Here is a 55,376-nt window from a genome sequence, read left to right as displayed (position 1 = left end):
GCAAAATCGTGCCAAAGCGAGCGGCAATTAGTGCCAAAGCCTGCGTAAATCGGTGCCAAAGAGGTCGGCGCGCAATTCACAGGCCAAAGATTCCTGCCGATTCCTGCAGAAATCGCTTGACCAGTAATTGCGAATCACTATCATTAGCGTACCGTACACAATAATTCAACGTACCAGGAACCCTCCCATGCAAGCCACCCTGACTGCCGCCACGCTCCTGCGCTCCGCCTCTGCAGACTCCCTGCAGCCGCAGCAGGCCGCTGCAGCGCAGCGCAGCGCCATCTCCGGGGATGGAACGGCCGCCGTGGACAGCAACGACCTGCTGCAAGGCCAGAAGGCCGTGGCCATCAGCCACAACGGAGCGGTGTACCGCCTGCAGGCCACCAAGCTGGGCAAGCTGATCCTCACCAAGTAAGCACATTGATTCACCAGGTTTCATCGTGGGGCGACTCCCGGGCTTCCAGTCCGAAAGGGTCGTTTTTGCCAGCCAACGGGCCAGATTGACCCGCGTAGCCAGGCCTTTTTTCCACGGTACCTGCCATCGGGGAGCCTGCCATGGCACTCCCAAAGCGCGGCCCCTTCGGGGCCGTGTTCGTTGGTGCGCCGGCGCACCCTCACCTCTGCACGCACACGGGTCCAACCAAAGCCCGGAAGTGGAAGGCTTTCACCCCGCTGTTCCGGCGCGCCCTCCCGGGTCCTGTGTGAAACACTTCTTGACGTTTCTCCCTTTTGCGGACACTGCCAGCCACGCGCCAAGGCATGACGCAAGAGCCGTCTGCCCACCCCGTGCACTGCCAGCCAATGACCCATCCTTCCACCGCCCGGCCAGAGATTTCCAAGGCCCAGTTGCTCCAGGAACTGTCGGCCTTCGCCAACCCCAGCGACCGCAAGGGCACGATGCTGGTGCTGCGCGACCATGTGCTGTACTGGGCCTTCATCGCCACCGTGCTGCTGGCCGAGCCGATGTGGATCAAGGTCGTGGCCGCGCTGATGGCGGGCTTTCGCCTGTCTTCGTTCTACACCCTGGCGCACGATGCCGCCCACGGCACGCTGGCCCGCTCCAAACGCCTGAACTGGGTGCTGGCCCTCGTGGCCGGGGTGCCTGCCACGCACAACTACCGCATGTGGTCGCACGACCACAACAAGGTGCACCACCCCTACACCAACGGCGACCACTTCGACTACTACACGCCCTACTCCAAGGCCGGCTACGACGCCCTGCCCTGGCACAGGAAGGTGCTGGAGCACATCTACCGCGCCCCTCTGGGCATCGGCCTGTGGCTGTACTTCGCGATCCACTGGTTCCCCACCCGCATCTACCCCAACGTGCGCACGCCCAGGGACCAGGTGCCCGAGTCGCGCAAGTACTCCGCCCTGCTGCTGGCCTACCACGGCAGCTTCGTGGCCCTGCTGCTGTGGGCACCGGCCTTCGCACCTGTCACGGCCCTGCAGGCGGTGCTGCTGGGCTGGGTGCTGCCGCTGTTCACGCTGATGTTCCTGAGCAGCACCTCGCTGTACATCATGCACACGCACCCGAACATTCCCTGGTTCAAGAGCGACGACCTGCGCCACAACCGCCACAGCCCCGAGGTGTGCTCCGTGGTCTGGTTGCTGCCCGACTGGTTCTCCAAGGTGGTCAACAACGTCTATAACCACGCCGCGCACCATGCGCACGCCGGCATCCCCTCGTACCACCTGCTGGCGGCCCAGAAGCGCATGAACGAGCTCGTGGGCCACAAGCTGGTGATCGAGAAGGCCTCCGTGCGCACCCTGCTCAGGACCATGCGCACCTGCAAGCTCTACGACTACGAGAACCACCAGTGGCTCGATTTCAAGGGCCAGCCCAGCGCCCCGCGCATCGACTTGGAGCAAAAGGGCCTGGTGGCCCTGCGCAATCCGGTGCGCGTGCCGACGGCGATCAACCCGGCCCCGGTGGTATCGCCCACGCCCGCGCCCACGGCCAGCGGCCACGCACTTCCCCAGCCGGTGCCGGACGCGCTGGCCTGACAGCATCCCATCAACAAAAAAACCGGCCTCGGCCGGTTTTTTCATGGAAGCATGCCCAGGGCATGCAGCGGGTCACAGACCGATGGCGGCGATGCCGGCGCGCGCGATCTGCGCGTCCTCAGTCGACTTCACACCGCTCACGCCCACGGCGCCCAGGCACTGGCCGTCCTTGAGGATGGCCACGCCGCCTTCGAGCAGGCCGTCGATGGTGGGAGCGCTCAGGAAGGCGGTGCGTCCGCCGTTCACGATGTCCTCATAGACCTTGCTGTCGCGGCGGCCCAGGGCGGCCGTGCGCGCCTTGGACGGGGCGATGTGCGAGGACACGGCGGCCGCGCCGTCCAGGCGCTGCAGCCACAGCAGGTGGCCGCCATCGTCCACGATGGCAATGGTCACGGCCCAACTGTTCTTCAGGGCTTCGGCTTCGGCGGCAGCGGCAATGGCCTTGACGTCGGCCAGTTCGAGTTCGTGCTTGGTTTTCATGGATGCAATGCCAGGTTGGCGGACGCTCGGCAGGCGCGCCCGGGATGGAAACCGGCAAGCATAGCGGCTCTCCGCAGGGCTGCAAGCCATGCCCAGGGCGAAAGAATAGTGACCAAGGAGAACACAATTTTCGGGCATTCCCAAGAGACCTGCACCTAAAGCGCAAGGATAAATTGAAATTTTTGATAAAAATGATAATATCGAAAATCATTTAATCACTTACGATGCCGCAGGCCTGGAAGCCGGGCACCCCCATGACGAACCCCGCCCCCTCCCCCGACCGCCATGAACAGGAGCGTCTGCGCCTGCTGCGCCGCACGCGGCTCCTCGATACCGCGCCCACCGAAGATTTCGACCGCATTACCCGCCTGGCCCGCCAGATGTTCGGCATGCCGATCGCACTGATGGCCCTGGTCGACGAAAACCGGCAATGGTTCAAGTCGCGCCAGGGCATGGAGGCCACCCAGACGGATCGCCAGTCGTCCTTTTGTGCCCATGCCATCGCCCAGGGCGAGGTCATGGTGGTGGAAGACGCCCTGCTGGATCCGCGCTTCGCGGCCAACCCGCTGGTGCTCGGCGAGCCCCGCATCCGCTTTTACGCCGGCGCCCCGCTGGTGCTCCCATCCGGCCATGCGCTGGGCAGCCTGTGCGTGATCGACCACCAGCCCCGCAGCTTCGGCGCGCAGGAGCGCGAGCAACTGGCCACCCTGGCAGCGCTGGTGATGAGCCAGATCGAGCTGCACCAGCGCGCCGGCCGTATCAACGAGGTGACGCGCCTGCCCAACCGGGCGCAGATGGCGCTGAACCTGGAGGCCCAGCGCATGCGCACGCCCGGCGAGCGGCGCGGCATGCTGCTCATCGACGTGATGCAGCACCAGCGCCTGCAGGCCGCCGTGCGCGCCGTGGGCATCGCACCGCTGGAAGGCGTGCTGCGCCTGATCGCCGAACGGCTCAAGGACCTGCTCGGGCCCGACTGGCCCATCTACCACGTCTCGGAAACGCGCTTTTGCATCCGCATGCAGGGCGACTCGCGCGAAGCCTGCGAACAGTTCGCGCGCCGCGTCGTCGAGCACCTGGAAACGCCGTTCGCGTGCGGCAGCGTGTCGGTGGAGCTCGAGATCGAAATGGGCCTGGTCGATTTCCAGCTCGACCAGAACAGCGCCAGGGACGCCCTGCGCAAGGCCGCTGCGGCGTTGCAGGAATCCAGCGCACGCGGCCGGCGCCTGCTGTGGCACGAAGACAGCTTCGACGCCGCCCACCGGCGTGCCTTCCGCCTGCTGCAGGACGTGGCGCCCGGACTGGCCCGGGGCGAATTCCGGCTCGTCTACCAGCCCAAGCTCAACCTCACCCTGCAGGCCTACTCCGGGGTGGAGGCCCTGGCGCGCTGGACCCACCCGGTGCACGGGGAAATATCGCCTGGCGAATTCATCCCCTTGATCGAGAACTCCCCTCTGATCCACGCCTTCACGCGCTGGGTGCTGAACACCGCACTGGGCCAGCTGGCAGCCTGGCGTGCCCAGGGGATCGACCTCACCATGGCGCTGAATGTCTCCTCGCGCAACCTGGACCAGCCCGGCTTTGTCGATGCGATGCGCGAGATCTGCGAGCGCCAGGGCGTGCCGATCAACAAGCTGCACGTGGAATGCACCGAAACCTCCGTCATGACCCACGTGGAGACCCACGAGGCCCTGCTGGCCCTGCAGGCCATGGGAGCCCAAATATCGCTGGACGATTTCGGCATGGGCTACTCCAACCTGGCCTGCCTGCACTCCCTGCCCGTGCAGTTGCTCAAGCTCGACCAGTCCCTCATCAAGCCGGTGGACACCGATCCCCGGGCCATGGATCTGGTCAAATCCCTCATTTCCATGGGGCATTCGCTCGGCTACCGCATGCTGGCCGAAGGCGTGGAAACCCGGGCCGTGTTCGACCTCGTGGTCGCCGCAGGCTGCGACGCCATCCAGGGCTACTACCTCTCGCGCCCGCTGGAGGCACCAGCCATCCCCGCCTTCATGGCGTCCCAGGCACAGGGCCCCCTGCCCCTGGCCGCCTGACGTACAAGTGGCTCGCTGCATTGCGGCGCTACGCCTGAAACTGGCGCGGCCAAGGCCAGTGCCCCCCGCGCAAGGGCCGCCCCGCCGCGCTGGGGGCTGAGGGCCGCGGCTCCAAGCCTGCCTGCGCAGGCTTGGACGTGCCCGAAGAGCCGCCGCCTCTGGCGGTGGCCCCGAGACGCGCAGCGTCTCAGGGGGTGCATCATCCTCAAGCCCGTTGACCGGTGCGGGTATTGCCTTCCTGGGGAACGCCTCCACCTAGAATTTGTCCAAGCCTGTACCGTGCAGGCACAAGGAGAGATACCGATGAATGACCAAGTCACCACCCTGAACCCTTCGGCGGGCTATGGCATTTCGCAGGAAGAGCGCCACAAGGTGCTGCGCAATACCTACTGGCTGCTCGCCCTGAGCATGATCCCCACCGTGCTGGGCGCCTGGATCGGCGTTGCCACGGGCATCACGCAGTCGCTGCGCGGCGGCGTGGGCCTGATCGTGTTCCTGGGCGGCGCGTTCGCCTTCATGTTTGCGATCGAAAAGACCAAGCGTTCGGCCGCCGGCGTGCCGGTGCTGCTGGCCTTCACCTTCTTCATGGGCCTGATGCTCTCGCGCATGATCGGCATGGTGCTGGGCTTCAAGAACGGTACCGACCTGGTGATGACCGCATTTGCCGGCACGGCAGGCGTGTTCCTGGTCATGGCCACCCTGGCCAGCGTGATCAAGCGCGACCTCTCGGGCATGGGCAAGTGGCTCATGGTGGGCGCACTGGTGCTCATGGTGGGCGCCATCATCAACGTCTTCGTGGGCTCCTCGGCCGGCATGATGGCGATCTCGGTGGCGGCGATCGGCATCTTCAGCGCCTACATGTTGTATGACTTGAAGCAGATCCTGGACGGCGGCGAGACCAACTACATCAGCGCCACCCTGGCCCTGTACCTGGACATCTTCAACGTGTTCCAGAGCCTGCTGGCCCTGCTGGGCATCATGGGCGGCGAAAAGGACTGAGTCAGCTCCTTCAGCCCTGCGTCCCCAAAAGGCTCCCTCGGGAGCCTTTTTCTTGAGCCCGCGCAATGGTCAAGCCTCAATCCGGGCGGGCTGCTGCCGATAATGGAAGTACATGCGCCCTATCGAATTCTTTGCCCCCCAACCCGTCCTGCGCCTTCTGGCTGCGTCCGCTGTCCTGCTGGCCCTGGCCGGGTGCGACAAGCTCACCGCCACGCTGGGACTGAACGAGGCGCAGCAAAAGGACACCGAGGCCCGGGCCATCGGCGGGGCCTGCCGCCATGCGCTGCGCGGGGTGGAAGACTGCTATACCCTCAATCCCAAGGCCCCCAAGGCGGCGGTCTTCGACGGTTGGAAGGAGATGGACCAGTACATGCGCGACAACAAGATCGAGGGCACGCCCGCGGTGGTGGCCAAGCCCCCTGAGCCGGCACCCCGGCGCACGGCGCCAAGGGCATCCGCCCCCGCCGAGAGTTGATACACACAGGACAAAGGGGCCCTCGAGCCCCTTTTTCACGCCTGCGTGGCGGGAGGATCCCCGGCCTCAATCCCGCTCGAACACCGCCATGCTCTCGACGTGCGCCGTGTGCGGGAACATGTTGACCATGCCGGCCGCCGTGCAGCGGTAGCCGCCCAGGTGCACCAGCAGGCCGGCATCGCGCGCCAGTGTGGCCGGGTTGCAGCTCACGTAGACGATGCGCTTGGGCGGGGTCCAGTTCTCGGCGCCCGGGGGCAACGGTGCCGCACCCTCGGCGCCGAGGCGCGCCTGCTCGATGTCGGCCAGCGCCTTGGCCAGTGCAAAGGCGCCCTCGCGCGGTGGGTCCACCAGCCATTTCTCGGCCGAGCCGTCGGCGATCAGCATCGCGGGCGTCATCTCGAACAGGTTGCGCGCCACGAAGTCGGTGGGCGCCAGCGCCTTGCCGCCCTGCGCCACCAGGCCCTGGTTGAGCCGGTAGTTCTCGCGCGAGCGCGCCACCAGCGTCTCGCTGCCCTCGATGCCCAGCACCTCGCGGCCTTGCGTGGCCAACGGCAGCGTGAAGTTGCCCAGGCCGCAGAACCAGTCGATCACACGCTCGTGCTTTTGCACATCCAGCAGGCGCAGCGCACGCGTCACCAGCACGCGGTTGATGTGCGGGTTCACCTGCGTGAAGTCGGTGGGCTTGAAGGGCATGGTGATGCCGAAGTCCGGCAGGCCATAGGACAGCGGCTCGCCGCCCTCCTCCATCAGCTTCACGGTCTCGGGGCCCTTGGGCTGCAGCCACCATTGCACACGGTGGGCCGCAGCAAAATCGCGCAACCGCGCGAGGTCATCCTTGCTCAGCGGCTCCAGGTGGCGCAGCACCAGCGCGGTCACGCTGTCGCCGCAGGCCAGTTCGATCTGCGGGCAGGTGTCGCGCGCGTCCATGGAGGCGATCAGCGCGCGCATGGGCATCAGCATGGCGTCCACGTGCGGAGGCAGCACCGGGCAGGTCTGCATGTCGGCCACGTAGCGGCTCTTGCGCTCATGGAAGCCGACCAGCACCGTGCCCTTCTTGATCACATGGCGCACCGACAGGCGCGCGCGATACCGGTAGCCCCAGGCCGGGCCCTCGATGGGGCGCAGCACCGTCTGCGGGCGCACCTTGCCCAGGTGCCAGAGGTTGTCCTCCAGCACGCGCTGCTTGACGGCGACCTGCCCGCCCACGTGCAGGTGCTGCATCTTGCAGCCGCCGCAGGCGCCGGCATGCAGGCCGAAATGCTGGCAGCCCGGGCGCACACGCTGCGACGATTCGCGGTGGATCGCCGTCAGGCTGGCCTGCTCCCAGTTGTTCTTCTTGCGATGGGTGTTGGCGGTGACGTACTCGAAGGGCAATGCGCCGTCGATGAAGACGACCTTGCCATCGGGCCTGCGCGCCACGCCCTGGGCTTCCAGGTCCAGGGAACGCACAGCCAGCCAGCCTTCGGGCAGTTGCTCCGATTCCTGGCCTTCAGGTTCATACGAGGGGGACAATTCTTTGGGTTCGCTCATCCCCCGATTGTCTCAGAGGCGGCAATGCGACCTGCGCCCAGCCCCGGGGGCCGCAGGTCGAAGGACGGGATCAGCCGCGGTCAGCGCGCGGTGCGCGGCGCCCGCCGGGGCCGCTCATGCTGGCCGGTGCAAAGCGCGGCAGCTCGTTGATGCGCAGGTCGCAGCCATGGTTGTCCAGCGTGAACACCAGCGTGCTGCCGGGTGCGACGCGGGGCAGCACTTCGTGGATCTGGTAGGACATGTCCACCGGCGGCTCGGGCGAGCGGTAGATGATTTCCTTGGCCGGGCTGTACACCACGTAGCAGGCGGCAGAGGCGGACTGGCTGAAGCCGACGGCCAGCAAGGCGGCTGCAGCGAATTTGGATGCGGACATGGGAACTCCTCCTGCGACTTTCGGTATTGCAGCCATTATGCGGGCTTGTGCACCGCTCGCCAATGCAGGCGTTGCGCGCGTGCCTACCCCGTGCCTATCGCAGGACCAGGTGGTTGCTGTGCTTGACCTCCTCCATCACCGCATAGGTGCGGGTTTCGCGCACGCCCGGCAGTTGCCAGAGCACGTCGCCGGCGAACAGCCGGTAGGCATTCATGTCCGCCGAGCGGGTCTTGAGCAGGTAGTCGAACCCCCCCGCCACCATGTGGCATTCCATGATCTCGGGATGTACCTGCACGGCGGCCTTGAACTGGTCGAACACATTGGGCGTGGTGCGGTCCAGCAGCACCTCCACGAAGACCAGCATGCCCGCTCCCAGCTTGAGCGGGTTCAGCCGCGCCTCGTAGCCCAGGATGAAGCCGTCGCGCGTGAGCCGCTGCACACGCGCCAGCACCGCCGTGGGCGACAGGGCCACGGCCTCGGCCAGCTTGAGGTTGGCAATGCGCCCGTCTTCCTGCAGGATTGACAAAATTCTGCGGTCGATACGGTCCAGATCGGCATCGTTGGTCATTGACTATAGTGATTCATTCGTTCGATGGGCCAATTTTCGAACATTTATTCATCACAAGTCCAGAGATGATCCATTCCAGCGGGCCCGACAGCCGTCGGGCCCGAATCCATCCCAGAGAGACGCAGCCGCCATGACCCATCCCGCCCACTTCGCCGACTTCGCCCCGCGCACCCCGCTGTCCAGCCCGCTGCGTGCCGCCATCACCGCGGCATGCCGCCGCCCCGAGCCCGAGGCCCTGGCGCCGCTGCTGGAGCAGGCCCGCGTGCCGCAGGACGTGGCCGCAGCCGCGCAGCAACTGGCGCTGCGCATTGCGGGCGCACTGCGCGAGCGCAAGGCGGGTACCGGCCGCGCCGGCATCGTGCAGGGCTTGCTGCAGGAGTTCTCGCTCTCGTCGCAGGAAGGCGTGGCCCTGATGTGCCTGGCCGAGGCGCTGCTGCGCATTCCCGACAAGGCCACGCGCGACGCACTGATCCGCGACAAGATCAGCAACGGCCAGTGGGAGCCGCACCTGGGCAAGAGCCCCTCACTCTTCGTCAACGCGGCCACCTGGGGCCTGCTCATCACCGGCAAGCTGGTGGCCACGCACAGCGAAGGCAGCCTGGGCGCGTCGCTGGGCCGGCTCATCGGCCGGGGCGGCGAGCCGCTGATCCGCAAGGGCGTGGACATGGCCATGCGCATGATGGGCGAGCAGTTCGTGACCGGCGAGACCATTGCCGAAGCGCTGTCCAACGCGCGCCGCATGGAGGCCGAGGGCTTTCGCTACTCCTACGACATGCTCGGCGAGGCGGCCCTGACCACGGCCGACGCCGAGCGCTACTACGCCTCGTACGAGCAGGCCATCCACGCCATCGGCAAGGCCTCGGCCGGGCGCGGCATCTACGAAGGGCCGGGCATCTCGATCAAGCTGTCGGCCCTGCACCCGCGCTACAGCCGCGCGCAGTTCGGCCGCGTGATGGACGAGCTCTACCCCCTGGTGCTGCGCCTGACCGAGCTGGCCAAAAGCTACGACATCGGCATCAACATCGATGCCGAGGAGGCCGACCGGCTGGAGATCTCGCTGGACCTGCTCGAGCGCCTGTGCCATGCCGAGAGCCTGGCGGGCTGGAACGGCATCGGCTTCGTGATCCAGGCCTACCAGAAGCGCTGCCCCCACGTCATCGACTTCGTGATCGACCTGGCCCGGCGCACCCGCCGCCGCCTGATGGTGCGCCTGGTCAAAGGCGCCTACTGGGACAGCGAGATCAAGCGCGCCCAGATCGATGGCCTGGCCGACTACCCGGTCTACACGCGCAAGGTGCACACCGACATCTCCTACGTGGCCTGCGCGCGCAAGCTGCTGGCCGCGCCCGAGGCCGTGTACCCACAGTTCGCCACGCACAACGCCGAGACCCTGGCCACCATCTACCAGCTGGCGGGCAGCAACTACTATGCGGGCCAGTACGAGTTCCAGTGCCTGCACGGCATGGGCGAGCCGCTGTACGAGCAGGTGGTGGGCGCTGTCACGGCAGGCAAGCTGGGCCGCCCCTGCCGCATCTACGCCCCGGTGGGAACGCACGAGACGCTGCTGGCCTACCTGGTGCGCCGCCTGCTGGAGAACGGCGCCAACACCTCCTTCGTGAACCGCATCGCCGACGAGGCCATTCCCCTGCCCGAGCTGGTGCGCAGCCCCGTGCAGGTGGTGGACGAGGCCGCCCAGCGAGAAGGCCAGGCCGGCCTGCCGCATCCGCGCATCCCCCTGCCGGGCGCGCTGTATGGCGCCGGCCGCGCCAATTCCCAGGGCCTCGATATCGCCAGCGACGCCACGCTGGCGCAACTGAGCGCCACCCTGCAGGCCAGTACGCTGCAGGACTGGAAGGCCGGCCCGCTGCTGGCCGCCGATGTGCCCACCGGCCCCACGGCCTCCGTGCGCAACCCTGCCGACCTGCGCGACGTGGTCGGCCAGGTGCAGGAGTCCACGGCGGAGGACGTGGACCAGGCCCTGCAGAACGCGCAGCAGGCAGCCCCCGCATGGGCCGCAATCGCGCCGGCCGAACGCGCCGCCACGCTGCAACGCACGGCCGACCTGCTCGAGGACCGCATGCAGCCATTGATGGGCCTCTTGATGCGCGAGGCCGGCAAAAGCGCCAGCAATGCCATCGCCGAGGTGCGCGAGGCCGTGGACTTTTTGCGCTACTACGCGGCGCAGGTCGCAACCACCTTCGACAACACTACGCACATTCCGCTCGGCCCCGTGGCCTGCATCAGCCCCTGGAACTTCCCGCTGGCCATCTTCATGGGCCAGGTGGCCGCAGCCCTGGCCGCCGGCAACCCGGTGCTGGCCAAGCCAGCCGAGCAGACGCCGCTGATCGCTGCCGAGGCCGTGCGCCTGCTGTGGCGCGCGGGTGTGCCGCGCGCGGCGGTTCAGTTGCTGCCCGGCCAGGGCGAGACCGTGGGCGCCCGCCTGATCGGCGATGCGCGCGTCATGGGCGTCATGTTCACCGGCTCCACCGAGGTGGCGCGCATCCTGCAAAAGACCATCGCGGGCCGGCTCGACGCCGCTGGCCGCCCCATTCCGCTGATCGCCGAGACGGGCGGGCAGAACGCGATGATCGTGGATTCCTCTGCCTTGGTGGAACAGGTGGTCACCGACGCCGTGTCCTCGGCCTTCGACAGCGCGGGCCAGCGCTGCTCGGCACTGCGCGTGCTGTGCGTGCAGGAAGATGCCGCCGAGCGCGTGGTAGAGATGCTCCAGGGCGCCATGGGCGAGCTGCGCATGGGCAACCCCGGCGTGCTCGCGGTGGACGTGGGCCCGGTGATCGACGCCGAAGCGCAGGGCGGCATCCAAAAGCACATCGAGGCATTCAAGGACCGTGGCCATCGCGTGTTCCAGCATTGCCGCAGCGATGCTGCCGAGGCCGCGCAGGGTACCTTCGTGCCACCCACGCTGATCGAGCTGAACAGCATCAGCGAGCTGCAGCGCGAGGTCTTCGGCCCGGTGCTGCACCTGGTGCGCTATGCCCGCAAGGACCTGGACCAGTTGCTCGACCAGATCAACGCCACCGGCTACGGCCTGACCCAGGGCGTGCACACCCGCATCGACGAGACCATCGCCCGCGTGGTGGACCGCGCCCATGCCGGCAATGTCTACGTCAACCGCAACATGGTGGGTGCCGTGGTGGGCGTGCAGCCCTTTGGCGGCGAGGGCCTGTCGGGCACGGGGCCCAAGGCCGGCGGCCCGCTGTACCTGCTGCGCCTGCTGGCCGCACGCCCTGCCAACGCATTGGCCCAGACCTTTGCGGCCGCCGACCGCACCACGCCGCCCGACATGGCCGCGCGCGATGGCCTGCTGGCGCCGCTGCGGGCGCTGGAGCGCTGGGCGCAGATGGAGAACAAGGCGGCGCTGGCCGCCACCTGCCGCCGCTTTGCCAGCGAAAGCCAGAGCGGCACCGCACGCACCCTGCCCGGCCCCACGGGTGAGCGCAATGTCTACAGCCTGCAGCCGCGCGCCACGGTGCTGTGCATCGCCAGCGCCGAAGACGACCTGCTGACCCAGCTGGCCGCCGTGCTGGCCAGCGGCGGCAAGGCCGTGTGGAGCGACGCCCACACCGCCCTGCGCACCACCCTGCCCGCCGAGGTGCAGGCGCGCATCGTGACCACGGGCAACGCACTTGCGGACGGCGGCGTCGAACTGGCTGCCGCGCTGCACCATGGCAGCAGCGAGGCGCTGCGCAGCACCTGCGAACAGCTGGCGCGCCGCGCCGGCCCCATCGTCGCCGTCACGGCCCTGCACCCGGGCAGCACCGATGTGCCGCTGGAGCGCCTGGTGATCGAGCGCGCGCTCAGCGTGAACACGGCGGCGGCCGGGGGCAATGCGAGCCTGATGACCATCGGTTGACCCCCGGGGCCAGGCCTACCTGGCCCTGCCGGCCGGCTTGGCCGCGCCGAAGCCCAGCTTCTCCATGGCCTCGTGCGTCTCCAGCAGCATGGCGGCCACCTCGGCCACCGTCACGCGCAGGCCGGTGGCGCGCTCGCGCATGTGCTCGTAGGCCTGGGCCTCGCTCATGCGCTGGTAGTCCACCAGCACGCGGATGGCCTTTTCGATCTGGCGCCGCGACTTGATGGTGGATTCGAGCTTGTCGATCTTGCCCTGCTGGCGCTGCTGGAAGCCCTGGGACGCACGCGCCAGCACCAGCGTGCTGAGGATGCCCGAGGAGCGGAACGGCTTGGTGATGACGCCGTGCGCCCGCGTGTCCAGCAGCAGCTTGAGCGTGGTCGGGCTTTCATAGTCCGACAGGGCCACGAAGGCCGCGTCCACGGCGCTGGCATTCCAGGCGCTGCTGCCCTCCAGGTCCTGCGAGACCTGGAAGAAGATCACGTCCACCCCGGTGGGCGGCTCGGCGGGAAACGGCCACACCACCTTGAGGCGGCAGCCGATGCGCTGCAGTTGCTGCACCACCACGTCGCGGTCTTCACCCGGCGGGTAGACCACGGTGACGCTGATGCTGCGCAGGTCTTCGTAGAGACGGCGTAGGCTCGAACTCATGGCTTGCTCACCTCAGCCAGAACTCGGAAAACCCGAAGGTCGACAAATAGGGATCGGGCCGCACCGGCTCCGAGGCCTCCCAGGCGATGTCGAACTGCCCGTCGGCCCGGCAGATGCCGATGCGCGGCGTGAGGGTGCAGTGGTTGTTCTCGGCATCCACCGTGACGCGGCCTTCGGGCGAATCGAAGGACACGGCGCGCGCCGCCTCCACCAGCTTGCGCCGGTCCATGCTGCCGGCGCGCTGCAGGGCCCGGGCGAACAAGTGCACCTGGGTGTAGGCCATCTCGGACCAGGTGCTGGTCGGCCGGTCGCCGAAGCGCTGGCGCCACAGGGCTGTGAAGCGCTGGTTGCTCTCGTTCTGCACCGAGCCGAAGTAGGTGGCCGAGGTGATGTGCCCCTCGCACAGCGCCGGGCCGATCAGGCGGATCTCCTCCTCGGCCATGGACAGGCTGGCGATCGGCATCTTCTTCGGGTCCAGGCCGAACTCGCGGTACAGTTGGTAGAACAGCCGCGCCGACTGGCCCACCAGTGTGGAGAACACCACGTCGGGCTGCTGGGCGCGGATGTCGGCGAGCACCTCCTTGAGTTCGGCGCCGCCCGCCTCGATGGGCAGGTAGACCTCGTCCAGGATCTCGCCGCCGTGCTGCTCCACCATGTCGCGCATGATGCGGTTGGACTCGCGCGGGTAGATGTAGTCGGCCCCTACGAGGTAAAAGCGCGTCCCGCGGTTCTGCATCAGGTAGGCGGCCAGCTGCACGCTGTTCTGGTTGGGCACGGCGCCGGTGTAGATCACGTTGGGCGAGTACTCGAAACCCTCGTAGAACGAGCAGTACCACAGCAGGGCGTTGTTGCGCTCCACCACCGGCAGCACGGCCTTGCGGCTCGACGAGCGCGAGCAGCCGAAGACCACGGTGACCTCGTCCTCCAGCAGCAGGCGCGTGGCCAGCTTGCGGTACTCGGCGATATCGCCCTTGGGGTCGTAGACCACGGGCACCAGCGGCCGGTCGAGCACGCCGCCCAGCTGGTTGATCTCCTCGATGGCCAGGGCCGTGCCGAAGAAGTGCTCCGACTCGGTGACGCCCGTGGGGCCCGAGCGCGAGAACAGCACGCCGACGCGCCAGCCCTCGTCGTGGGCAGGCTGCGGCGGCAGGGAAAGGTCATCGGGCATGGCGCTCCTTCATTGGTCGAACAGGCTTTGCATCTGGTGGGTGGTCCTGGCGCTCTGCAGCGCCAGCATGAGCAGGATGCGGGCCTTGTGCGGGCTCAGATTGTCGGCGAACACCGCGCCCGCTGCCTGCAGCGTGCGCCCCCCGCCCTCGAAGCCATAGGCCGGCTGCACGCGGCCATTGGGCACGCGGGTGGAGATGGCCACGGCCACCCCGCGCGCAATCGCCTCCTGCACGGCGGCGAGCATGTCGGCGTTCACATTGCCAAAGCCCAGGGCCTGCACCACGATGCCGCGCGCCCCCAGCGCCACGGCGGCGCGCAGCAGGTCGCCGCTGGCACCCGCGAACATGGGCACGATCTCCACGCGCGGCAGCGCTCCCGCGCGCAGCGGCAGGTGCAGGCGCCGCGCGGGCTGGCGCGAAAAGACCACCCGGTCCTCGTCGGCCACGCCCAAGAAGCCGAAGTCGCCGGACTTGAAGGCCTCCACATCGGCGGTGTGGGTCTTGGTGGCCTCGCGCGCGGCGTGGATCTGGTTGTTCATCGCCACCAGCACGCCCTGGCGCCGCGCACGCGGCTCCACGCAGACGCGCGCCGCATTGAGCAGGTTGCGCGGCCCGTCGAAATCGGGCACCGAGGCATTGCGCTGCGCCCCCACCAGCACCACCGGCTTGTCGCTGGCGAGGGTGAGGTCCAGGAACCAGGCGGTTTCCTCCAGCGTATCGGTGCCGTGCGAAACGATGGCGCCGGTGATCTCGGGGCGCGCCAGCGCCTCGTCCAGAGCCAGCTTGAGCTCCACCCAGCGCCCGGCGTCCATGTGGTCCGAAGGGATGTTGAACAGCTCGCGCACCTCCAGCCGGGCCACGCGGGCCATGGCCGGCACGGCGGCCAGCAGGTCGGCGCCCGAAAGGGCGGGCACGGCCCCCCCGCGATCGGGATCGATCTTCATGGCAATGGTGCCGCCCGTGGCGATCAGTTGGCACAGCGGCAGCGTGGAGGCCACCGGCGCCAGAGGGTCCATGTCGAACATCCGTCAGACCCTCAGGTGGTTGAACACGGATTCGACCGCCCCCTCGGCCTTGGCCAGCCCCTCGTCCACCAGCTCGCCCTGCTTCAGGACCACATAGCGGTCCGCCACCTGCAGCGCGAAGGGCACGTTCTGCTCCACGATCAGCAGGCTGGTGCCATGCTGCGCGCGCTCGTGCAGCAGGGCCTGGGCCAGCCGGTCGATCACAGAGGGCTGCAGGCCTTCGGTGATCTCGTCGAGCAGGATCACCGAGGGGCGCACCATCAGCGCGCGCGCCAGCAGCAGCATCTTCTGCTCGCCGCCCGAGAGCGTGCCCGCGTACTGCGCCAGGCGGCTCCTGAACACCGGGAACAGCGGCTCCACCGCGGCAAAGCGCTCCTCGAACAGCGACTCCTGCGCCAGGCCCAGGCGCAGGTTGTCGCGGATGCTCAGGTCGGCGAACAACGGCTGCTCCTGCGAGGCGTAGGCAATGCCCTGGCGCGCGATGCGGTGCGGCGGCAGGCGCGTGATGTTCTCGCCGTTCAGGTGCACGGCGCCGGTCTTCTTGGCCAGGAAGCCCATCACCGTCTTGAGCAGCGTGCTCTTGCCCATGCCGTTCTTGCCCAGCAGGGCCACGGCCTCGCCCTTGCGCACCTGCAGCGACAGGTCGCGCAGCACCACGGAGGCACGGTAGCCGCTGGTGACGCCATCGAGCGCCAGCGCGGGCGGAAAAGGGCTGGCGCTCATGCGGCCTCCTGGGGGCTGTGGGCACTGCCCGAGTAGATGGTCTTGACCAGGGGCGAGTTCACCACCTCCTGGAAGCTGCCCTGCATGGCGATGGCGCCCTGGTGCAGCACGACGATGCGGGTGGAGATCAGCTCAACGAAGTCGAGATCGTGCTCCACCAGCAGGCAGCACAGGCCATAGCGCTGCGCCAGCGACGACAGCACCTCGCCGATCTGCGTGCGCTCGGTCTTGGTCAGGCCGGCGGTGGGCTCGTCGAGCAGCACCACGCGCGGCTCCAGCGCCAGCACCATGGCCAACTCCAGCGCCTGCTGCTCGCCGTGCGAAAGGTCGCGCGCCACGGTGGCCAGCTTGCCCTCCAGCGCCGTGGTGCGCACCACGTGCAGCACATAGGGCGGCAGGCGCAGCACCGGGTCCTGGCGCAGCAGCGAGGGACGCTCAAGGCGAGTGCCGGCGATGCGCAGGCACTCGGCCACGGTCAGCGACTCGAAGATGTTGGCGTTCTGGAACTTGCGCCCCAGGCCCAGGCGCACGCAGGCCTCGGGCGGGAGCTGGCCGATGTCGCTGCCGCACAGCTCCACCGTGCCGCCGCTGCGCTCGGCGCCATCGCTCATGCAGCGCATCAGCGTGGTCTTGCCAGCGCCGTTGGGGCCGATCAGCCCGACCAGCTCGCCGGACCGCGCCTCGAAGTCGATGCCCTGCAGCACCTTCAGGGAGCCGAAGTGCTTGGTCACGCCCTGCATGCGGATGGCCGCCGCGCCGGGTGCCTGTGCCTCACCGCCAGGCGCGCGCTCCTGCAGCAGCGGCCTGCGCACTGCGCCCTGCAGCAGGCCGAAAGGCTTGAGCAGCAGCGGGATCAGCCCCTCAGGAAACAGCACGATCACCACCACGAAGGCAGCGCCCAGGATCAGTTGCCAGGCAAAGGGCATGCTGCTGCTCAGGTAGGCCGTGGCCACGTTGATCAGCACCCCGCCCGCGAGCGGCCCCCACAGCGTTCCCCGCCCGCCCAGCGCGACCCAGATGATGAGCTCGGTGCCCAGCGCAAAGCCAGCAAGCTCGGGCGCCACCACACCGCTGAAGCTGCCGTAGCCGAAGCCCGCGACGGCGGCCATGGCGCCCATGGCCACCAGCAGCGCGATCTTCACCCGCGAGGTGTCGATGCCCAGGTAGGTGCAGCGCACCTCGTTGTCGCGCATGGCCACCAGCACGCGGCCCGCGTCGCTGCGCACCAGCACCCAGCCGATGGCACCGGCCACGGCCAGCATGCCGCCGGCCACCCAGTACCAGGCCTCGATGGACCAGTCGAACGTGGGGTAGCCGGTGAGCCCCGAGCTCGATCCCGTGGCGCTGCCGCCCGACAGCAGCAGCTGGGTGAGCACGATGGGCAGCACCAGCGAGATCACCGTGGCGAAGAACGGCGACGCCCCGCGGTAGAACGACAGCCAGCCCACCAGCCCGGCCACCGCCGCACTGGCCAGCAGCGTGGCACCCAGTGCCAGCAGCACAGTGAACGCACTGAACCCGCCATGCGTGAACACCAGCCCGGCCGCATAGGCGCCGATGCCGAAGAAGGCCGACTGGCCGAAGCTCAGGTAGCCGGTGTAGCCCCAGAGGATGTCCACCGTGATCGCCGCGATGGCGAAGAAGAAGGCCTTGATGAGGATGTTGAGCAGGTAGGTGTCGAACATCCACGGGCCGGCGATGAGCAGCACCGCGCCGATAGCGGCCAGCACCACGAAGCGGTAGGTGGCGCCAGAGGGCGTATCTGCCGCAGGCTGCGGCGCAGGAACATGGTTCATGAGGGTGGTATCAGCCACGGGAAAACCCCTTGGGACGGAGGCGCAGCGTGACGGCTGCAAGAACGGCGATGGTGAGTCCGCCCAGGACCGGGCTGGCATAGGTGCTGACCAGCACCTGGGCCGCGCCGAACACGGCGCAGGTCAGCAGCAGGCTGGCCATGGAATGGCCCGAGACCATGACCAGCATGAAGGCGCTGACCAGCCAGGGCAGACCCATGTTGGAGTCCACGCTGGACAGCGGCGTGATCATGGCGCCCGCCAGCGTACCCAGGCCCGCGCCCAGGCTGAAGGTGATGAAGCGCACCCGGCCCGAGTGGATGCCCAGGCTGCTGGCCAGGTCCTCGTTCATGATGACGGCGCGCGTGCGCACGCCGAAGCGCGTGCCGCTGAGCAGGCCGGTGAGCGCCAGGCACAGCACGACGGCCACGGGCACCAGCACCAGGCGGTAGGCCGAGTAGTCCACGCCCGCCACGCGCCAGGTGCCCGACAGCGGTGCGCCGACGAACTGCACCTCGCGGCCGAAGGCCATCACGATGAGCTGGCCGATCACGATGCCCAGGCCCCAGGTGGCCAGGATGGCATCGAGCGGCCGGTTGTACAGCGGGCGCACGATGAGCGCCTCCACCAGCATGCCCACGGCCACGCCGACCACGATGGCCAGTGGCCAGGCCAGCCAGGGATCGAGCTGCAGCCGTGTGACCACGTAGCTCGCATAGCCGCCCAAAGTGAGCAGCGCGCCGTGCGCAAAATTCACGATCTTCATGACCCCGAAGACCACCATCAAACCCGCCGTGACGACGAACAGCATCGCCGCGGTGGTGAGCAGATCCAGCAATAGAACCATGGTGTGCTCCTAGTGGTGGCCAAAGGGGTGAGTGCAACGGGCGCAGGGGAGTGTTCTTGTCATCGGAGGTCTCCAGGATTCTTGTCGGTGGCGAGAGAGCGCAAAGCGCAATGCACAGGCCGTGCCTGCGGTATGCGGTGGGGTAGCGGTGGCGGGAGGGGTCCCACTCGGAACATTTTTCAGACTCCAGAAAGCAAAAAGCCCCTGACCGCGCGGTGCGCGCATGTCAGGGGCTTTCATAGCCGGTATGTGGTCAGCAATGCTGCTGAGGGACTGCCGTGGCTGTGCCAGTGCAGTCAAATCGATTATGACAGCCGGTCACACCAGCGTCAACCAAGCGCGGGGCGGCCTGCCCCGCAATTTCCTCCTGTCAGTGCGTCCAGCACCTGCGCGCCGGACAGGTGCTTCAAAGGCCCGGGCACTGCGCGCCCGGGTCCACGCTGGCAAAGGTTTCCAGGATGCGGATGCTGCCGTCCGAGCGCACCTGCCCCAGGCGCATGGGCAGCGGCGTGTGCCGCCCCCTGTCCATGCGCAGGGTGCCGCGCGGGCCGGTCACCGTGACCTCGCCCAGCGCCTTGACGACCCGGGCCGCATCGGTGCTGCCCGCAGCCTCCACCGCGGCCTTGTACTGGAAGAAGGCCTCGTACTGCGGCACCGAGAGTTCGTTCGGCGCCTTGAGATCGGCACCGAAGCGCACCAGCATGCGCATGCGGAAGGCCCGGTTGTGCGCGGTGTCGATGGACGGGAAGTACGACGCCGCCATCAGCATGCCGGTGGCCGCACTGCCCATCTCGCGCGCCGTGCCCTCGTCGATGGACAGGTTGCCCAGCGGCAGGCGCACATCGGCCGCCCTGAGCTGGCGGGCCAGCGACACATTGGGCGCGCCGCCGGCCGTGGCGCTGACCAGCGCATCGGGGTGGGCCGCGCGGACCTTGGCGATCACCGCGGTCCAGTCGCTGCCGTCGATGGGCAGGTACTCCTCGCCCACGACCTTGCCGCCCGCCTTCTGGATGGTCTGGCGCGCGAACTCCAGCATGCCGCGGCCAAACGCATAGTCGCTGCCGATGAGGAAGTAGCTGCGCGCATTGCGCTGCCGCGCCAGGTAATCGACCACGGGCGCCACCTGCTGCTCGGGCACCCAGGCGTTGACGTACATGAAGGGATTGCATGATCGCCCCTCGTAGAATGAGGTGTAGATATAGGGCACCTGGGCCCGCGAAACGATGGGCAGCACCGCGTTGCGCGCGGCACTGGTCTGCATGGCGATCAGGGCATGCACGCGCTTTTGGGACACCAGTGCCTCGACCGCCTTGCGCGCCCCTTGCGCACCCGAGCCGTCGTCCATGACCTCCAGCTGCACCGGGCGGCCCAGGATGCCGCCCGCGGCATTGATCTCCTCGACCGCCAGTTGCGAGGACTGCACCACGGCCGGTGCCACCACGCTGTTGGCGCCCGACAGGCCCACGGCCACGCCGATGCGGATGGGCTCGCCCGCGCGCGGCTGCGCAGGTGCGGCACCCGCTGCAGCCCACAGCAGCAGCCAGGCGAGGGGGTGAATCGGGCTTGCCATCGCGCGGCTCACCGTGCGGCCACCAGGGGCAAGGTCCATGGTGCAACCGCCCGGGGCGCGGTGGCCACGGCCAAGCCCTGGGGCAGGGCAACACCAGCCTCGGCGTCCAGGCGGAAGGTCGCCACCAGTGCCAGCAGGCGGCGCGACTGCTCCTGCAGGCTGCCTGCAGCGGCCGCGCCCTCCTCCACCAGCGCGGCGTTCTGCTGCGTGGCATCGTCCAGCTCGGCAATGGCCTGGTTGATGCCCTGGATGCGCCCGCTTTGCGCGCTGGAGGCAATGGCCACCTCGCCGATGAGGCCGGACACCTGCCCCACGCTCGCCACGATGTCGCCCATGGTGGTGCCCGCGCCCTGCACCAGGCGCGCACCGGCCGTGACATGGGCCAGGCTGTCGGCGATCAGGCCCTTGATCTCTGCGGCCGCCACGGCGCTGCGCTGGGCCAGTGCACGCACCTCCCCCGCCACCACGGCAAAACCACGCCCCGCATTGCCGGCACGGGCCGCCTCCACGGCCGCGTTGAGCGCCAGGATATTGGTCTGGAAGGCAATGCCGTCGATGGTGCCGATGATGTCGGCGATGCGCCGCGAAGAACGGTCGATCTCGCCCATGGTGGCCACCACCTGCTCCATGGCCGTGCCGCCGCGCCGTGCCACCGCCGCTGCGCTGCCCGCCAGGCCATTGGCCTGCCCGGCTGCCTCGGCGCTGCCGTGCAGCCGGCCGGCCAGCTGGTCCAGCGCATGCGCAGCCTCTTGCAGGCGGGCCGCTGCATGCTCGGTGCGCTGGCTCAGGTCCAGGTTGCCGGCAGCCACCTCGCAGCTGGCGGCGTCGATGCTCACCGCCGCATCGCGGATGTCGGCCACCAGGCCGCGCAGGCGCCTCTGCATGGTGGCCATGGCATCCAGCAGCCGCCCCACCTCGCCCTGGCCGGCGGGGGTGATGGCATTGTCCAGAGCGCCTTCGGCAATGCGCTCGGCGATGCGCACCGCGCGCTCCACCGGCCGCTGGATGCCGCGCGCGATGCGCCAGGCCACCAGCACGCCCAGGGCCACAGCAGCCAGCGCCAGCAAGGCGCCGATGGCCGTGGCGCGCTGGATCTGCGCGCCGACCTCCGTGGCCAGCGTGGCGTTGCGCTCGGCCTGCAGGGCGATGAGCGCATTGATCCCGGCACGCCACTGCGCCTCCACGGGCCGCAACTCGGCCAGGGCGGCCGTGGCGTCGATGTTGGCGCCCGCCAGTCCGTGCCGGGCCGCCTGCTGCACCAGGGCCATGCCGCGCGCGCCCCGCAGGGCGATGTCGGCCGCCATGCGGCGCTCGTCGGCGCGGGCGTCGGCCAGGGCGGCGGCAAGCGCCTTTTCGGTGCGCACATAGCCGCTGCGCGCCTTCTCCAGCACGGCCGCTTCGGCCTTGAGCTCTGCCATGTCCGACAGCAGCACGACGGAGCGCACCTGTACCGCCATGAGGTTGATGTCGTCCAGCAGCTCGCGCGCCAGGGTGGCGCGCTGGTTGTTGACCTCCACGATCTGGCGCACCTGCTGGCCGACACGCTGGGAGGACCAGGCATTCATGGCGGCCACGGCCACGATCAGCGCCAGCAGGCAGCCGAACCCGAGCGCCAGGCGGCCTGCAATGGAATGGGTGAAACGGTGCAAGGGCATGCAGGGCTCCTCGGACAGAACGGTGGGCATGGCTGCGCCAGCGGGCGGCAGGGTGCGCCCGCCTGGGCAGGGGGACGGGAGGGGGAGACATCCGGCACCGCGGGCGCCGGAGAGGAACAACGCGCTTACTTCAGGTCAGGGCACTGCACGCCAGGGTCCACGCCCTTGAAGGTCTGCAGGATCTTGATGGCGCCACCGGCCTGGATCTGGCCCAGGCGCATGGCCAGCGGGGCGTGGCGGCTCTTGTCCATGCGCACCTCGCCACGCGGCCCGGTGTAGGAGACTTCGGCCAGGGCCTTGATGATCTTGTCCTTGTCCACCGCGCCCACCTTCTCGACAGCGGCCTTGTAGAGATGGAAGGCCTCGTACTGCGGTTCGGACAGTTCGTTGGGCGTCTTCAGGTCGGCGCCGAACTTCCTGGTCATCGCCGCCATGAACTTCTGGTTCTCGGGCGTGTCGATGGTCGTCAGGTACGAAGCCGACATGTACATGCCGGTGGCCACATCGCCCATGTTCTTGGCCGTGGCCTCGTCGATGGCCAGGTTGCCATAGGGCAGGTTCAGGCCCGAGCCCTGCAGCTGCTTGGCAAGCGAGACATTGGGCGCGCCGCCGGCCGTGGCGCTGATCAGCGCATCGGCCTTGGCTGCGCGGATCTTGCTGATCACCGAGGTCCAGTCGGAGCCGTCGATGGGCAGGTACTCCTCGCCCACCACCTTGCCGCCGTTCTTCTCGATGTATTTCTTGGTGAAGTCCAGCATGCCACGGCCGAAGGCGTAGTCGTTGCCCACCAGGAAGAAGTTGCGTGCCTTGAGGTTGGACCAGAAGTAGTTGACGATGGGCGCCACCTGCTGCTCGGGCACCCAGGCGTTCACGTACATCCAGGGGTTGCACGAACGGCCTTCGTAGAACGAGGTGTAGATGTAGGGCACCTTGCCGCGCGAGACGATGGGCAGCGCGGCATTGCGCGCGGCGCTGGTCTCCATGGCGATGATGGCATCGACCTTCTTCTGGAACACCAGGGTGTCGAAGGCCTTTTGCGCGCCCACGGCACCCGAGGCGTCGTCGACGATCTCGAGTTCGACCTTGCGCCCGAGGATGCCGCCCGCGGCATTGATCTCCTCGACGGCCAGTTGCGAGGACTGCACCACGGCCGGCGCCACCACGCTGTTGGCGCCCGACAGGCCCACGGCCACGCCGATGCGGATGGGGTCGGCGGCCTGAGCCTGCAGGGACAGCGCAGCGGCCAGGGCGATGGCGCCGAAGCGCACGAGGGAAGCGATGGTTTTCATCAAAAGGCTCCTTGGTTGAAGAGAGATAACAGAACGAAAAAGGACAGGGGGAAGAACAGGGAATCAGTGCCGGGGCAGCGGCCAGCCGGTGCCCAGCATGGGGTCGTACAGGTCGTCGCGCCGGTCGCGCAGCACATGGTTGAAAGCATTGAGCTGGCGCGCCCGGCGCGTGGCCGCCAGGTCGATCTGCGCCAGCAGCACGGTGTCCGCGCCCTCCACGTCGGCGGGCCCGGCCAGCGGCCAGCCCTGGGCATCGACGATCAGGCTCTGCCCGATGAAGGGCTGGCCGCGCTCGGTGCCGGTTCGGTTGGCGCAGACGATGTTCAGGCCATTGCTGTGCGCGCTGGCCATGGCCAGGGTGGTGGCCATGGCCGGGCTGCCCGCAGGCTGGCCCGGCATGGGCACCCAGTTGGTGGGCATGGCCACCACGTCGGCGCCCTGCATGGCCAGCAGGCGGTAGACCTCGGGGAACCAGCCGTCGTAGCAGATCACCACGCCCAGGCGGCCCCAGGGGGTGTGGAACAGGGGCAGGCCGTGGTTGCCGGGCTCGAAGAACAGGTGCTCGTCGCCCCACAGGTGCAGCTTGCGGTAGGTGCCCAGCCACCCGGTGGGCCCGATCACCACGGCGGCGTTGTAGAGCCGGTCGCCGTCGCGCTCGGCCATGCCGGCCACGATGTGGATGTTGCAGCGCTGCGCGACCTCGGCCCAGGCCGTTGTCGTGGGCCCGTGCGGCACGGCTTCGGCCAGGGCGAAGGCCTCGGCACGGCTGTCGAACACGTAGCCGCTGTTGGCCAGCTCGGGCAGCACCACCAGGGCCGCGCCGCTGGCGGCGGCACGCTCGGCCAGGGCCACGGAACGCGCCAGGTTCTCTTCCTTGCGGCCGATGCGCGGCTCCATCTGGATGCTGGCCACGGTGACCAGGTGCGCGGACGGTCCCGGCGCAAGGCGCTGTCCCGGGGCAGACGACAAAGATGACATTCAAGCTCCAAAAAGCAAAAAGCCCCTGACCGCGCGGTAGCGCATGTCAGGGGCTTTCATAGCCGGTATGTGGTCAGCAATGCTGCTGAGGTCCCGGTGCAGCGAATACCGCGCCGGTGCTGCAAATTATGGACGCGCAAAAATGGCGCGTCAACAACTTGTCACAGGGAATGCGTGCCGCGCCCGCGCACGGCCCTGCAGACTCAGACCTGCAGCAGGCGTGGGCGCAGCCGGTCCCAGGCCTGCTGCGCGGCCGCTTGGTCGCCTGCACCCGCGGCCGCTTCGATCTGCTTGGCCACCACGCTGTCGGCACACCATCCCAGGGTGCGCAGCACCGTGGCCAGGCTGTGCGACAGGCGTTGAAGGGCTGCCAGGTCCCCCAGTTCCAGCGCCGCATCGCCGGCCTGCAGGTCGTGTGGCAACTGCACGCGGCATTTGGCGCGGTAAGCGTGGAACAGCGCCGTGTTGCCGGCGAAGTAGGTGGTGACGACGTCACCGTCGTCCGGTACGGCGGGGGCCTGCGGCAGCGCAGACGGCTCAGCGTCCTCCAGGGCATCCTGCACGCAGGTCTGCAACTGCACCACGGAGGCCGGCTTGCGCAGCACGCGCCAAACGGGCAGCGCCTCCAGATGGGCCAGCACGGCGGCATTGATGCCGGCGCTGAAGATCGCCACCTTGGCCTCGCCCTGCAGGGCCGGGTCGGCCTGCAGCCGCCGTAGCAGGTCAAAGCCCGACAGGCCGGGCAGCATCAGGTCGGTGAGAAGCAGGCGGGCGGGGCGGGCCTGCAGTTCGGCCAGCGCACATGCCACATCGGCGCAGGGCACCAGGTCCACCCCCAGATCCTCCACCGCCATGGCGACGAAGCGCGAGATGGAGGCATCGTCCTCGACCAGGAGCACGCGCCGGTTCTTCACGCCAGGGGCTCCATGGACTGCTTGCCCGGTACCTGGAACGCTTTCACGCGCTCACCCGGCGGCCTTCAGTGCAAGGTCGCTGGCCAGCAGCGCCGGCAGCTCGGCCACCAGGCGTGGCTTGTGGATCACGTTCACGCCCTGCAGTGCAAACGCATAGGGCGCGCGCTGCGACTCGTCCAGCGAGGTCACCACGATCAGGCGGCTCTTGGCGAACTGGGGGTGCGAGCGCAGCGTGGTGATCAGGGCGCCGCCGTCGATGCCAGGCAGCAGGATGTCCACGATCAGCACGTCGGGCTGGATCTGTCCGTACATCGCCAGGCCGGTGATGCCGTCGTTGGCGATGTGCAGGTGCACGCCGGGGAAGTTCTGTTCCACGAGCAGCGACACCAGGTTCTGGAAATGGATGGAGTCCTCGATCAGCAGCACCTGCGCAGCGCCATCGCGTGCAACGGCGGGTGCCAGTTGCGGCACAGGCGATGCTGGCGGCATCGCCGCAAGGGGCGCGGGCCCGGTGAGCCCTCCCCACTCGCTGCCGGAGGGCATTGTGCCGCCCGCCCGGCCGCGCAGCCACTGCTCCACCGATTCGCGCGAGATGCGCCGATGGCCGCCCGGCGTCTTCCAGGCGCGCAGCTCGTTGCGATCCACCATCAGCTGCACCGAGCGCACCGCCAGGCCCAGCATACGGGCGGCCTCGAAGGTGCTCACATGCTCCTGCACGGACGGTTCGGGTTCAGAAGAGGTTTCACTTTTCATCACTTCACCAGTTTAACGCCTCCCCTGTTTGATTTACACTATGCATTTGATAAAAATGATTTTTTTGATCGTTTTTTGGGATTTTCGACTCCCCGCGTTGCGCGCCCACCCAAAGACTCCTCAGGCACTCCCGCTACCGCTGCATGAAAAAGGTACTGATTGTCGAAGACCATGCCGACATCCGCAAACTGCTGCGCATGACGCTGGAGTTCGACGACTTCGAGATCCAGGAGGCCGCCGAAGGGGCCACGGGCCTCGCGATGGCGCGCAGCTTCCTGCCCGATGTCGTGCTGCTGGACGTGATGATTCCAGGCAGCCTCTCGGGCCTGGACGTCTGCCGCCTGCTCAAGCAGGACTCCGCCTTGCGGCATGCCAAGGTGATCATGCTGAGCGCGCTCGGCCAGGCGCAGGACCGGCTGCGAGGCCTGCAGGCCGGCGCGGACGACTACCTGGTCAAGCCGTTTCGCACGGCCGAGGTGCTGGCCTCCATCTACCGGCAGGAAGCGGCCATGTGACAGGCGGCAGCGCGCAGGCGTGGGAATCTGGGCCTCGCCTGCCCGGGTGGAATTGCCGATACTTGGGGCACCACACGACACCCATCCCCCACCCATGGTCGATTGATTGATGCACGCCCTGCCGCACCGCCCCCTGGCCCCGCGCCCGCCCTGCAGCCCCCTTCTGCGCCAGGCCATGCTGTGCGCTGCCGTCCTGCTGGGCCTGGTGCTCGGTACCGGCGCCCATGCCGGCCCGGTTCTGGACAGGGTGAAGGCGCGCCACAGTGTGCGCATCTGCATCTGGCCCGACTACTACGGTGTCACCTTCCGCAACCCGCGCACGCGCCAGCTGAGCGGCATCGACATCGATCTGTCCGCCCAGCTGGGCAAGGACCTGCGGACGAAGGTGGAGTATGTCGAATCCTCCTTCGCCACCCTGGTGCAGGACCTGAAGGCGGACCGCTGCGATGCGGGCATGTTCGCCATCGGCATGATGCGCGAGCGCATGGAACACCTGAAGTTCACCCGCCCCTACCTGGCCAGCGGGATCTATGGCATCACCACCAAGAGCAATCCCGTGGTGCGCCAGTGGTCCGACATCGACAGGCCCGGTGTGCTGGTGGGCGTGCAGGCAGGCACCTTCATGGGGCCGGTGATGGCCGAGCTGCTCCAGCACGCCAAGGTAGTCACGGTGACCCCACCGGCCACGCGCGAGCGGGAGCTGGAAGGCGGCCGGGTGGACGTGTTCATGACCGACTACCCCTACAGCCGCCGCCTGCTGGACAATGCCGACTGGGCACGGCTGGTGGCGCCGCCCCAGCCCGTGCGCGTGCTGCCCTATGCCTATGCCGTCAAGCCGGGGGATGACGCCTGGCTCAAGGCCATGGACGACTTTGTGGCGCGCATCCAGCGCGATGGCCGGCTCGACGCCGCGGCCAGCCGCAATGGCCTGAGCGAGATCGTGATCCGCTGAGCATGGGCACCGAGGCGCCGCTCCGCTTGCACCAGGCGCTGCGCGCCCTGGCCCGGGTGCGGCGCAGCGTCAGCACCGTGGCGCTGGCCACGGGCCTGCTGCTCACGGCCGCAGTGGCCGTGGCCACCGCGCTGGTGGGGCTTGGCGACCGGGCCAACGCCCTGCGCTGGGACCAGGAAAAAGCCGAGCTGCTGGCGCGCATGCTGGAAGACCAGGCCACGCGCACGGTCGAGGGCGGCATCTTCGCGCTGGGGGCGCTGGCCGACACCGCCGCCCTGCGCAAGCCCCTGGAGGACCCGGCCCAGACCGAAACCGCGCTGCGCCAGGCCCTGGCCGGCACACCCTACCTGCGCGCCATCGCGGTGGTGGACATCGGCGGCCGCGTCATCGCGAGCAGCCTGCCGGGCGAGGCCGAGCTGGTGATCAAGGTCGAGCAACTGGGGCCCGTGGCATCCAACGGCGGCAGCACCATCGGCCCTTTTTTGCGCGGGCGCGGGCTGGCCAGCCTGGCCAGGAACGCGCCGGACGTCACCGCACCCGTCGGCCTGGGCTTCATTCCCCTGGTGCGGGGCTATGCGGATGATGCCGGCCGGCCGCTGCAGCTGGTGGGCCTGCTCAACCCGGACTCGCTGGCCAACCGGCAGCAGCTCGCGGTGGGCGAGGAGGGGTTCGGCTCCGCCATCGCCTCCTATGACGGAGAAGTGCTGGTCAGCTCGGGCATTGCCCTCGCGGGGCGCGATCTCGCGGCGCTGCCGGTGTTCCGGGACTACCTGCCGGGCGTGGAGCACGCCAGCTACGTCGGTGCCGGCATGGGCGGCGCCAGGCAGATCGTCGCCTTCCGCGCGTCGCGCACGCAGCCGCTGGTCGTGGTGGTGGAAAAAAGCCACGCCGTCTCCGCCAAGCGCTGGCTCAGCGATTCCACGGGCTTCCTGTACGTGGGGGCCACCGCCTGCACCCTGATGCTGCTGCTCACGCTGGTGGCCTGGCGCAGCCTGCGCGCCCACGAAGCGGCGCGCCTGCTGGCCGACCAGGCGCAGGCGCGCATCGCGCACAGCGAGCGGGAGCTGGCCGTGCTCATGCGCAGCGTGCAGGAGCTGATCTTCCGCACCGACGCGGCGGGCGTGATCACCTTCGTCAATGCGCGCTGGGCCGCGCTCAGCGGCGGCAACGAATCGGCCGCCATCAGCCGCCTGCTGCCGGAGCTGGTGGACGAGCCGGACCGCAGCCAGGCGGCCCAGCTGTTCGTGCGGGGCGAGCAAGGGGGCGTGCGCACCTGCCAGGCCATGATCCAGCTCGGCGCGGGGCGCCGCCTGCTGTTCGATGTGGCCGTGGTGCCGCTGCTGGAGAACGGCAAGGTGCTGGGCTTTGCAGGCAGCGCGGTGGACGTGACCGAACGCTGGGCAGCGCAGCGCAACCTGCAGAACCAGCTGGAGTTCCGCGACCTGATGCTGCAGATGAACCCGCTGCCGATCTCCCTGACCGACATGGACAGCCGCATCGTGCTGGTCAACCGCGCCTGGGAGGAGTACCAGGGCCGCCAGCGCAAGCACGTGGTCGGCCTGCGCCTGGAGGACTTCCTGCCCATCGACGAGGCCATGGTCCATGCGCGCGCGGACCGCATGCTGCTCGACCAGGGCGGACAGGTGCAGTTCGAGACGCGCATACTGCATGGCGACTGCTCGCTGCGCGACACCCGCGTGACCAAGGCCGTGGTGTTCAATGCCCAGGGCGAGGCCACCGGCATCCTGTGCACGCTGATGGACGTGACCGACTTCCGTGAGGCCGAGCGCGTGACCCAGGAGGCCCGCGATGCGGCCGAGGAGGCCTCGCGCACCAAGTCGGAGTTCGTGGCCAACATGAGCCACGAGCTGCGCACGCCGCTGCAGTCCATCATCGGGTTTTCCGAGCTGGGCCTGCTGCGCGCCAAGGCCGACGCACGACTGGCCGGCATGTTCGAGGACATCCACCGCTCGGGCGAGCGCATGCTCAGCCTGGTCAACGATCTGCTGGACGTCGCCAAGATCGAAAGCACGGTGGGCACCTTCCACCTGGAACGGCTGGACCTGCGCGGCGTGATCCGCCCCGTGCTGCGCGAGCTCGAGCCCCTGCTGGCACCGGGCCGGCTGCGCCTGGACGTGCGCCTGGGCGACATGCCGCTCACGGCCAAGGTGGACCCGGTGCGCTTTCAGCAGGTAGTGCGCAACATCCTGGCCAACGCCATCCGCTTCTCGCCCGAGGGATCGGCGATCCAGCTGCTGGGCCGGGTGGACAGCATCGGCCAGATCCGCCTGGCCGTGCGCGACTACGGGCCAGGCATACCGCCCGGGGAACTCAAGAGCATCTTCGAAGCCTTCCGGCAATCGAGCAAGACCAAGGACGGCTCGGGCGGCACCGGCCTGGGCCTGGCGATCTGCCAGAAGATCGTGGAGGCCATGGGCGGGCAGATCTACGCCGAGAACGCACCCGGGCGCGGCTCGGTATTCCACGTCGTGCTGCCGGCCCGGGGCTCGAGCGAGACGATCTCGGCCGAGCTGTAAGGCGTCGGTTGGCGACCTGGCCTCCGGGGCAGGCGCATCCCTCCAGTGCCTGCTGCATCCATGGCCCGGCAGCACATCTGCCCTCCCCTACCAACCCCACCCGCTCGCCTGCAAGCCTAGGCATACCCCTCCAATTGCATCAGATCAAACACAAACAATCGTCTTTGAAGTTGCACAAATGATATTTATCATTAAAATGCAAAAATATCATTTCGATCACTTTACACAACGAGTGTGTCATGCAGTCCCGTCCTGCCTCCACCGCCCCCACCACGGCGTCCGGGGCCGCAGCCACCGCCCACGAAGCGGGCGAGTACCTGGCCTTTCGCCTGGGTACCGAGTCGTATGGCGTCAGCATCCTGGGCATCCAGGAAATTCGTTTCTATGAGCCCCCCACGCGCATCGCGGGCGCACCGCCCCACGTGCTGGGCGTGATCGACCTGCGGGGCGTGGGCATTCCCGTCATCGATCTGCGCGTCTGCCTCGGGCTGGCGCCGAATTTCGACGCCAGCACCGTCACCGTCGTGATCAACCCTGATGGCCGCCAGACGGTGGGCCTGGTGGTGGATTCCGTGTCGGACGTGGTGGCGCTGCAGGCCGTCCAGTTCCGGCAGATGCCCTCGCTTGGCGAACAGGGCAGCACCCACCACGTCACCGGGCTGGCCTCCATCACGCAGGAGGGGCTGGAACGCACCCTGCTGCTGCTGGACCTGCCCCGATTGCTCACGGCCCATGCCCCTGCGGGCATGGCCATTCCGCTGTAACAGGAAACGAGAAACCACCATGAATTTCGGCAACATGACCGTGCGCGCCAAGCTGGGCGCCGCCTTCGGGGGCCTCGCCATCCTCGTGCTGCTGGTCGCAGGGATCTCCTGGAAGGCACTGTCGGACGCCAACAACGCCTTCGACCACTACGTGACGGGCATCAATGCGCGCGGCGACATGGCGCAGGCGGTGCGCACCGCCGTCGACCGCCGCGCCATCGCCGCACGCAACCTGGTGCTGGTGACCACGCCCGACGCCATCGCCGAGGAGAAGGCCGAGGTGCTCAAGGCGCACCAGGACGTCAAGGAGCGCCTGGACAAGCTCAAGGCCATGATCGCCGGCGCCGACGACACCAGCGTGCAGGCCCGCACCCTGGTGGGCGAGATCGAAGCCATCGAGGCGAAGTACGGCCCCGTGGCACTGGCCATCGTGGACCTGGCCCTCAAGAACCAGCGCGCCGAGGCCATCGCCAAGATGAACGAGGAGTGCCGCCCCCTGCTGGCCGCCCTGATCGGAAAGACGCGCGAGTATGCCCATGTCACCGACGAGCGCGCACAGCAGATGATGGACGAGTCGGCCGCACGCTTCGCCATGCAGCGCAAGCTGCTGCTGGCGGCCTGCGCGGTGGCGTTTCTAGCCGCCACTGCGGCCGGCGTGCTCATCACCCGCAGCCTGACGCGCGCCCTGGGCGCCGAACCCGCCGCCCTGGGCGATGCCGCACAGCGCGTGGCCAGCGGCGACCTGAGCCCCGTGCCCGGCGCCGCCGCTGCGCATGGCGACAGCGTGCTGGCATCGCTGGCCACCATGCAGGCCAATCTGGCCGAGATCGTGGGCCAGGTGCGCGGCGCCTCGGACTCGATCGCCACCGGCTCCACCCAGATCGCCACCGGCAATACCGACCTGAGCCAGCGCACCGAAGAGCAGGCCAGCGCCCTGCAGCAGACGGCCGCCACCATGGAGCAGCTCGGCACCACCGTGCGCCACAACGCGGACAACGCGAACCAGGCCAACCAGCTGGCCGTGGGCGCATCGCAAGTGGCCGTGAAGGGCGGTGAGGTCGTGAACCAGGTGGTGGGCACCATGAAGGGCATCAACGACAGCAGCAGGAAGATCGTCGACATCATCGGCGTGATCGACTCGATCGCCTTCCAGACCAACATCCTGGCCCTCAACGCCGCCGTGGAAGCGGCCCGCGCTGGCGAGCAGGGCCGGGGCTTCGCCGTGGTGGCCAGCGAAGTGCGCAGCCTGGCCCAGCGCAGCGCACAGGCCGCCAAGGAGATCAAGACCCTGATCACCGACAGCGTCACCCAGGTGGAGCAGGGCTCCGCCCTGGTGGACCAGGCGGGCCACACCATGCAGGAAATCGTGGACTCGATCCGCCGCGTGACAGACATCATGGGCGAGATCAGCGCTGCCAGCCGCGAGCAGAGCACCGGCGTGGGCTCGCTGGGCCAGTCGGTGGCCCAGATGGACCAGGTCACGCAGCAGAACGCCGCCCTGGTGGAGGAAAGCGCCGCCGCCGCGCAGAGCCTGCAACTGCAGGCGCAGCAACTGGTGCAGGCGGTGGCCGTGTTCCGCCTGCCCGCGCGCGACGGCACGGCCCTGGACGCCCCCGCACCGCAGGGCGCCAGCCGCGCGCCGCGCGCTGCGGTTCCGCAGCCGGCGACGCCGTCCCGCATCGCCACGGAGCGGCGCAAGACCCCCCGTGGCGGCAACCCTGCGCTGGCACGCAGCCCAGGTTCCGGGCAAACCGGCCTGCCCCACGCCAGGGCCGCTGCGCCGGTGCCAGCCACGGCAGGCGCAGACGACAACTGGGAAAGCTTCTGACATGCTGGCAGGCCTGTGCGGCCACATCCAGCAGCGGCTAGTGTCCTGAGTTGGAAGTTCGTTGAAGAAAGAAATCTGCCGAAATCGCTGCCAGGCCAGGCGCAAAGCACAGCCATGCCGGGTGGCATGGCGAGCATTTGTAACGACGCATGGCGGCGATTGTCGGGAGATTTAATCAACGAATTTCGAACTCGGGACACTAGGGCCTGTTCACACCCATTTCGGGGTCGCGAAGGCCCTAGTGGAAGCGGTGGTGGTCCAGCCTCCAGCGCCCGAGCACCCGGTAGGGGCCGCCGGCACCGAGCCGGTTGTACAGCAGCTGGAACTCGCGCACCGTCCAGCACAGCGGCTCCACGGGGTGTTCCACCACGTCGTGGGGGCTGTAGTACAGGGTCATGTGGGGGGTGATGACCGGTGCCGCACGCGCAGGGTGCGGGATGGGCCAGGCCGACTCCAGCGCTTCGAACAGCGCCTGGTAAAGCGCCAGGAAGCCGGACACGCCTTCGCCATGGCCGCACAGGACCTGCGGGCGGTTGCCCCGGCGCCGATGGAAGCTGAGAAAGCGGTCGAGCCGGATGTTGAAGGCCGGCATGTCTACCCCACTGGCCGCACCCGCCGCCCAGAGGGCCAGGGCCTCGGAAAACTGGGCGTGCCAGTCCAGGGACAACAGCGTCAGGTGCAGGCGCTCGGTGCGCACCTCGCTGCCAGCCAGCTGGTGGCGTGCGATCAGCTCGCGGCGCAGGCGGTCTGCACACCACGCGGCCGCAGGTTCGGCCAGCACGGCAAAAAAGAGGTGGTGGGGCCGCGCACGCCGCTCGGGCACCGGCCTGGCAGACTTGGCGGCAGACCGGGCGGGGTGCGGCTCGGCAGGCTCCACCCCTGGCAAGGACAGCTGGTGCGGCATGGCATGGACTCCATGGGGCTGGTGTGCTCCCGCACACTGGTCACCACACTAGCGCTGGCGGGCCCGGTTGTCCAGTGCTGCGCACCGACCGATGCAGGCGGGCCAAGGTGCCTGGGTCCGGTGCAGGCTCAATGCAGCTGCGCCCCACCCAGCTTCCAGCGGCCCAGCACCTGGTAGGGGCCGGGCGAGCCGCGCTTGTTATGCAGCAGCTGGAACTCGCCTACCGTCCAGCTCAGTGGCTCGGTGGCCTGCGGCTCGACCTCGCCCGGGCTGTAGAGCAAGGTCATGTGCGGGGTGATGTCAGGCACCATGTGCGTGGGCGCGCCCTCGCGCATGTGCCCGCCCAGCGCCTCGAACAGCTCGCGGTACAGACCCGTGAAGCCCGCCACGCCCTGCGCATCGCCGCACAGCACCAGCGGCCGGTCGCCCTGGCGGCCACGAAAGCTCATGCAGCGGTTCAGCCGCACGCCGAAAGCCGGCAGGTGCACGTCGCGCGCCGCGCGCGCGGCCCAGGCGGCCAGGTCGTCGTGGTAGCTGTCGTACCAGCCCAGGGACAGCAAGGTCATGTGCATGCGCTCGGGGCGCACCTCGCGCCCGCGCAGGTGGTAGCGCTGCTTCATGCGGCAACGCAGAAAGTCCGCACGCTGCGCCACCCATGGCAGTGCCGGCACGGCGAAGAAGAAGTGGTGGGATCCTGGATGGCCACCCGGTGCGGGACGGGGTGGCCCGGATTCCATTCCAGGCAAAGGCATCTGGCTGGTCATTGCAATCGCCCCATGAAACGGGACCGCCACCTTAGCGCCGCGTCTCCACCCCTGTCGAGGGAAGGGTCTGGGATATCTGTAAGCACCCGTTCACCCGCTCAGAGCGCGTTCAATCCATGCCCGTCTTGCCCGGCGCCCAGTAGGCCTTGGACAGGATGCGCGAGGCCGGCACACCGCGCGCCTTGAGCGCCTGGCGCGCCTGCTGGATCGACTGCGACCGGCCCGTGAGCACGAACAGCGTGCCATCGCCGCTGCGCTGTGACCACAGGTCGCCCATGGCCTGCACCCGCCGGGCCTCGTCACGCCGCTCCACCAGCAACGCCGGCGCCACACCCAGTGCCTGCAGCGCCAGCGCCGCTTCGGCGCTGGACTCCACTTCGAACACGCAGCGTGGCACGGCCCTGCCAGCCAGGGCCGCCATCAGCGCCCCGGCCAGGCCGAAGGAGGTCTCATCGCCATGCAGCACCACCGGCCCGGCGAGATCGCCCAGGGCCAGCGAGCGGTGCGGCCCGAAGACCTGGCAGGCATCGCCGGCCCGCACACGCCGCAGCCAGTCGCTGCCCGGCCCCGCGCCATGCGCGCAACCCAGGAACCGAGTGCGGCCCTGCACCGCGTCGAACACGATGGGCGTAAAGGTGCGCGCCGTGAACGGCGCGGCCACCTTGACCTGCAGCTTGTGCCCAGGCTCCCAGGCCAAGCCCTGCAGCGCCTCGCCCTCCAGCTCGACGAGCCGGAAATGCTCCGACACCCGTTCAACACCGGCCACCCGCGTGCCGCGCAGCAGCAGCCGGACGAAAGTGCGCTCCAGCAGGCCCGGCTTGCGCTGGTCCTCAATAGAGTGCATGCCGCACCTCGTGCTCGTAGTGCGCGTTGATCTGCACCACCTGCTCGTCGTCGATCTGCGTCGAGGCACTGCCCAGCCGCGTGAGCTCGGCCAGCATCTGCCCGACCGTGGGCAGGCTGGCGCGGTCCACCTGCGATCCCGGGGCCCAGAGTTTGGCGCGGTTCACCGCCTTGCCACAGTGCATGAGCACCTCGCTGATGGCCACCACCGTGGCGGTCTTGGGCGTGCGCCCGCCTTCTGCCAGCTCGGCCAGCAGCTCGGGGGCGGTGGACACCCTGCCATGGCCATTGATGCGCAGGAACACCTCCAGCCCCGGAAAGATGAACAGCATGCCCACGCGGTCATCGCGCTCCAGGTTGCGCAGTGACTCGATGCGGTTGTTGCCCGGCCAATCGGCAAAGGCCACGGTGTGCGCGTCGAGCACGTGCACGAAGCCTGGCGGGCCGCCACGCGGCGAGGCGTCGAGCCCCTGGCCGCTGCCCGTGGCCAGGCAGAAGAAGGTCGCGGCCTTGAGGTACTGTTCGTGGCAACCGATGAGGTGATCGAGCACCGCCTTCTGGATCATCTCCGACGGCGGCGCGTACAGCGCATCGAGGTCGGGGGCGTTTGCCGCCACCGGCTGTGGCACAGTCGGCTCGACCAGGGCGCGCAGTTGCGGGTCGCGGACCTTGAGTACATCAAACAGCCCCAGCGCGCGCAGCGCCGGTGCAAGGGCCTTGATGTCGCCCGTGGCCGCCGCGCGGGCCGCGGCGGTTGCACCGGGGTCCTGCAGTACCCGCGCATTGGCGAGAAAGGCCCCTACCGATCCCTTGCGGACGGTGACGCCACCCACCTCCACTTGGTTGACATGGTCTGGAAGAACGTCCTGTGCGCGCATGGGCTGGCTCCTTGTTGGTTGATGCGATGCAAACAAGAATAAGATGCATTCAATTGGCGGATGTAGACTGTATACGCCATTTGATTGCTCGAATCCGCCATTTCCAGCCCCTACCGCACCCCTCGCACCGATGTCCGACCTGCAGCTCGACCTCACCACCATCGACGCGCCCGACGGTCCGCTGGTCATTGCCCTCGCCGGCACACAGGACGGTGAGCGCATGTCCGAGCCGCACCAGCACGCGCGCGGCCAGCTCTTCGGCTCGCTGCGCGGGCTGATCTCGGTGAAGGTGGAGGATGCGCTGTGGGTCGTGCCCGCCATCCATGCCGTGTGGCTACCGCCGCACCACCTGCATGCGGCGCAATCGCATGGGCCCTTCCATGGCTGGAGCGTGTACGTCGAGCCGGCCGCCTGCCAGGGCCTGCCCGCCAGGCCCTGCACGCTGCGCACCTCGGGCCTGCTGCGCGAGGCCGTGCTGCGCGCGGCCGAATGGCCGGCGGGCCCGCTGGATGCCGGCCAGTCGCGCGTGGCCGGCGTGATCCTGGACGAAATCCGCAGCCTCCCGGTCGAGCCCCTGGGCCTGCCCCTGCCCAAGGACGCACGCCTGCTGCGCATCGCCCGCGCGCTCATCGCCGACCCTGCGGACGAACGCGACCTCACAGCCTGGGCCCGGTGGGCGGCAGTGAGCCCGCGCACGCTGAGCCGGCGCTTCGTGGAGGAAACCGGCTTCAATTTCACGGCCTGGCGGCAGCGCGCACGGCTCATGCGCTCGCTCGAGATGCTGGCCGCCGACGTGCCCGTGAACGCGATTGCGCTGGACCTGGGCTATGCCACGGCCAGCGCGTTCATCACCCTCTTTCGGCGCACCTTCGGCGAAACGCCGGCCGTGTACCGGCAGCGGCTGTAGCTCAGATCTGGACGGTGAGGTACACGCCCTCGCGCCCCACCACGGGGTCGCGCGTGGGCATGAAGATGGTGCAACCGTCGCAGGGCGAATGGATCTCCTTGTCCCCGTCCACCGCGATCAGCTCGCCCTTGGCAAAGGTCTCGAAGCCGATCACCGGCCGCGTGAAGGTGAACCGCGGCGTCTGCACCAGGTGCACCTCCAGCAGCCGAAAGCGCCGCGCGGGCGCCGCATCGGCCTGCGGCGCAATCGCATCAATGAGGCCGTGGTGCGCCAGGAAGCGCAAGGTGACATCCGTGGCCAGGTCGGCCGCCGACCGGGCGAAATGCTGCCCGCACTCCACCACCACCGCGCCTCGGCTGTCGCTGGCCGGGTCGCCGTGGCGCGCATAGGACATGACGCCCGTGCCCGGCGCCGCGCCCGGTGGCATCACCAGGTGCACCAGCGGCTTGCCCACGGCCAGGGTGAGCGCGGCATTGCGCGCGAACTCCGGGTAGACCCAGAAGGGCTGCACCGGCGCGCGCGTGGAATGGATGTCCAGGATGCTGTCGGCCGCGGCCAGCACCGGGCGCAACTCGCGCGCGCGGCGCAGCTCGGGGCTGTCTTCGCTGCCGTCCAGCATGGCGGGCGACCAGATGCGGTTGAGGTTGTGCACCAGTTGGCGGTTCTCGTACGGGCGCTCGATGTCGAAGGCCTCGTAGGCCTCCACGTTGGCAAAACCCACCGTGAGCGTACCGATCTTCGGGCGCACGCCGGTGTCGAGCAGGTGCGTGGCGGCGACCATGCCGCAGATCTCGTTGCCGTGGGTCAGCGCGTTGATGAGCACATGCGGGCCGGGCAGGCCCGACTCGAAGCGGTGCACGTACTCGATGCCGGTGTTGCCCTGGCGGTAGGCCGACAGGTCGCGCGGCAGCACCTCCAACGGCGAATTGTCGGGCGCGAAGGCCGCTCGCTCCATCTCCTTATTCACCGCGGATGCCAAGGCGCTTGACCAGATCGCCATACACCGCCAGGCGCTCGCCCATCATGGCGGTGAACTGGGCGGACGACAGGGCCTCGGGCGCGAGCATGCCGCGTGTCTGCAGCGCCTCCACCATGGCGGGCTGTTCGGCCACCGTGCGCACGGCCTTGTACAGGGCGGCCTGCACTTCGGGCGGCGTCTTGGCCGGGGCGGCCAGGCCGATCCATGAGGTGGCGTTGCTCAGGGGGAAGCCCAGCTCTTCCAGCGTGGGTACGTCGGGCAACACGGCCAGGCGCGTGGGCGCCGCCACCGCCAGCGCGCGCAGCTTGCCGGCCTGGATCTGCGGCAGGAAGGGACCCAGGTTGTCGAGGCCGAACTGCACCTCATTGGCGACCAGGGCCGTGATCATCGGGCCGCCGCCCTTGTAGGGCACGTGCACGGCGTCGATCTGCGTGGTGCTCTTGAACAGCTCCACATTGAGCTGGCCCATGCTGCCTGGCCCGGCGCTGCAGTAGTTGAGCTTGCCGGGGTTGGCCTTCACGTGGGCGATGAACTCCTTGACCGTCCTGGCCGGCACGGCCGGGTTCATCACCAGCACATTGGGCGTGCGCGCCAGTTGGGCGATGGAGGCGAAGTCCTTGATCGGGTCGTAACCCACGTTCGCCTGCGTGAGCGGGTTGGCCAGGTGCGAGCTTTGCGAGGACACGACCAGCGTGTAGCCATCAGGCTTGGCGCGCGCCACCTGGGCGCTGGCGATGGAGCCGCCAGCGCCGGCCCGGTTGTCCACCACCACCGAGGTGCCCAGCGCCTTGGCCAGCGGTTCGGCATAGAGGCGCGCGATCAGGTCCACCGAGCCCCCGGCAGGGAACGGCACCACCAGCGTGACCGGGCGGGACGGGAAGGCCTGCGCCTGCGCGCCCAGCGGCAGTGCAGCAGCCAGGCCCGCGCCCAGCAGGGTGCGGCGGCTCAACGGAAGAACGGTGGACAGCTTTGTCATGGGAATTCCAGTGGACAGGTTGCAGGAGGGAGGCCGTTTATGGCAGTTTTTTTGAAGATATTCTTGCATTTCAAAAAATATTTTGCAACGATATCTCCAAAAATTCAGCCACTGCCGATCTGCGCACAATCGACCCATGGCCACGACCAACCTGAACCAACGCATCGCCAGCTACGGCAAGAAACTCACCAAGAGCGAGCAGCGCCTGGTGGCCGCGCTGCAGGAGCGCTACCCGCAGGGCCTGCTCGAATCGGCCACCCAGCTCGCGCGGCAGGTGGGCACCAGTGCCTCCACCGTGGTGCGGCTGCTCACCAAGCTGGGCTATGGGAGCTACGCCGAGGCGCAGATGGAGGCCCGTTCGGAAGTGACGGCCCTGCTCGCCACGCCGGGCACGCGGGCCGATGCGGTCATCGGCGACGACACCTCCATCCGCTCCTGCCTGGACAATGTGCTGCTGCACGACCAGCACAACCTGGCCACCACCTTTGCCGCGCTGGATGTGGCGGCCTTCGAGGCCACGGTGCGCCTGCTCACGCAGCGCAAGGCGCGCGTGCACCTGCTGGGACAGCGCCATGGCACCCCCATTGCCGGCCACCTTGCGCTGCACCTGAACATGTGCCTGCCCGAGGTGCGCCTGATGGCGGCCACCAGCCCCTTGTTCATCGAAGACGAGATGCTCTGGCTGGGCGAGCACGACGTGCTGCTGGCCCCCACCTTCCGCCGCCACTCGCTGGCCATCGCCCGCGCCGCCAAATACTTCCGGGAGCAAGGCGCCAAGGTGGTGCTGATGACCGACGACCCCACGGCGCCCGCAGTCGCCTCGGCCGACCACGTGCTGCTGGTGCGCACTTCGAGCGCCTCGCCGTTCGACTCGTACACGGCCGCGCTGTCGGTTGCCAACGCGCTCGTGATGGCCGTGGCGCAGCGCCGCAAGAAGGAGCTGGGCGCCGCATTGGAGCGGGGAGAAGCCCTGTGGGCCAAGCACTGGAAGGAAGGCGCCGCCTGAAAGTTGCCCCGAGGGAACTCCCCGCACGCCGCATGCATCCCATGGCGATGCACACCCCCACCCTGCCCCGGCGCACCGTCGCCGCTGCCCTGGTCGCCGCCCCCGCGCTCTGGCTGGGCGTGCGCGCCCAGCCCGTTGCCGCACGCATCGCCACGCCGTCGCAGACCGAGGGCCCCTTCTACCCCGTGCGCCTGCCCGACGATGCGGACCATGACCTGCTGCGCAACGGCCGGCTGACCTACCGGGGCGGCCAGCCCGCCTGGGTCGAGGGCACGGTGACCGACCTGGCCGGCCAACCGGTGCGCGGCGCCCAGGTGGAGATCTGGCAATGCGATGAAAAAGGCCACTACCACCACCCGGGCGATGGCGGCAAGGCCGACGCCGCCTTCCAGGGCTTTGGCCGGGTGACCGTGGGGCAGGATGGCAGCTACCGCTTTCGCACCATCCGCCCCGTGCCGTACAGCGGGCGCACGCCCCACGTGCACTTCAAGGTGCGCCTGGGGCAGCGCGAGTTGCTGACCACGCAGCTCTACGTGGCGGGCGATGCGGGCAATGCGCGCGATTTCCTGTGGCGCAACCTGCCCGAGGCGGGGCGCGATGCACTCACCGTGCCGTTCACGCGCGGGTCCGACGGGCTGCAGGCGCGCTTTCCCATCGTGGTCGCCGCCTGATCACTCACTTGCGGCGGTAGAACACCATGCCGCCATGGTGCAGCTCGTCCGGGTTCACGAACACGCCGTCGGCCGTGAAGCCCGTGTCGTCCCAGTAGTCGATGCGATTGCCCCGCACCTCGTACCGGCCCTGGTAGGCGCTCTGGCGGGTGCCACGCGCTTCGTCATAGCGGCCACTGGGCAGCAGTTCCTGGCGGATATGGCCGTCGGCCGTCACCCACATGCCGTGGTACCTTGAGGCGTCTGTGGGCGTTGCGGCCAGCGCGGGCCGGGCTGCCGCCATGGCAGCCAGCACCGAGCCTGCCAGTACCAGCGCCATGGCGGGGTGGGAAAAGACGTTGTTCATCATGGAATCTCCTGTGGGGTATCAGATATTCGTTGCGCCGCACGCCACGCGCGACGCATGAAACTGGCGCCGCCCAAGCCAGTGCCCCAGCGCAAGGGCCGCCCCGCCGCGAAGGCGGCGTATTCAGCGCCTGCGCTGGGGGCGTCCCCCTCCCGGATTGCGAAGCAATATGAGAGAGGGGTGAAGGCGCGAAGCGGCTCAGGGAATGCTTCACCTCAGGCGCGCCGCTGCACCAGGGAATCGCCAAAGATCAGCCGCTGCGGCATCGGCATGCCGATGAAGCGCGCGGGGAAGATGGGCGCAATGGCGCTGGCCTCGGTCAGCCGCGCCAGTTGCTCGGGCGCCAGCCGCAGGCCCAGCGCGCCGATGTTGTCGCGCGCCTGCTCCAGCGTGCGCGCGCCCATCACAGGGGCCGTCACGGCAGGGTTGGCCAGGGTCCAGGCAATCGCCACCTGCGAGGCGCTGGCCCCCACCTCCCGGGCTACGTCCTGCACCACCTCGGCAATGCCCAGCGCGCGCTCGGTCATGTGGCCCGATGAGGCGATCACACCCTTGCGTGACGGCGATACGCCGGCCTCGGCCTGCTGCGCCAGGTCGGCGCGCGTGTACTTGCCGGCCAGCAGGCCGCCACCCAGCGGCGACCATGGCAGCACGCCCAGGCCCAGTGCGGCCGCCATGGGGATCAGCTCGTGCTCCACCGTGCGCTCCACCAGGCTGTATTCGATCTGAAGGGCCACCAGCGGCGCCCAGCCGCGCAGATCGGCCAGGGTCTGCAGGCGGGCGATCTGCCAGGCCGGCGTGTTGCAGATGCCCACGTACAGCACCTTGCCCGAGCGCACCAGGTCATCCAGGCCGCGCATCACTTCCTCCGGCGAGGTGGTGAAGTCCCAGGCGTGCAGGTACAGCAGCTCGATGCGGTCGGTATCGAGCTGGCGCAGGCTGGCCTCGACCGAGCGCACCAGGTTCATGCGGTGGTTGCCGCCGGAGTTGGGGTCCGCCGGGTCGCGCGCCATGGTGAACTTGGTGGACAGCACCAGGCGATCCCGCTGCCCCTTGATGAGGCCGCCCAGGATGCGCTCCGATGCGCCGCCCGTGTAGTTGACCGACGTGTCGATGAAATTACCGCCCTGCTCCACATACAGGTCGAAGATGCGGCGCGACTCGTCGCCATCTGCCCCCCAGCCCCAGTCGGTGCCGAAGGTCATGGTGCCCAAGGCCATGGGCGAGACGCGCATGCCCGATCGTCCGAGCAGGCGGTAGTGATTGAGTGCGTTGGGTGTGGTCATGAGGCTTTCCTTTCAAGCGAAATTGCTGGAACGGAGTGTTGCCGCGACCGCCCAGGAGGGCGTAGAACGTTCGTCCGCGGTTCTTGCACGATCCTCCAGGCGCCCTGCACACCGGGCGGCTCTGGGTGGACAATGCCGGCATGCAGACGCCGCTCAACTCCCTTGCCGACCTTCTGGCCCGCCATACGGCCAGCGACGGCATCCACGCCAGCGCCATCCCCGGCGTGGGACTGATCCGCACCTCGGCCCCCACCATGCCCATGCCCGTGGTGTACGAGCCCACGCTGTGCCTGGTGGCCCAGGGCCGCAAGCGCGCGGTGCTGGGCACCACCAGCTACGTCTACGACGCGGCGCAGTACCTGGTGGCGTCGGTGGACCTGCCGGTGATGGGCTCGGTGATCGAGGCCAGCGCCGAGCGCCCCTACCTGTGCCTGGTGCTCGACCTGGACATGGCGCGCCTGAGCGAGCTGGCCCTGCGCCACCCCGTGCCCAATGAGGAAGCGGGGGCACCGGCGCGCGGTATTGCGCTGAGCCAGACCACGCCCGAGCTGCTCGATGCGGCCGTGCGCCTGGTGTCGCTGCTCGATGCGCCGCAGGACATTGCCGAACTTGCGCCCCTGGTGCAACGTGAGATCTTCTACCGCCTGCTCACCGGGCCGGGCAATGCCCTCGTGCGCCAGCTGGCCCAAGCCGACAGCCGGCTCAACCAGATCGCCCGCGCCATCGCCTGGATACGCGGGCGCTACACCGAGGCCTGGAGCATTGATGACCTGGCCGAGGTGGCGGGCATGAGCAAATCGAGCTTCCACGCCCACTTCAAGGCCGTCACCTCGATGAGCCCGCTGGAGTTCCGCACCCAGCTGCGCCTGCAGGAGGCGCGGCGCATGATGGTGGCCGAGGCCATGGATGCCGCCAGCGCAGGCTTTCACGTGGGCTACGAGAGCCCTTCGCAGTTCAGCCGCGACTATGGGCGCGCCTTCGGCCTGCCGCCGGCCAAGGATGCGCAGCGGCTGCGCATGGCCACAGGCTGAGCGCCTACCCGCCCCGCAGGTTCCCCGGCAGTGCGCGCAGTGCCTCGCTGACTTCACGCCCCCAGTCCTGGTACCAATCCGGGTGGCGCGTGGCGAAGTCAGCCAGCACGCAGTCGAGCATGACATCGCCGGCCAGCCAGGCCAGGGCCAAGGTGAGCCTGCTCGGGCGCAGCACGCCCGGCGTGTCGTCCGGGTGCAGCGCAGCATGCAGCACGCCGTCGGCCGTGGAGCAGGCGTCCAGCGTGGGCAGGATTTCGTCGTCCAGGTATTCGAACAGGCCATCGATCAGCCGGTCCACGTACTCGGCATTGCGCAAGGCCCCGCCGATGCTCAGCGGCTCGTTGCCGGAATCGCGCATGAAGGCGGCCATGCCACGGTACTCGCGGCCACGCACCTGGATCTGCTTGACGCCGCCACAGGCTTCGCGCACGGCGTCGGGCAGGTCCGGCAGAACAGCCGCCACCACACTGCACGACAGGCGGTCCTGAGAGGCAGAAAAGCTGATCTCGATGCTCTGCGTTCCCACTGGCACGGTGCGTTCGGCCACCAGCGGAATCGCGTCACGCCAAAGCTCGCCACGCTTGAGGCCAAAACCCAGCGCCTCGAACCGCGGCCGCCATGCCGCCTCGCAGCGCTCCAGCACTGCCTCGCGCTCTGCCGGGCCGATGCGGGATGGCGGCATGGCGCCATCGCCCCAGTCCATGCGCGCAATGCCGTCCAAGGTGAGCACATAGCCGAACGGCAGATACAGGCGTGCCGCCTGGTCGTCGTAGACGCTCAGACCGAGCGCCGTGGCGCTCTGCACCAGCACCTGCTGAAAATTCTCCGGCCCGTCGAACAGCAGGCCGTAGGTGCGCTCCCGGTGCTCGGGGTCTATGGGGGATTCGATCCACTCCATGGGCGTACCCAGCGCCGCCATGCGCGATTCCACCTCGTCATGGAGACGCTTCCATTTTGCGGACCGGGGCGAAGGCCGATCGGAAAGGTACTCATGCAAACGATCCGCCGCCGTCAGGCTGGTCGGTTCGGGGTGCTCCCAGATGTGGACCACGTAGCTCATTGGATATGCCTCCACTGCAACAGCGATGCGCCGCATTGTCGCTGAAGCCCCCATCCTTTCCGGATTGTTGTGCCTGCGCATGGCTGAAGGCCGCCCTGGCGCATCGGCCCGGTATGTCACAGCACTGTCATCAAAGCCGCGCAGCATGGTATCGTAACCAATGCTTACAACCCCCCCTGCCAATTGGCAGGCCGCGTCGAAATTCCGCGCCCGTCGCGGTGCAACACCGTGACGGAGCCCTGCGATGAACTGGACGGAACACCTAGCCCACCAGTCCCCGGTGTCGCTGACCGGCCTGCAAGGTAGCCGCAACACCGGGGCGCCGACGGCATGGTCGCGCAACTGCTGAGCTGGCAGACCGACCCACCGCACGCTCCTCGCCCATGCCTCTTGCGGAACGACTTTTCACAGCGGCCTGGACCGTAGCGGTCGTGCTGCTGTTCGCCCTGTCGCAACGGGCACACGAACACGGCGCGCAGCTGTTCTTCGACAACGCCACGTGGCTTACCGCCTTCAGCCTGTCGGCCTTTCTGGCCTGGCGCGGCTGCCGGCAGGCGGCACCGGCCGACCGCGCGCTGCGCACGGGGCTTTTTGCCGGAGCGCTGCTGATCACCCTGGGGCAGGTCGTGTGGATCGTGCAGGTGGCGCTGGACTGGAACCCGTTTCCGGCCCCGGCCGACCTGTTCTTTCTCACGGCCGGGCCGCTGTGGGCCGCCACGGTGCTGCGTGCCGCCTTCACGCGGCTGGCCCCGGGCCGGGCCTACCCCGCTGCGTTGGATTTTGGCGGCGCGGTGCTGGCACTGCTGGCCTTCACCCTCATCATCTACCTGGTCTACCTGCCCGCCGGCGCCATTGGCGAGTTTGCCGTGGCTGCGGTGGTGGTGCTCTACCCAGTGAGCTTTCTCACGGCGGCCGGCGTGATGGCGCTGGCTGTGCCGCTGGTCGGTGCCCGGCTGACGCGTCCGCACCTGCTGGTCCTGCTGGGCATGCTGGGATACGGCCTCAGCTGGATGAACTGGAACGTGGAACTGCTCGACGGCAGCCTGCGCCCCGGAGCCCCGCTGACCAACGGCGTTTACAGCCTGTCGGCGCTGGCCTTCGGCTGGGGCACGCGTTGGCTGCGCCTGGAAGCATCCAGCGCCCCCGGCTACCGCCGCCACTGCGACCAACTGATGAACTACCTGCCACTGGTGTCCATGACACTTGCGGCCGCCACGCTGGCGTGGCTGTTCCTGGGCGCCCACAGCGAGCGGCGCGCCGAGCAGTGGCTGGTACTGGCCTGCTGCCTGCTGGTGCTGGTGCTGGCGGCGCTGCGCCAGGCCTCATGGCTGAGCCTGATCGAGCGCCTGCGCCATATCGAAGCCGCCGTGCTGCGCAACGAGGAGCAGTTGTACCGCGTGGCCAATTTCGACGCGCTGACCGGCCTGCCCAACCGCTATTTCTTCGAGGATGCGCTGGAGCGCGCCGTGGCCGAGGCGGGGCGCGGCGCCTTGCCGTCTGATCGCCGCATCGCCCTGCTGCTGGTGGACCTGGACGACTTCAGGAGCTTTGACGAAGCCTACGGCCGCAGCGCCGGTGACGCGTTGCTGCGCGAGGCTGCCCGGCGGCTGAGCGAGCTGCTGGCCGGGCAAGGCCTGCTGGCACGGCTGGCCGACGACCAGTTCATGGTGATGGTGCAGCGCCCGGCCTCGCGCACCCTGCTGGCCCAGCAGGCGGTGGCCCTGGTCGAGGGGCTGGGGCGGCCCTGGAACCTGGCCAGCCTGGGCGAGCAGTTCATGGGCGCCAGCATCGGCATCAGCATGTTCCCGGAGGACGCTGCCTCCAGCGCCGAGCTGGTGCAGCACGCCCACTCCGCGCTGCGCGCCGCCAAGGGCGCAGGGCGTGCCACGTACCGCTTCTACATCGAAGAGTTCACGCAGATCACCAGCCGGCGCATGGAACTGCGCCGGCGCCTGCACAGCGCGCTGCGCAATGGCGAATTCACGCTGGCCTACCAGCCCCAGCTGGACCACCAGCGCCGCACCGTGGGCGCCGAGGCGCTGCTGCGCTGGTCGGTGGATGGCCGCGCCGTGCCGCCCGACGAGTTCATCCCCATGGCTGAAGAGAGCGGACTGATCGTGCCCATCGGCCTGTGGGTGTTCGAGCAGACCTGCCGCCAGATCGCGCAGTGGCGGGCACAGGGCCTGCGCCTGCCGCGCATCTCGGTCAACGTATCGGGCATCCAGCTGCGCGAGCCGGGCTTTGCCCAGGCGCTGCTGGACGCGGCACGGCGCGAGGGCGTGGCGCCGGACGCGCTGATCCTGGAGATCACCGAGTCGCAGCTGCTCGACGAATCGGTCTACGCCACCGCGCACGCGCTGCGCAACGCGGGCTTCGCGCTGTCCATCGACGACTTCGGCACCGGGCACTCGTCGCTGGTCAAGCTCAAGCGCCTGCCGGTGGGCGAGCTCAAGATCGACCAGGCCTTTGTGCGCGACATCGTGCAGGACACCAACGACTGGGAGATCTGCGCCACCGTCAACGCCCTGGCCCGCACCCTGGGCCTGCACGTGGTGGCCGAGGGCGTGGAGACCGAGGAGCAGTTCGGCCTGCTGGCCGGCATGGGCTGCCAGCGTTTTCAGGGCTGGCTGTTTGCCAAGGCCATCCCCCCGGAGCAGTTGGCGCAGCACTGGCTGCTGCGCACCGCCGGCACCGCCGAAGTGGAATGATCCTGAGCGCCTGGCGGCGGCGCTCCGCGCAGGCCCCACTCAGCCCGCGCTGCCGGGCAGTTCCACCTCGCCGCTCACCGGTGGCACCGGTGCCTGGGCGCGCCGCGGCGCCAGGGCCTGCACGAACTGGCGCGTGGCGGCCTCCCAGTTGAACTGCTCGGCATGGCGGCGCACCGGCTCGCGCGGCTTGTGCAGCGCCGCCAGGCAGGCGGTGCGCAGGTCGTCGTGCAGCACGCCGCCGGGCGAGTCGTTGCCCACCACGTCGATGGGGCCAGGCACCGGGTAGGCCGCCACGGGCGTGCCGCAGGCCATGGACTCGGCCATCACCAGGCCGAAGGTGTCGGTGACGCTGGGGAACACCATCACATCGGCCGTGCGGTAGACCGACGCCAGCGCCGGGCCGTCGAGCACGCCGATCCAGCGCGCCTTGGGGAACTTGGCTTTCAGCCGGGGCAGCTCGGGCCCCTCCCCTGCCACCCACTTTTCGCCGGGCAGGTCCAGCTCCAGGAACTTGTGCACCTGCTTTTCCACCGCGATGCGGCCCACGTACAAAAAGAGCGGCTCGCTGCTGCGCTCCATGCGCTCGCCCTCGGGCGAGAACAGCGACAGGTTCACCCCGCGCGACCACAGCCGCGCGCCCGTGAAGCCCCGCGCCTTCAAGTCATCGACGATGGCCGGCGTGGGCGCCACCGTGGCGCGCGCCGCGTTGTGAAAGCGCCGCAGCATGGCATAGCTCCAGCGCGTGGGCAGGCCGATGCGGGCGTGCACGTATTCCGGAAACCGGCTGTGGTACGCGGTGGTGAAAGGCCAGCCCTCGCGCAGCGCGAAGGAGCGCGCCAGCCAGCCCAGCGGCCCCTCGGTGGCGATGTGCAGGCAGTCCGGGTCGATGGCGCGGATGCGGCGGCCCACCTCGGCGCGCGTGGTCAGCGCCAGCGAGATTTCGGGGTAGGTCGGGCACGGCATGGAGCGGAAACCCTGGGGCGAGAGGATCTCCACCTCGTGCCCCATGCGCTGCAGCTCGGCGCGCGTCATCTTGAGCGTGCGCACCACGCCATTGACCTGGGGTTCCCAGGCATCGGTCACGATCAGTATCTTCATCGGCGCCTCTCTATCTCTTGCGTTGTTGCTGTCAGGGGTGTGGGGAGGGGGCGGCCTGCGCGGCATCGGGCGGCAAGGCAGTGCCGATACGGCAAGACAGGTGCCAGCGCCAGCCGGCCAGCGCCGTGCAGCCGGCCACCAGCAGGCCCAGCGCGGCAATCAGCAGGCCCGTGGTCCAGCCCAGCGCCAGCAGCAGCGTGTAGGCACCCAGCATGAGCAGCACGCTCAGGTTCTCGCTGAAGTTCTGCACCGCGATGGATTCGCCCGGGCTCAGCAGCGCATGGCCGCGGTGCTGCAGCAGCGCGTTCATGGGCACGATGAAGGCGCCCGATGCAAAGCCCACCGCTGCCAGCAGCGGAATGGCCCAGGCCACCGTGTCCACCAGCAGCATCAGCGGCACTGCCAGCCCGATCAGCACGCCCAGCGGCAGCACGCGCGGCGCCTGCGCCAGTGACACCCACCGCCCCGCCAGCGCCGCGCCCGCGGCAATGCCCACCGCCACCACGGCCTGCAGGTAGGCCGCCTGGTCCAGCCCCAGCCCAAGCGACTGCTGCGCCCAGGCCAGCACCACGAACTGCAAGGTGGCACCCGCACCCCAGAACAGCGTGGTGACCGCCAGCGACATGCCGCCCGCCCGGTCGCGCCAGAGCGTGCGCTGCGCCAGGCCAAAGCGCGACAGCAGCGCCGGCAGTTGCCAGGCCGCCGAGGCCCCCGCCGCCGGGCGCCGGGGAATGAAGCCATTGAGCAGACCCGCCGCCAGGTACACGGCCATGACGGCCAGCAACGCGGGCTGCAGCCCCGCCTGCCCCTCCTCGCCCAGGCCCCACAGGGCCGTGAAGACATCGCTCACCAGCCAGCCGCCCAGCGCCGTGCCCAGGATGATGGCGCCCACGGTGCTCACCTCCAGCCAGCCATTGGCGCGCACCAGCGCCGCGGCGGGCACGCGCTCGGTGACCAGGCCGTACTTGGCGGGCGAATAGCAGGCCGCACCCGGCCCCGCCAGGCAGAACGCCGCCAGCGGGTGCAGCCCCAGCAGCATGGCCAGCGCAGCGCCGGCCTTGAGCAGGTTGGCGGCCAGCATCACCCGCTCCTTGGGCCAGCGGTCGGCCACCACGCCCACACAGGGCGCCAGCACCACATAGGCCACGGTGAACACCAGCTTGAGCAGCGGCGCCAGCCAGGCCGCCTCGCCCATCTGCATGAGGCAGGCAATGGCCACCACGAGCAGCGCGTTGTCGGCCAGCCCCGAGACGAACTGCGCGGCGACCAGCAGGCGCACACCCTGCATGCTCATGGGGTGCGGCCTCTGGGGGTGCCACATGCGTTCATGGCCGGCCATTAGGCAGCGCGCATGTGTCGCTCGCATGACGCACCCGCCTGTCTTGCGCCCGACACGCCGCCGTCATCGCCCCGTCGCGCCCGCGCGCGACAACCGGGCCAGCAGCAACACCAGCAACAAGCACCCAACCCCCAAAGGTCGTGGCATGAAAATCGTGGTCTTCGGCGCCGGCTATGTCGGCCTGGTCTCTGCCGCCTGCTTTGCGGACATGGGCAACGACGTGGTCTGCATCGAGCGCGATGCGGCCCGCGTGAAGGCCATCGAGGACGGCCAGCTGCCCCTGTACGAACCCGGGCTTGACGCCATCGTCGAGCGCAACCTGCGCGCGCGCCGGCTGAAGCTGGCCACCAGCGCCGACCCCGGCACCCTGCGCGGTCGCCATGCGGTCTTCATCGCCGTGGGCGCGCCTTCGGCCGATGACGGCGCGGCCGACCTGTCGCAGGTGGGCGAGGTGGCGCGAACCATCGGGCGGCACATCGATCAGTACACCGTGGTGGTGAACAAATCCACCGTGCCCGTGGGCACCGCCGACGAGGTGGCGCGCACCATCCGTGGCGAGCTCGCGGCGCGCGGCGCTGAAGCCGTGCCCTTCGACGTGGTCTCAAACCCGGAATTCCTCAAGGAAGGCGCGGCGGTGCACGACGTCCAGCGCCCCGACCGCATCGTCATCGGCGCATCGTCACCGCGCGCCATCGGCGTGATGCGCGAGCTGTATGCGCCCATCTCACGGCTGCGGGACAAGCTGATCGTGATGGACCCGCGCTCCGCCGAGCTCACCAAGTACGCCGCCAATGCCATGCTGGCGCTGCGCATCTCGTTCATGAACGAAATGGCCGCCCTGGCCGACGCGCACGGCGCCGACATCGAGCAGGTGCGCATCGGCGTGGGCACCGACCCGCGCATCGGCCCGCAGTTTCTGTACCCCGGCATCGGCTTTGGCGGATCGTGCTTTCCCAAGGACCTGCGCGCCCTGGAATGGATGGCGCGGCAGGCCCAATTGACCCCACGCCTGCTGCCCGCCGTGCGCGAGGTCAACGAAGAACAGAAGCGCCTGTTGCTGCGCGAGATATCAGCCTTCTTCAACGGCCAGCTCGCCGGCCGCACCGTGGCCGTGTGGGGCCTGGCCTTCAAGCCCGAAACCGACGACGTGCGCGAAGCCCCGGGCTGCATGCTGGTGGCCGATTTGCTGGCCGCCGGTGCCCATGTGCGCGCCTACGACCCCATGGCCATGCCCAACGCGCGCACCCTGCTGGCCGCCCGCCTGTGCCCTGCCGACCTCGAGCGCCTGACCCTGGCCCCGTACGCCGACGCGGCGCTGGCCGGCGCCGACGTGCTGGCGCTGGCGACCGAGTGGAAAGAGTTCAGCAGCCCGGATTTCGCGGCCATGGCGCGGCAACTGCGCGCGGGCGCGGTGTTCGATGGGCGCAACCAGTACCGGCCGGAGACGGTGCGCAGGCATGGGCTGCGGTATTGGGGGGTGGGGAGAGGCTCAGCCGCTTGACTGTTAAGTCAGTGGTGTTGCGTCAGTGGGCTGCCTGCGCCATGGCAATGCCAGCGGCAGGCTGCCGGGCCAACTCGATGAAGGCCCGCACGTAGTCAATCGCGGTGTCCGCCTCGCGCGCCCCCAGAAAGATCTGCTTGGCGATGCCGCGCGCGCCCAGGCGCACGGGCACCACGTCCATCTTGGCGGCGTACTCTTCGACCAGCCAGCGCGGCAGGGCCGCCACGCCGCGGCCGCTGGCCACCATCTGCAGCATGATGTCGGTGGTTTCAATCGCCTTGTGGCGCTTGGGCGTGACGCCGGCCGGCAGGAGGAACTGGTTGTAGATGTCCAGGCGCTCGATATCCACAGGGTAGCTGATGAGCACCTCCTGCGTGAGCTGCTGGGGCTTGACGTAGGCCGCCTGGGCCAAGCCATGGCCCCGGGCCACGACGAGCACCTGCTCGTAGTCGAACACGGGTTCGAACCGGAGCCCCGGCTTGTGCAAGGGGTCGGGCGTGACCAGCAGGTCGATCTCGTAGCCGAACAGCGCGCCGATGCCGCCGAACTGGAATTTCTGCTTGACGTCCACATCCACGTCGGGCCAGGCGGCCAGGTAGGGCGACACCACCTTGAGCAGCCACTGGTAGCACGGGTGGCATTCCATGCCGATGCGCAGCGCACCGCGCTCGCCCTGGGCGAACTGGCCCAGGCGCTCCTCGGCCAGATCCAGTTGCGGCAGCACCCGGTTGGCCACGGCCAGCAGGTACTGGCCGGCCTGGGTCAGGCGCAGGCTGCGGCCTTCGCGCAGCCAGACATCGGTGCCCAGTTGCTGCTCCAGCTTTTTCATGCTGTGGCTCAGGGCCGACTGGGTGAGGTTGAGCACGCCCGCGGCGGCCGTGAGCGACCCTTGCTTCTCGACCTGCTGGACGATGCTCAGATGGATGCGTTCCAGCATTCTTTTGAATGAACCAAATTCATTGATTGATGAAGTAATACCATTTTACTTCATTGATTGCCGCCACTAGCATTCGATCCCATGAATGCAAACATGGCACGCCCCCTTCGCCTGGTCGCCGTTTCCGGCGGGCTGCAGCGCCCCTCCAGGTCGGCAGCCCTGGCAGAGCATCTGCTGGACCTGATCGCCGACGAACTGCCGTGCGAGCAGCGCCTGGTGGAGCTGGGCCAGATTGCGCCACAGCTGGCGGGTGCGGTATGGCGCAGCCAGTTGCCCGAGGCCGTGGAGCGGGAGCTTGCGGCGGTGGAGCAGGCCGATGTGCTGGTGGTGGCCACGCCGGTGTTTCGCGGCGCGTACACGGGGCTGTTCAAGCACTTCTTCGACTTCATTGGCCAAGACGCCCTCGTCGACAAGCCGGTGCTGCTGGCCGCCAATGGCGGCAGCGAGCGCCATGCGCTGGTGATCGACCACCAGTTGCGGCCGCTGTTCAGCTTTTTCCAGGCGCGCACCTTGCCGCTGGGGGTCTATGCGACCGACAAGGATTTTGTCGACTACCGCCTGCAAGACGAGGCCTTGATCGAGCGGGCCCGGCTGGCGGTGCAGCGGGCCTTGCCGTTGGTGGCCTTGGCGCGGCATACGCACCACGCCAGCCCAGCCCTGGCCGATGAACCGGTTACAGCCTGAAGAACAGGAACCGCATTCTTTTCCTCAAAAACCAAATCACGGGATCGCAATGAACCAAGAACCCACCTTCCACCTCAAGAGCATCCGCTTCGATGAGAACTATGAACCATCGGACAGCACGCGCATCACCACCAACTTTGCCAACCTGGCCCGGGGCCAGAGCCGCCAACAGAACCTGCGCAACACGCTGAGGATGATCGACAACCGTTTCAATGCCCTGGCGCATTGGGACAACCCCACGGCGGACCGCTACGCGGTGGAGCTGGAAATCATCTCTGTGGAGATGGGCATGGATGCCAAGGGCAGCACGGCTGCATTTCCGCTGATAGAGATACTGACCACCTGCATTCTCGACAAGAAGACGGGCAAGCGCATCGAGGGCATCGCGGGGAACAATTTCTCGTCGTACGTGCGCGACTACGACTTCAGTGTGGTGCTGCCGGGCTACAACGCCGACCGGGCAGAATTTGGCCTGCCAGACGATTTTGGCGACCTGCATGGCAAGCTGTTCAAGCAGTTTGCCAACTCCAGCGCCTACCGGCAGCGCTTTGCCAAGCCGCCCGTGATCTGTATCAGCGCATCGACCAGCAAGACCTACCAGCGCACCGGCAACCAGCACCCTGCGCTGGGCATCGAGTACCAACAGAACGAGCTGTCATCCACCGACCAGTACTTTGCCAAGATGGGCATGCAGGTGCGCTTTTTCATGCCGCCCAATGGCGTTGCGCCATTGGCCTTCTACTTCCATGGCGACCTGCTGGGTGACTACACCAACCTGGAGTTGATCGGCACCATCAGCACGATGGAGACTTTTCAGAAGATCTACCGCCCCGAGATCTACAACGCCAATTCTGCGGCCGGCAAGCTCTACCAACCGAGCCTGAAGCACCAGGACTATTCGGTGACGCAGATTGTGTATGACCGGGAAGAACGCAGCCAGCTGGCCGTAGTGCAGGGGAAGTTTGCCGAGGAGCATTTCATCAAGCCGTACAAGAACAGGCTTGAACAATGGGCCGCCAACTGCGCAGTTTGACCGCGCTTTGACCCGCGCGCCGGCGCTGCCCGCCGTCACGCGCCACCACACAACACGCCCTCCGGCTGCTCGGGCAAAATGGTTCCGAACACGCCCGCGACACCCCTATTTGCTTAAAAGGAAATCTCCGATGTTTGAAACCTCCATTGCCGGCAGCTTGCCCAAGCCTGCCTGGCTGGCCGAAACCAACAAGCTCTGGCCCCAGTGGATGGCCGAGGGCGACGCACTGCGCCAGGCCAAGGCCGACGCCACGCTGCTGTGGATCAAGGCCCAGGAGGATGCGGGCCTGGACATCGTGGGCGACGGCGAGCAGTCGCGCCAGCATTTCGTGCACGGCTTTCTGGAGCAGGTCGAGGGCATCGACTTCGAGCACAAGGTGAAGATGGGCATCCGAGACAACCGCTACGACGCGATGGTGCCGCAGGTAATTGCGGCCCTGCGCCTGAAGGGACGCGTGCATGCCTTCGAGGCCCAACTGGCACGCGCGCACACCAAAAAGAAGCTCAAGTTCACCCTGCCCGGCCCCATGACCATTGTCGATACCGTGGCCGACCGCTTCTACGGTGACAAGGTGAAGATGGCCTTTGCGTTTGCCGAATTGCTCAACCAGGAAGCCCTGGCACTGCAGGCCGACGGCGTGGACATCATCCAGTTCGACGAACCCGCCTTCAACGTCTACATGAAGGACGCCGCCGACTGGGGCGTGCAGGCGCTGGAGCGCGCGGCGCAGGGCCTGACCTGCACGACGGCGGTGCACATCTGCTACGGCTACGGCATCAAGGCCAATACCGACTGGAAGAGCACCCTGGGCGACGAATGGCGCCAGTACGAAGCCGTGTTCCCCGCGCTGGCCAAGAGCAGCATCGACCAGGTGAGCCTGGAATGCATCCATTCGCACGTGCCGCCCGACCTGATGAAGCTGCTGGCCGGCAAGGACGTGATGGTCGGCGTGATCGACGTGGCCAGCGACGTGGTCGAAACCCCCGAGGAAGTAGCCGACACCATCGCCAAGGCGCTGGAGTTTGTGCCCAAGGAGCGGCTGTTCCCCTGCACGAACTGTGGCCTGGCACCGATGGGGCGCGATGTGGCGTGGCGCAAGCTGCAGGCGTTGGCAGAGGGCACGAAGCTGGCGAAGGAGCGGCTCGCTGCGGCGTGACGCCAGCGGGCTGTTGCGCACAGCCATCCTGTTGGTGCCGGCAGTGGCGCGGCTATTGCGCGCGGGTTCGGTGTTCAGTGCGCGCAACATGTGCCGGCCGGTGGCAGTGCGATAGCACGGGTTGGGGTATGGGGAAGCGGGCGAGGGGCCCGTGTCTGAAGCCTTCAGTTGGCGAGCGCAGTGAAGATAAAAAACCCCGACCGCGCTCAGCAACGGTTCGCCGCGCGCAGCAAGGCGTTGCACGACGCGGGAGCGGGAGCAGTGGTAGCAGCGCCGCCACCACCCTGCCCTGCCATGGCCGTGCAGATCGCATCCGACTGCGGCGTCTGGCCGAAGGTCATCGCTTTTGTGAACTGCGAGGGCGAATACATGTAGCAGGAGTAGCTGGCCCCCTCGCGCGTGCGAACGCGGTAGTTGATGCGGCCGTTGCTGCCTTCTTCCTTCTGCTGGTCGGTGATGGTGAAGGTGCCGACCTCGCGGCCAATGGCCTGCGATGTGCGCTGCTCGATGCCTTGCTGCGTGACGGTGGTGCCGCAGCCGCACAGGACCAGGAGGGATGCGGCGCAGGCTGAGAAGGTTCGCGGAAAGGTCATGGGCATGGTTTCGAAGGAAGATGAGATGGCGAATGGCCAGTTGCATTGCGTATTGCCCTGCGAGAGAGAGCAACACGGTCCAGCCCATTGTGGAAGCGCATCGCGGGCTCGGGAACCCTACCGAGGTATGGGTTCCGGTATGGGCTAGCCGCGCTGACGATCGTGCGCGAGGTCTCCGGCTGCATGCTGGTGGCCGACCTGCCGGCCGCCGGCGCCACGTGCGCGCCTACGACCCGATGGCCATGCCCGATGCCCGTATGGGAACCTCTCAAAACCCACCCCCTCAATCTTGAGTCCCCCGCCACAGTCCGAGCCACCGCATGATCACGCCCCGCAGCGCCTTGAAGTTCGACCTCTTT

General features: G+C 68.4%; 49 protein-coding genes. 20 read left to right on the top strand and 29 right to left on the bottom strand.

Annotated features, from left to right (window positions below; translation table 11 throughout):
- Positions 1 to 187 precede the first annotated feature (187 nt).
- Both hemP and AC07X5_RS29795 read left to right on the top strand, forming a co-directional pair.
- The gene (gene hemP / locus AC07X5_RS29800; RefSeq protein ID WP_409963085.1) at positions 188 to 415 is read left to right on the top strand and encodes a hemin uptake protein HemP; all 228 of its coding nucleotides are present in this window, start codon (positions 188 to 190) and stop codon (positions 413 to 415) included.
- Positions 416 to 801: 386 nt separating this feature from the next.
- Positions 802 to 2,007 carry a fatty acid desaturase family protein gene (locus AC07X5_RS29795; protein ID WP_494773078.1) on the top strand — a complete coding sequence of 402 codons (1,206 nt, stop codon included), beginning with the start codon at positions 802 to 804 and terminating at the stop codon, positions 2,005 to 2,007.
- A 72-nt stretch (positions 2,008 to 2,079) separates the two neighbouring features.
- On the opposite strand, the gene AC07X5_RS29790 is transcribed toward AC07X5_RS29795, so the two are convergent.
- Entirely contained in the window at positions 2,080 to 2,487 is a 408-nt protein-coding gene (locus AC07X5_RS29790; RefSeq protein ID WP_409963089.1) for a GlcG/HbpS family heme-binding protein, read from the bottom strand.
- A 254-nt stretch (positions 2,488 to 2,741) separates the two neighbouring features.
- Between AC07X5_RS29790 and AC07X5_RS29785 the strand changes: the two genes are divergently transcribed.
- The 3 genes from AC07X5_RS29785 (at position 2,742) to AC07X5_RS29775 (ending at position 6,012) form a co-directional block, all read left to right on the top strand.
- Positions 2,742 to 4,538, top strand: coding sequence for a putative bifunctional diguanylate cyclase/phosphodiesterase (locus AC07X5_RS29785; protein ID WP_494773077.1), 1,797 nt, complete (start codon positions 2,742 to 2,744; stop codon positions 4,536 to 4,538).
- 303 nt (positions 4,539 to 4,841) lie between these two features.
- On the top strand, positions 4,842 to 5,537 hold the full coding sequence (locus tag AC07X5_RS29780; RefSeq protein WP_409955231.1) for a Bax inhibitor-1/YccA family protein: 696 nt from the start codon (positions 4,842 to 4,844) through the stop codon (positions 5,535 to 5,537).
- Positions 5,538 to 5,649: 112 nt separating this feature from the next.
- The gene (locus AC07X5_RS29775; protein ID WP_494773076.1) at positions 5,650 to 6,012 is read left to right on the top strand and encodes a hypothetical protein; all 363 of its coding nucleotides are present in this window, start codon (positions 5,650 to 5,652) and stop codon (positions 6,010 to 6,012) included.
- A gap of 66 nt (positions 6,013 to 6,078) precedes the next feature.
- On the opposite strand, the gene rlmD is transcribed toward AC07X5_RS29775, so the two are convergent.
- The 3 genes from rlmD to AC07X5_RS29760 all read right to left on the bottom strand — a co-directional run bounded on the left by rlmD (position 6,079) and on the right by AC07X5_RS29760 (position 8,483).
- Entirely contained in the window at positions 6,079 to 7,542 is a 1,464-nt protein-coding gene (gene rlmD / locus AC07X5_RS29770; protein WP_494773075.1) for a 23S rRNA (uracil(1939)-C(5))-methyltransferase RlmD, read from the bottom strand.
- Between the two features lie 70 nt (positions 7,543 to 7,612).
- The gene (locus AC07X5_RS29765; RefSeq protein WP_409955236.1) at positions 7,613 to 7,915 is read right to left on the bottom strand and encodes a hypothetical protein; all 303 of its coding nucleotides are present in this window, start codon (positions 7,913 to 7,915) and stop codon (positions 7,613 to 7,615) included.
- 94 nt (positions 7,916 to 8,009) lie between these two features.
- On the bottom strand, positions 8,010 to 8,483 hold the full coding sequence (locus AC07X5_RS29760) for an Lrp/AsnC ligand binding domain-containing protein (protein WP_409955238.1): 474 nt from the start codon (positions 8,481 to 8,483) through the stop codon (positions 8,010 to 8,012).
- Between AC07X5_RS29760 and putA the strand changes: the two genes are divergently transcribed.
- A complete protein-coding gene (gene putA / locus AC07X5_RS29755) occupies positions 8,407 to 12,357 on the top strand; it encodes a trifunctional transcriptional regulator/proline dehydrogenase/L-glutamate gamma-semialdehyde dehydrogenase (RefSeq protein WP_494773074.1) in 3,951 nt (1,316 codons plus the stop codon). The two genes, AC07X5_RS29760 and putA, sit on opposite strands and share 77 nt — an antisense overlap.
- Positions 12,358 to 12,372: 15 nt before the next feature.
- On the opposite strand, the gene AC07X5_RS29750 is transcribed toward putA, so the two are convergent.
- From AC07X5_RS29750 to AC07X5_RS29695, 12 genes are all read right to left on the bottom strand, one after another.
- A complete protein-coding gene (locus AC07X5_RS29750) occupies positions 12,373 to 13,005 on the bottom strand; it encodes an ANTAR domain-containing response regulator (protein ID WP_494773073.1) in 633 nt (210 codons plus the stop codon).
- 7 nt (positions 13,006 to 13,012) lie between these two features.
- Entirely contained in the window at positions 13,013 to 14,173 is a 1,161-nt protein-coding gene (locus AC07X5_RS29745; protein ID WP_494773072.1) for a transporter substrate-binding domain-containing protein, read from the bottom strand.
- A 9-nt stretch (positions 14,174 to 14,182) separates the two neighbouring features.
- The gene (locus AC07X5_RS29740; RefSeq protein WP_494773071.1) at positions 14,183 to 15,199 is read right to left on the bottom strand and encodes an asparaginase; all 1,017 of its coding nucleotides are present in this window, start codon (positions 15,197 to 15,199) and stop codon (positions 14,183 to 14,185) included.
- Positions 15,200 to 15,202: 3 nt separating this feature from the next.
- The gene (locus AC07X5_RS29735; RefSeq protein WP_494773070.1) at positions 15,203 to 15,922 is read right to left on the bottom strand and encodes a branched-chain amino acid ABC transporter ATP-binding protein; all 720 of its coding nucleotides are present in this window, start codon (positions 15,920 to 15,922) and stop codon (positions 15,203 to 15,205) included.
- Entirely contained in the window at positions 15,919 to 17,607 is a 1,689-nt protein-coding gene (locus AC07X5_RS29730) for an ABC transporter permease subunit (protein WP_494773080.1), read from the bottom strand. Before AC07X5_RS29730 ends, AC07X5_RS29735 begins: the two co-directional genes overlap by 4 nt.
- 121 nt (positions 17,608 to 17,728) lie before the next feature.
- Positions 17,729 to 18,562 carry a branched-chain amino acid ABC transporter permease gene (locus tag AC07X5_RS29725; RefSeq protein ID WP_494773069.1) on the bottom strand — a complete coding sequence of 278 codons (834 nt, stop codon included), beginning with the start codon at positions 18,560 to 18,562 and terminating at the stop codon, positions 17,729 to 17,731.
- 406 nt (positions 18,563 to 18,968) lie between these two features.
- The gene (locus AC07X5_RS29720; RefSeq protein ID WP_494773068.1) at positions 18,969 to 20,132 is read right to left on the bottom strand and encodes a substrate-binding protein; all 1,164 of its coding nucleotides are present in this window, start codon (positions 20,130 to 20,132) and stop codon (positions 18,969 to 18,971) included.
- Between the two features lie 8 nt (positions 20,133 to 20,140).
- The gene (locus tag AC07X5_RS29715) at positions 20,141 to 21,787 is read right to left on the bottom strand and encodes a methyl-accepting chemotaxis protein (protein WP_494773067.1); all 1,647 of its coding nucleotides are present in this window, start codon (positions 21,785 to 21,787) and stop codon (positions 20,141 to 20,143) included.
- Positions 21,788 to 21,912: 125 nt separating this feature from the next.
- Positions 21,913 to 23,076, bottom strand: coding sequence for a substrate-binding protein (locus AC07X5_RS29710; protein ID WP_494773066.1), 1,164 nt, complete (start codon positions 23,074 to 23,076; stop codon positions 21,913 to 21,915).
- A gap of 63 nt (positions 23,077 to 23,139) precedes the next feature.
- Positions 23,140 to 24,054 (bottom strand): nitrilase family protein, encoded by a 915-nt coding sequence (locus AC07X5_RS29705; protein WP_494773065.1) that lies wholly within the window; start codon positions 24,052 to 24,054, stop codon positions 23,140 to 23,142.
- Between the two features lie 203 nt (positions 24,055 to 24,257).
- A complete protein-coding gene (locus tag AC07X5_RS29700) occupies positions 24,258 to 24,968 on the bottom strand; it encodes a response regulator (protein ID WP_494773064.1) in 711 nt (236 codons plus the stop codon).
- 51 nt (positions 24,969 to 25,019) lie between these two features.
- A complete protein-coding gene (locus AC07X5_RS29695; protein ID WP_494773063.1) occupies positions 25,020 to 25,721 on the bottom strand; it encodes a response regulator in 702 nt (233 codons plus the stop codon).
- A gap of 143 nt (positions 25,722 to 25,864) precedes the next feature.
- Between AC07X5_RS29695 and AC07X5_RS29690 the strand changes: the two genes are divergently transcribed.
- The 5 genes from AC07X5_RS29690 (at position 25,865) to AC07X5_RS29670 (ending at position 32,317) form a co-directional block, all read left to right on the top strand.
- Positions 25,865 to 26,236 (top strand): response regulator transcription factor, encoded by a 372-nt coding sequence (locus AC07X5_RS29690; protein WP_494773062.1) that lies wholly within the window; start codon positions 25,865 to 25,867, stop codon positions 26,234 to 26,236.
- 109 nt (positions 26,237 to 26,345) lie between these two features.
- Positions 26,346 to 27,188 (top strand): ABC transporter substrate-binding protein, encoded by an 843-nt coding sequence (locus tag AC07X5_RS29685; protein WP_494773061.1) that lies wholly within the window; start codon positions 26,346 to 26,348, stop codon positions 27,186 to 27,188.
- 2 nt (positions 27,189 to 27,190) lie between these two features.
- Positions 27,191 to 29,725 (top strand): sensor histidine kinase, encoded by a 2,535-nt coding sequence (locus AC07X5_RS29680; protein WP_494773060.1) that lies wholly within the window; start codon positions 27,191 to 27,193, stop codon positions 29,723 to 29,725.
- A gap of 239 nt (positions 29,726 to 29,964) precedes the next feature.
- Entirely contained in the window at positions 29,965 to 30,489 is a 525-nt protein-coding gene (locus tag AC07X5_RS29675) for a chemotaxis protein CheW (protein ID WP_494773059.1), read from the top strand.
- Between the two features lie 19 nt (positions 30,490 to 30,508).
- Positions 30,509 to 32,317, top strand: a complete 1,809-nt coding sequence (locus tag AC07X5_RS29670) for a methyl-accepting chemotaxis protein (protein WP_494773058.1) — start codon at positions 30,509 to 30,511, stop codon at positions 32,315 to 32,317.
- Positions 32,318 to 32,555: 238 nt separating this feature from the next.
- On the opposite strand, the gene AC07X5_RS29665 is transcribed toward AC07X5_RS29670, so the two are convergent.
- The 4 genes from AC07X5_RS29665 to AC07X5_RS29650 all read right to left on the bottom strand — a co-directional run bounded on the left by AC07X5_RS29665 (position 32,556) and on the right by AC07X5_RS29650 (position 35,472).
- Positions 32,556 to 33,221, bottom strand: a complete 666-nt coding sequence (locus AC07X5_RS29665; protein ID WP_494773057.1) for a 2'-5' RNA ligase family protein — start codon at positions 33,219 to 33,221, stop codon at positions 32,556 to 32,558.
- 128 nt (positions 33,222 to 33,349) lie between these two features.
- Positions 33,350 to 33,892, bottom strand: a complete 543-nt coding sequence (locus AC07X5_RS29660; RefSeq protein ID WP_494773056.1) for a 2'-5' RNA ligase family protein — start codon at positions 33,890 to 33,892, stop codon at positions 33,350 to 33,352.
- Positions 33,893 to 34,094: 202 nt separating this feature from the next.
- On the bottom strand, positions 34,095 to 34,829 hold the full coding sequence (locus tag AC07X5_RS29655) for a siderophore-interacting protein (protein WP_494773055.1): 735 nt from the start codon (positions 34,827 to 34,829) through the stop codon (positions 34,095 to 34,097).
- The gene (locus AC07X5_RS29650) at positions 34,816 to 35,472 is read right to left on the bottom strand and encodes an MSMEG_1061 family FMN-dependent PPOX-type flavoprotein (protein ID WP_494773079.1); all 657 of its coding nucleotides are present in this window, start codon (positions 35,470 to 35,472) and stop codon (positions 34,816 to 34,818) included. The genes AC07X5_RS29655 and AC07X5_RS29650 overlap by 14 nt, the downstream gene beginning before the upstream one ends.
- Before the next feature lie 364 nt (positions 35,473 to 35,836).
- On the opposite strand from AC07X5_RS29650, the gene AC07X5_RS29645 reads away from it, so the two are divergent.
- Positions 35,837 to 36,613: an AraC family transcriptional regulator gene (locus tag AC07X5_RS29645; protein ID WP_494773054.1), complete on the top strand. Its 777-nt coding sequence runs from the start codon at positions 35,837 to 35,839 to the stop codon at positions 36,611 to 36,613.
- 1 nt (position 36,614) lies between these two features.
- On the opposite strand, the gene AC07X5_RS29640 is transcribed toward AC07X5_RS29645, so the two are convergent.
- On the bottom strand, positions 36,615 to 37,568 hold the full coding sequence (locus AC07X5_RS29640; RefSeq protein ID WP_494773053.1) for a M14 family metallopeptidase: 954 nt from the start codon (positions 37,566 to 37,568) through the stop codon (positions 36,615 to 36,617).
- A gap of 4 nt (positions 37,569 to 37,572) precedes the next feature.
- Positions 37,573 to 38,568: a Bug family tripartite tricarboxylate transporter substrate binding protein gene (locus AC07X5_RS29635; RefSeq protein WP_494773052.1), complete on the bottom strand. Its 996-nt coding sequence runs from the start codon at positions 38,566 to 38,568 to the stop codon at positions 37,573 to 37,575.
- Positions 38,569 to 38,704: 136 nt separating this feature from the next.
- Here AC07X5_RS29635 and AC07X5_RS29630 point away from each other — a divergent pair, with 136 nt between their 5' ends.
- The gene (locus tag AC07X5_RS29630) at positions 38,705 to 39,574 is read left to right on the top strand and encodes a MurR/RpiR family transcriptional regulator (protein ID WP_494773051.1); all 870 of its coding nucleotides are present in this window, start codon (positions 38,705 to 38,707) and stop codon (positions 39,572 to 39,574) included.
- Positions 39,575 to 39,615: 41 nt separating this feature from the next.
- A complete protein-coding gene (locus AC07X5_RS29625) occupies positions 39,616 to 40,245 on the top strand; it encodes a dioxygenase family protein (RefSeq protein WP_494773050.1) in 630 nt (209 codons plus the stop codon).
- A 4-nt stretch (positions 40,246 to 40,249) separates the two neighbouring features.
- Here the strand turns inward: AC07X5_RS29625 and AC07X5_RS29620 are convergent, their stop codons facing one another.
- Together AC07X5_RS29620 and AC07X5_RS29615 are read right to left on the bottom strand one after the other, a co-directional pair.
- Positions 40,250 to 40,594, bottom strand: a complete 345-nt coding sequence (locus AC07X5_RS29620) for an Atu4866 domain-containing protein (RefSeq protein WP_409955977.1) — start codon at positions 40,592 to 40,594, stop codon at positions 40,250 to 40,252.
- A gap of 212 nt (positions 40,595 to 40,806) precedes the next feature.
- The gene (locus tag AC07X5_RS29615) at positions 40,807 to 41,877 is read right to left on the bottom strand and encodes an aldo/keto reductase (RefSeq protein WP_409955978.1); all 1,071 of its coding nucleotides are present in this window, start codon (positions 41,875 to 41,877) and stop codon (positions 40,807 to 40,809) included.
- A gap of 83 nt (positions 41,878 to 41,960) precedes the next feature.
- Here AC07X5_RS29615 and AC07X5_RS29610 point away from each other — a divergent pair, with 83 nt between their 5' ends.
- Positions 41,961 to 42,908 (top strand): AraC family transcriptional regulator, encoded by a 948-nt coding sequence (locus AC07X5_RS29610; RefSeq protein WP_494773049.1) that lies wholly within the window; start codon positions 41,961 to 41,963, stop codon positions 42,906 to 42,908.
- A gap of 4 nt (positions 42,909 to 42,912) precedes the next feature.
- Here the strand turns inward: AC07X5_RS29610 and AC07X5_RS29605 are convergent, their stop codons facing one another.
- Positions 42,913 to 43,968 (bottom strand): hypothetical protein, encoded by a 1,056-nt coding sequence (locus AC07X5_RS29605; protein ID WP_494773048.1) that lies wholly within the window; start codon positions 43,966 to 43,968, stop codon positions 42,913 to 42,915.
- 383 nt (positions 43,969 to 44,351) lie between these two features.
- Between AC07X5_RS29605 and AC07X5_RS29600 the strand changes: the two genes are divergently transcribed.
- A complete protein-coding gene (locus AC07X5_RS29600; RefSeq protein WP_494773047.1) occupies positions 44,352 to 46,676 on the top strand; it encodes a putative bifunctional diguanylate cyclase/phosphodiesterase in 2,325 nt (774 codons plus the stop codon).
- A 39-nt stretch (positions 46,677 to 46,715) separates the two neighbouring features.
- Here the strand turns inward: AC07X5_RS29600 and AC07X5_RS29595 are convergent, their stop codons facing one another.
- Together AC07X5_RS29595 and lplT are read right to left on the bottom strand one after the other, a co-directional pair.
- On the bottom strand, positions 46,716 to 47,774 hold the full coding sequence (locus AC07X5_RS29595; protein WP_409955981.1) for a glycosyltransferase family 4 protein: 1,059 nt from the start codon (positions 47,772 to 47,774) through the stop codon (positions 46,716 to 46,718).
- Positions 47,775 to 47,805: 31 nt separating this feature from the next.
- Positions 47,806 to 49,068 carry a lysophospholipid transporter LplT gene (lplT, locus tag AC07X5_RS29590; protein ID WP_494773046.1) on the bottom strand — a complete coding sequence of 421 codons (1,263 nt, stop codon included), beginning with the start codon at positions 49,066 to 49,068 and terminating at the stop codon, positions 47,806 to 47,808.
- Positions 49,069 to 49,258: 190 nt separating this feature from the next.
- Between lplT and AC07X5_RS29585 the strand changes: the two genes are divergently transcribed.
- A complete protein-coding gene (locus AC07X5_RS29585; protein ID WP_494773045.1) occupies positions 49,259 to 50,614 on the top strand; it encodes a UDP-glucose dehydrogenase family protein in 1,356 nt (451 codons plus the stop codon).
- Between the two features lie 22 nt (positions 50,615 to 50,636).
- Here the strand turns inward: AC07X5_RS29585 and AC07X5_RS29580 are convergent, their stop codons facing one another.
- The gene (locus AC07X5_RS29580; RefSeq protein WP_494773044.1) at positions 50,637 to 51,551 is read right to left on the bottom strand and encodes a LysR family transcriptional regulator; all 915 of its coding nucleotides are present in this window, start codon (positions 51,549 to 51,551) and stop codon (positions 50,637 to 50,639) included.
- Positions 51,552 to 51,644: 93 nt separating this feature from the next.
- Between AC07X5_RS29580 and msuE the strand changes: the two genes are divergently transcribed.
- The 3 genes from msuE to AC07X5_RS29565 all read left to right on the top strand — a co-directional run bounded on the left by msuE (position 51,645) and on the right by AC07X5_RS29565 (position 54,424).
- On the top strand, positions 51,645 to 52,235 hold the full coding sequence (gene msuE, locus AC07X5_RS29575) for an FMN reductase (protein ID WP_494773043.1): 591 nt from the start codon (positions 51,645 to 51,647) through the stop codon (positions 52,233 to 52,235).
- Between the two features lie 49 nt (positions 52,236 to 52,284).
- Complete coding sequence (locus tag AC07X5_RS29570) at positions 52,285 to 53,268, top strand: DUF1852 domain-containing protein (RefSeq protein WP_494773042.1); 984 nt, start codon at positions 52,285 to 52,287, stop codon at positions 53,266 to 53,268.
- 130 nt (positions 53,269 to 53,398) lie between these two features.
- A complete protein-coding gene (locus AC07X5_RS29565; RefSeq protein ID WP_494773041.1) occupies positions 53,399 to 54,424 on the top strand; it encodes a methionine synthase in 1,026 nt (341 codons plus the stop codon).
- Positions 54,425 to 54,630: 206 nt separating this feature from the next.
- Here the strand turns inward: AC07X5_RS29565 and AC07X5_RS29560 are convergent, their stop codons facing one another.
- Positions 54,631 to 55,017, bottom strand: a complete 387-nt coding sequence (locus AC07X5_RS29560) for a hypothetical protein (protein ID WP_494773040.1) — start codon at positions 55,015 to 55,017, stop codon at positions 54,631 to 54,633.
- Between the last annotated feature and the right edge of the window lie 359 nt (positions 55,018 to 55,376).

This window comes from Acidovorax sp. GW458-11-26-14-TSB4, from assembly GCF_059423865.1.
Note: the sequence above shows the minus strand (reverse complement) of the source record. Positions and strands in the feature narration are given on the sequence as shown.

Coding starts and splice junctions, on each gene's coding strand:
- AC07X5_RS29760 (WP_409955238.1), bottom strand. CDS start 8,483: ATGACCAACGATGCCGATCTGGACCGTATCGACCGCAGAATTTTGTCA.
- AC07X5_RS29715 (WP_494773067.1), bottom strand. CDS start 21,787: ATGCCCTTGCACCGTTTCACCCATTCCATTGCAGGCCGCCTGGCGCTC.
- AC07X5_RS29695 (WP_494773063.1), bottom strand. CDS start 25,721: ATGAAAAGTGAAACCTCTTCTGAACCCGAACCGTCCGTGCAGGAGCAT.
- AC07X5_RS29605 (WP_494773048.1), bottom strand. CDS start 43,968: ATGAGCTACGTGGTCCACATCTGGGAGCACCCCGAACCGACCAGCCTG.
- AC07X5_RS29595 (WP_409955981.1), bottom strand. CDS start 47,774: ATGAAGATACTGATCGTGACCGATGCCTGGGAACCCCAGGTCAATGGC.
- AC07X5_RS29710 (WP_494773066.1), bottom strand. CDS start 23,076: ATGAAAACCATCGCTTCCCTCGTGCGCTTCGGCGCCATCGCCCTGGCC.
- AC07X5_RS29705 (WP_494773065.1), bottom strand. CDS start 24,054: ATGTCATCTTTGTCGTCTGCCCCGGGACAGCGCCTTGCGCCGGGACCG.
- AC07X5_RS29730 (WP_494773080.1), bottom strand. CDS start 17,607: ATGTTCGACACCTACCTGCTCAACATCCTCATCAAGGCCTTCTTCTTC.
- AC07X5_RS29680 (WP_494773060.1), top strand. CDS start 27,191: ATGGGCACCGAGGCGCCGCTCCGCTTGCACCAGGCGCTGCGCGCCCTG.
- AC07X5_RS29750 (WP_494773073.1), bottom strand. CDS start 13,005: ATGAGTTCGAGCCTACGCCGTCTCTACGAAGACCTGCGCAGCATCAGC.
- AC07X5_RS29795 (WP_494773078.1), top strand. CDS start 802: ATGACCCATCCTTCCACCGCCCGGCCAGAGATTTCCAAGGCCCAGTTG.
- AC07X5_RS29580 (WP_494773044.1), bottom strand. CDS start 51,551: ATGCTGGAACGCATCCATCTGAGCATCGTCCAGCAGGTCGAGAAGCAA.
- AC07X5_RS29560 (WP_494773040.1), bottom strand. CDS start 55,017: ATGACCTTTCCGCGAACCTTCTCAGCCTGCGCCGCATCCCTCCTGGTC.
- AC07X5_RS29670 (WP_494773058.1), top strand. CDS start 30,509: ATGAATTTCGGCAACATGACCGTGCGCGCCAAGCTGGGCGCCGCCTTC.
- AC07X5_RS29635 (WP_494773052.1), bottom strand. CDS start 38,568: ATGACAAAGCTGTCCACCGTTCTTCCGTTGAGCCGCCGCACCCTGCTG.
- AC07X5_RS29570 (WP_494773042.1), top strand. CDS start 52,285: ATGAACCAAGAACCCACCTTCCACCTCAAGAGCATCCGCTTCGATGAG.
- AC07X5_RS29780 (WP_409955231.1), top strand. CDS start 4,842: ATGAATGACCAAGTCACCACCCTGAACCCTTCGGCGGGCTATGGCATT.
- AC07X5_RS29775 (WP_494773076.1), top strand. CDS start 5,650: ATGCGCCCTATCGAATTCTTTGCCCCCCAACCCGTCCTGCGCCTTCTG.
- lplT (WP_494773046.1), bottom strand. CDS start 49,068: ATGAGCATGCAGGGTGTGCGCCTGCTGGTCGCCGCGCAGTTCGTCTCG.
- AC07X5_RS29790 (WP_409963089.1), bottom strand. CDS start 2,487: ATGAAAACCAAGCACGAACTCGAACTGGCCGACGTCAAGGCCATTGCC.
- AC07X5_RS29645 (WP_494773054.1), top strand. CDS start 35,837: ATGTCCGACCTGCAGCTCGACCTCACCACCATCGACGCGCCCGACGGT.
- AC07X5_RS29600 (WP_494773047.1), top strand. CDS start 44,352: ATGCCTCTTGCGGAACGACTTTTCACAGCGGCCTGGACCGTAGCGGTC.
- AC07X5_RS29740 (WP_494773071.1), bottom strand. CDS start 15,199: ATGTTCGACATGGACCCTCTGGCGCCGGTGGCCTCCACGCTGCCGCTG.
- AC07X5_RS29640 (WP_494773053.1), bottom strand. CDS start 37,568: ATGGAGCGAGCGGCCTTCGCGCCCGACAATTCGCCGTTGGAGGTGCTG.
- AC07X5_RS29585 (WP_494773045.1), top strand. CDS start 49,259: ATGAAAATCGTGGTCTTCGGCGCCGGCTATGTCGGCCTGGTCTCTGCC.
- AC07X5_RS29785 (WP_494773077.1), top strand. CDS start 2,742: ATGACGAACCCCGCCCCCTCCCCCGACCGCCATGAACAGGAGCGTCTG.
- hemP (WP_409963085.1), top strand. CDS start 188: ATGCAAGCCACCCTGACTGCCGCCACGCTCCTGCGCTCCGCCTCTGCA.
- AC07X5_RS29655 (WP_494773055.1), bottom strand. CDS start 34,829: ATGCACTCTATTGAGGACCAGCGCAAGCCGGGCCTGCTGGAGCGCACT.
- AC07X5_RS29720 (WP_494773068.1), bottom strand. CDS start 20,132: ATGGCAAGCCCGATTCACCCCCTCGCCTGGCTGCTGCTGTGGGCTGCA.
- rlmD (WP_494773075.1), bottom strand. CDS start 7,542: ATGAGCGAACCCAAAGAATTGTCCCCCTCGTATGAACCTGAAGGCCAG.
- AC07X5_RS29690 (WP_494773062.1), top strand. CDS start 25,865: ATGAAAAAGGTACTGATTGTCGAAGACCATGCCGACATCCGCAAACTG.
- AC07X5_RS29620 (WP_409955977.1), bottom strand. CDS start 40,594: ATGATGAACAACGTCTTTTCCCACCCCGCCATGGCGCTGGTACTGGCA.
- AC07X5_RS29565 (WP_494773041.1), top strand. CDS start 53,399: ATGTTTGAAACCTCCATTGCCGGCAGCTTGCCCAAGCCTGCCTGGCTG.
- AC07X5_RS29765 (WP_409955236.1), bottom strand. CDS start 7,915: ATGTCCGCATCCAAATTCGCTGCAGCCGCCTTGCTGGCCGTCGGCTTC.
- AC07X5_RS29685 (WP_494773061.1), top strand. CDS start 26,346: ATGCACGCCCTGCCGCACCGCCCCCTGGCCCCGCGCCCGCCCTGCAGC.
- AC07X5_RS29745 (WP_494773072.1), bottom strand. CDS start 14,173: ATGCCCGATGACCTTTCCCTGCCGCCGCAGCCTGCCCACGACGAGGGC.
- AC07X5_RS29630 (WP_494773051.1), top strand. CDS start 38,705: ATGGCCACGACCAACCTGAACCAACGCATCGCCAGCTACGGCAAGAAA.
- AC07X5_RS29665 (WP_494773057.1), bottom strand. CDS start 33,221: ATGCCGCACCAGCTGTCCTTGCCAGGGGTGGAGCCTGCCGAGCCGCAC.
- AC07X5_RS29625 (WP_494773050.1), top strand. CDS start 39,616: ATGGCGATGCACACCCCCACCCTGCCCCGGCGCACCGTCGCCGCTGCC.
- AC07X5_RS29615 (WP_409955978.1), bottom strand. CDS start 41,877: ATGACCACACCCAACGCACTCAATCACTACCGCCTGCTCGGACGATCG.
- AC07X5_RS29735 (WP_494773070.1), bottom strand. CDS start 15,922: ATGAGCGCCAGCCCTTTTCCGCCCGCGCTGGCGCTCGATGGCGTCACC.
- msuE (WP_494773043.1), top strand. CDS start 51,645: ATGGCACGCCCCCTTCGCCTGGTCGCCGTTTCCGGCGGGCTGCAGCGC.
- AC07X5_RS29725 (WP_494773069.1), bottom strand. CDS start 18,562: ATGGTTCTATTGCTGGATCTGCTCACCACCGCGGCGATGCTGTTCGTC.
- AC07X5_RS29675 (WP_494773059.1), top strand. CDS start 29,965: ATGCAGTCCCGTCCTGCCTCCACCGCCCCCACCACGGCGTCCGGGGCC.